The following is a 55945-nucleotide window of genomic DNA, read 5'->3' on the forward strand; positions in this document are numbered from 1 at the left end:
CTTGGTCGCAGGTTCGATTCCTGCCGAGGGCGCGACGTGCGCGAATCTCGTGGGCCTTCTCATCTCTTGGTCGCAGGTTCGATTCCTGCCGAGGGCGCGACGTGCGCGAATCTCGTGGGCCTTCTCATCTCTTGGTCGCAGGCTCGATTCCTGCCGAGGGCGCGATTTCATACGCTTCCGAACGATCCTGGCTAGACTCGGGCGTGCCACCCGGGGTGGCGACCGATCAGGCGTTGCGCACCCCGTTCATCCACACGAAGGAGTGCGGTGTGTCGTCCTCGAAGCGCGCCATGACACTGGCCGAGCTGGTTCCGCAGGTCATCACGGGAATCGAAGACCTGAAAGCGACATACGGAACGTGGGAGGCGCACCCCGCAACGCACGTTGACCCCGTGCAGGTTGAGTCGGTCCTCGGCGAGCTGGTCGACCGGCTCGATGCCGACTTTCCGTACTTCCACCCGCAGTATGCGGGGCAAATGCTGAAGCCACCGCACCCGGTGGCGATGGCCGCGTACATCGCGGCGATGCAGATCAACCCGAACAACCACTCGATCGACGCGAGCCGCGCCACAACCCAGATGGAGCACGAGGTGCTCGACCAGCTGGCCGCGATGTTCGGCCTCGGCGCCGATTACATGGGGCACCTCACGTGGAGCGGCACGACCGCGAACCTCGAAGCGCTATGGGTGTGCCGCGAGATTCGGCCGGGCGCGGCGATCGCACACAGCGCCGACTCGCACTACACCCACTCGCGCATGGGAGAGGTGCTGGGCATCGACACGGTGAGCATCGTGACCGACGCGGACGGCCGCATGTCGCTCGATGCCCTCGAAGAGCAGCTCCGCAGCCGCGAGATCGGTGTCGTGGTCGCCACCATGGGCACCACGGGGCTGGGTGCGGTCGACCCGCTTGCCGACATCATTCCGCTCGCCCGTCAGTACGGTGCGCGGGTACACGTCGATGCCGCGTACGGCGGTTTCTTCACGCTCCTGCAGGAAGAACTCGCCCCCGAGACGGCCCGCCACTACGCGGCGATCGGCCAGGCGGACAGCGTCGTGGTCGACCCGCACAAGCACGGACTCCAGCCGTACGGCTGCGGCGCGGTGCTGTTCCCCGACCAGTCGATTCTGCGCTTCTACCACCACGAATCGCCCTACACGTACTTCGCATCGACCGAGCGTCACTTCGGAGAGATTCAGCTCGAGTGCTCGCGCGCCGGCGCCGCCGCGGCAGCGCTGTGGGCGACCCTGAAGGTGTTCCCGCTCGACATGTCGGGCCTCGGCGCGATCATTGCGCCGGGCTACCGCGCCGCGCAGGCGTGGCATGGCCTCATCAGCGAGAGCGACATCCTGCGGCCGTACCAGCGACCAGAAACCGACATCATCACGTACCTGCCGCGGGTCGAGACGATGCGTCAGCTCGATGAGGTGTCGCACGCCATTTTTGAGATGGCGGCAGCGCCGGCCCGCCCGCAGCAGACCCACCTGGCGACGTACGTCGTGAAACCCGAACAACTCAGGATGCGCGGAATCACTCTCGAGGAGGACGCGCCAACCGCGCGCATCATGCGCAGCGTGCTCATGAAGCCCGAACACGAGCCGCTGATCCCCGAGATGCACCACCACGTGTCGATGTGGTCGCGTCGGGCATACGACCGGGTGCTCGCCGGGAAGTCTGCCCTCGGCAGCGGGGCCGACCTCTAGGAGTGGTCGTCACCCTCCTGGCGCTCCCGAACCGTGGAGGCCGGCTTCGGAGCCGGCGCCTCGTCGCTCGGAGCCGAGGGAACCACCGCGGGCGGAGGAGCGAAGGCAAGCGCCACGGCCTCAGAGTTTGACGCCTCGGCCGGAGGCGAGTCCGGCGTGACCGGCGGCGAGGCGGGAGCCGCGGCGGGCGCGGCCGGCGCCGCCGCCGTCATCGGCGCCGGGGTAACCACGGGCGCGGCGACGGTCTTCTCGTGCTCCGCCTGCGTGTGCCCGCGCTCCCACTCGACCTGCTCGGCAACGAGCTTCTGCTCGTCGGGGTCGGCTTCGTACTTCCAGCGCTCGAGGTCAGCGCCGAACAGCTTCTTGGCTCGTCGCGGCTTCTCGTTCCAGGCAATGAGCCGGTCGCGATACTCGGCGAGCAGCTGCTGCGCCTGGAACGAGAACCCGGCCGAGTTGCGCTTCATATCTTCGAGCTGGTGAGCCGACCAGTTGGCGGCAAGCGCGGCACCCGGAACCGGCAGCAGACGGATGCGCGTCTCGGCCTCCGCAATCAGGTGATCGACCTGCACACGCTCGATCGTGCCGATCGCGTTCCACCCGGCGGCCTTGCGGCCAGCGTGCACAAGGCCCTGAACGGCAGCGGTCAGGGCGTCGCGCTGGTACTGCGCGATCACCCGCTTCGAGGCGGCTCGCCCGATGAGCGCGGCGATCAGACCGGCGACGACGATGGCGACAGCGGGCACGATCGAGCTGAACAGCACGCGCTGTCCATCGTCGGTGGCCAGCCAGGTTAGAAGATCGTTCCCCCATTGCATGGGCGTCAGGCTACTCCCGCCGCGGGCTCATTCCCGGGACGCCTCGCGGGTGTGGATAGTCGTGATCGGTCCGGTGTCGAGCGCAAGGTCGGCATCGACGACGGGGCGCTTGCCCACGCGGGCGGTCTGCGCCAGCACGATGCCGATGAGCACGATCGCGGCGCCGAGCACCTGAACGACGGCGAGCGTTTCGCCGAGCCACACCCACGCAACGGCGAAGGCGAAGATCACCTCACTGGAGGCAACGATGCCCGCCGCGGTGGCTGGCAGGTGCCGAAGCGCGGCAAGGCTGAGCAGGAAGGGCGCGAACGAGCCCAGTACGACGTTCCACATGAGCGGAACGATCATTGGCACCGTGAGGTCGCCGATCACGCCGCCGATCGCCACGGGCGTCGCGAACACGCCGGGGTTCAGCTCCCACCAGCCGCTCACGAATCCCCAGAACACCGCGGCGATCAACATTGTCCAAAACGACACGGCCAGGGGAGAGGTTGTCGCGACCTGCCGCTCACCGACGAGGAAGTACGTCGCGAGGCACACGGCGGCCGCGAGGGCCAGCACCACACCGAGCACGTTCAGGGTGCTCGACCAGATTTGTGCCACGACGGCGAGTCCCACGAGCACGAACCCGATCGCCACCCACAAACGCGCTTTCACGGGTTCGCGGAAGACGAAGAAGGCGACGAGCGCGACGAACAGCACGGCGAGGTACTCCAGCAACAGCGCGATTCCGACGGGCAGCAGTTGCACCGCCGCCGCGTAGGTCGCCTGCAAGAGCGCAACGCCGACCACCCCGAGCACGATGAGCACGGGCCACTGCCGCCGAGGAACGCGGAAGGCGCGCCGCTCGATGGCGAACAACACGGCGCCCGCAATGAGCGCCGTGCCAATGAGCCGGAATTGCGTGACCTGGGCCGGGCTCAGCCCCGCCTCCATGGTCAGCTTGGTGACACTGCCGTTCGCCCCGAACAGCACGGCGGCGATCAGGGCGTAGACGTACCCCACTTAGCGCCGAGACCCGGTGCCGTGAACCGCGTGCGGTTCGATGAGGGCGAGGGTCTCGTCGTCGAGCGGCCCGCACGACAGCGCATCCAGGTTGTCGTCGAGCTGGGCGACGCTGGACGCGCCGATCAGTGCGCTCGTGACCTGCGGGTGCCGCAGCACCCACTGCAAAGCCAGCTGGGCGAGGCTCTGCCCGCGATCGGTCGCGATCTGCTGCAACGCCCGCGCTCGTTCGAGGTAGGTGTCGTCGATGTGGTCCGGCGTGATCCAGCGGCCCTCCGCCGCGCGCGACCCCTCCGGAACGCCGTTCAGGTAACGGTTGGTGAGCAGGCCCTGCGCAAGCGGCGAGAACACGATTGATCCCATGCCGGTGTCGCTGAGGGCATCGAGCAGGCCATCTTCGACCCACCGGTCGAACATGTTGTACCTCGGCTGGTGAATCACGAGCCGCAGCCCGAGCTCCAGAGCTACGTCGTAGGCCTCGCGGGTTTGCTCGGCCGAGTAGTTCGAAATGCCCGCGTAGAGCGCCTTGCCGCTCTGCACGGCCGACGCAAGCGCTCCCATGGTCTCGTCAATCGGCGTCTCGGGGTCGGGGCGGTGCGAGTAAAAAATGTCGACGTAGTCGAGCTGCATACGCGTCAGGCTCTGATCGAGCGACGACAGCATGTACTTGCGCGAGCCCCATTCGCCGTAGGGCCCCTCCCACATGTAGTAGCCCGCCTTCGTCGAAATGACGAGCTCGTCGCGGTGCTGTGCCAGATCTTCGCGCAGGATGCGCCCGAAGTTGATCTCGGCGCTTCCCGCGGGCGGGCCGTAGTTGTTCGCCAGGTCGATGTGCGTCACCCCGCGGTCAAACGCGCGGCGGATGATCGCCCGCTGCGTTTCGATCGATCGGTCGTCGCCGAAGTTGTTCCAGAGCCCGAGCGAAATGCGGGGAAGCTTCAACCCGCTGGAGCCGCATCGGGCGTACTCGATGTGGCCGTAGCGGTCAGGGGAGGCGACGTAGCTCATGGCGTCACTCTAGCTTTGCCTGCGTACGATGAGCGCATGCGTACCTTCCACCTCGCCGGGGGCTGTTTCTGGTGCCTCGATGCCGTCTACCGCGTGCTCGACGGAGTCCACGATGTGATCTCCGGTTACACCGGCGGAAGCCTGCCGAATCCGAGCTACGAGCAGGTGTGCACGGGCACCACGGGGCACGCGGAAGCGGTCAAGGTGGTGTTCGATCCCGAGGTCATCCCGGCCGACGTCATCCTCGACGTCTTCTTCACCCTGCATGATCCGCGGCAGCTGAACCGCCAGGGGGCCGACATCGGCACGCAGTACCGCTCGGCGATGTTCTATGCCGACGACGAGGAGCGCGCGCTGTTCGAATCGGCGATCGCGCGCGCCGATGACACCTGGGGTGGCGGCATCGTCACTGAGCTGTCTCCGCTGGGCTACTGGTACGACGCCGAGGAGTACCACCAGGATTTCTTCGCGAAGAACCCGGGCCAGGGCTACTGCCTCGCGGTCGCACTTCCGAAGGTCAACAAGGTTCGTCAGTCGTACGCTCCCTACCTTCGCTCCCGCTGACACCCCTACCGGCCTTGGTGCCGGAGGAGTACCGTCGATGAGTGCACCGAGTACGTCCCTGCGTGACGAGTAAGGAGCACCGATGACGAACCACACTGTCTACGACCAGAGCTGGGTTGCGACCGGCTCGGCGGGAACGGTCGGGTCGATTCTGCGACACGGCGACGAGTTCTCGATCCGTATTGCCGGCAAGGACGAGCTCCGCGGTCCGTTTGACTCGTTGGATGCGGCGAAGGGCGCGTTGACGGCATCGCTTGGCCCCGGCGCCGAACGTCCCGAGTTCCGCGAGCACTAGGAGCAGTCCGGCGTCTCTCCTCCCCACGCGGCGAGCGCGTCGCGGGTTCGACACATCGCGCCCCGCACCCCCGCCGCTCTGGGCTGCGCGCCGACACTGTGCGCGGACGCCGGGCGTTCCCGGCACGAATCGCCCGGCGTCCACTCACACACCCTTGAGGAGGACACCATGACCGACACCATCACCGTGACGGGGCTTGTGGCTACCGAGCCGCGCCACATTACGACCGCAAACGGGCTCACCATCACCTCGTTTCGCCTCGCGTCGAACCAGCGACGGTTCGACCGCGGCCAGAATGCCTGGGTCGATGGCGACACGAACTGGTACACCGTCACGGCATTCCGCCAGCTCGGCATGCACGTGGCGTCGAGCGTCCGCAAGGGCGAGCGCGTCGTCGTTGCCGGCCGTGTTCGGCAGCGCGACTGGCAAAGCGACACGAACAAGGGAACGACCATCGAGATCGATGCCGACACCGTGGGCCACGATCTGACGTTCGGCCGGTCCACCTTCACCCGCACAGTGAAGGCCGCGCCGACGACCCCGGCAGAACCCGACATCGACCAGACGCTGCCGCAGCGCGAGGAGGGTGTCGCCGAGTCTGCACCCGTGGGCGCGGACGCCGACGTCGCTGCGCCCTTCTAGCTGCTCGCACGTCGCGCTCGTCCCGCGCTGACCCGAACGGCGCGGGGCGAGCCAGCGTGCTCAGCGCACGCGAATCTCGCCGCGCTGCCACATGCGAACGGCGGCAACCCGCGGGTTTGCCGCGTCGCTCGTGTCGATTCCGAGAGCGATGAACAAGCGATGCAGCATCGTCTCGACGGCACGCACCGACGTGCCACGGTGATCGGCGAGAGCCTTGGTCGACGCTCCCTCCGCCAGCATTCGAAGCACATCGGCTTGGGCCGCTGTCACGACGGGGATGCCCTCCTCGTCGACCGTGGCGTCGACCTCACTCGTTGCGCCGCTGATGGCCCGCTCGACGGCTGCTCGCAGGTCATCGATGGCGCCCAGCTTGGATTTCACGAGGTAGACGACCGTGTCAGGAATGAGCTGCGGGTTGGGCACGGCAAGCTCGGGGGAGCGGTGCGAGGTCAGGACCACGAGTCCGACCCACGGAAACTCCTGCGCCACTTTCGACAGGAGGTCGGCACCGTTGCGCGAGGTGCCAAAGTTCAGGTCAGAGATCAGCGCATGAGGCTCCACCGTCGCAACGAGGTGAAACGCCTCTTCGACGGTGGTCGCGGTGCTCGTGGCGTAGCCAGCGGATTCGAGCGCCCCGGAGACGAGCGAGATCGTGAATGCATCATCATCTGCGACGACGACGCGCAAGGCTCGGGCGTCATTCGCGCTCATTGCTCCACCCTACTGCTCGCGCCGCGCTCTCGAAGGGTGTCGTGCACGGTCGTCAGCAACATCGTCGTTGTGTACGGCTTGGGCAGGAAGCGCGACACTCCCATGCCGACCGATCGCGCGGGGCCGCCGTTCGAGTTCAGGCCGCTTGCCGCGATGACGGGCAGCTCCGGGTACTCATCCTCGAGCCGTGCAGACAGAGCGGCACCATCCATGACCGGCATCATCATGTCGGTCAACACGAGGTCAATGGGGTCCGCACTGCTCGCGATGACGTCGAGCGCCTCGCGACCGTTCGTTGCACGAAGCGTGCGGTAGCCGTTGAGCTCGAGAGCCTGACACGTGATCTGCAGGATTGTCGTCTCATCGTCGACGACGAGAATGCGTTCGCCATGGCCGCGGGGCAGCAACTCCTCGAGCCTCGTCGGCACTGCCGCACTGGTCTGCGGTGATTCCGACACCGGAAGCCCGACGGTGAAGCGCGTTCCACGGCCCGGCTCGCTGTACACCTGCATGAATCCACCGTGGCTGCGCACGATCGCCAGCGAGGTGGCGAGCCCGAGCCCCGTGCCCTTCCCCATCTCTTTTGTGGTGAAGAACGGCTCAAAGATCTTCTCGGCGACGTCGGCACTCATGCCGTGTCCCGTGTCCTCGATATCGATGGCGACGTAGCGGCCGGGTAGCGCGAGGTGGCTGACCGACGAATAGCTGTCTTCCAGGAGGAGTTCGGAAACACGAATGCGTAGGGTCCCGCCGCCGGGCATCGCGTCGCGCGCATTCGTGACCAGGTTGACCAAGATTTGCAGCAGCTGAGTGGGATCGCCGCTTGTCGTGGGGAGCCCGTCATCGACGGCGGCATCGAGGAGCACCGAGTCGGGCAGAACGTCACGCGCGTAGCTCACCACATCGCTCACGAGGCGCCGCACGTCGACCTCGACGCGGCGGCCCTCGACGCCGCGAGCGAACGACAACACCTGACGGATCATGTCGGCGCCGCGCTTCACCGCACCTTCCATCGTGGCGAGAATCTGGCGCCGACGCTCATCGACTTCCCCGTGCTCCAAGAGTTGTACCGACATCAAGATCGGGGTCAGAACGTTGTTGAGGTCGTGCGCGATGCCGCCGGCGAGCGTTCCCAGGCTTTCCATGCGTTGCGCTCGCAACCGCGCCTCCTCAGCCTTTTTGTCGGCCGTGATGTCGCTGACAACCGCGAAGATCGACGCGGGCTGCCCAGTGCTGTCGCGCAGCAGCTGCCATCGACAGTCGGCGATGAGTGCGCGTCCCGAACGGGTGCGTTGATCGAGCTCTCCGCTCCAGTAGTCGTCGTGGAGGGTGTGGGCGACGGCGGCGTCAAAAGCGGCGGGATCGTCGTGCAGCAGGTCGCGCTCCTCGCGGCCGATGGCTTCCTCCGCTGACCAGCCGTAGAGGGCAGCGGCCGCCCTGTTCCAGTACGTGATCCGACCCTCGAGGTCGCGCACGATCATCGCGTCCTTCGCCGCCTCGATGAGCGCTGCCTGCTCGGCCAGTCGACGTGATGCGGTCTCTCGCTCGAGGCGAAGCTGTTCCTCCTCGGTGACGTCTTTCAGGTACACCGCGACGCCGTTGTCTGTCGGGTAGATCGTCGCCTCAAAAACGGCATCAAACGGCGCGTAGGTGTCGCGTACGACCGAGCGTTCGTGGCTCGTGAGCGTGCGCTCCAGCGCCGCCACGAAGCTCGTGCCTGCCGCCTCCGGGAACGCCTCCAGCACCGGTACGCCGATGAGAGCCTCGGCCGGGCGTCGCAGGATGCGGGCGCCGTTGTCGTTGACGAACGTGAAGCGGCCCTCGGAGTCGATGAACAGCATCCCGTCGCTGATGCTGTTCAGCGTTGCTTCGAGCTGGGCCTCCAGACTCCGTGCCCGTTCGCGCTGGGAGGCGGTCGCGGTGATATCCCACACGGCGCCGTGCGCGCGAGCGACTGAGCCGTCGGCGGCGAATGCGGGCTCGCCGATGACGCGCACGGTCAGGCGCTCACCGTCGGTGGTGTCGATCGGCAGTTCGAGGTCGAAGGGCGTGCCGCTGCTCGTGCACCGCTCTAGGCTTTCTCTGATGACCGGGCGCCACTCGGGCGGGTGCAACTCCGTGGCCCGTTGCACGTCGAGGTCATCCGTGAGGGGAAGACCGAGCATGGCGCGCACCTCGCCACTCAGCTCCAGTGCACCGGTCGCCGCGTCGACCGACCAGCCCCCGAAGCGCGCCATGCTGCTCGCAATGCGAAGCAGATCGCGGTCCTCCGGGCCGGCGCTCACGGCGTCACCGGTGGGTCATTGAGGAGTCGCGCGACCCGTTCGCGGAGATCGTCGAGTTCGATGGGTTTTCGGGCGAAGTCATCGATGAGTCCCGACTGAGCCTGCGGAACCGCCGCGTCGCCGCTCAGAATGAGGATGCGCGGTGCGGGCGAAGCGGTACGAATGAGGCCGATATTGTGGGCAAGGCCGGGCCCCGGGATCGAAATGTCGAGAACGACCAGGTCAGCGTCGCCCTGACGGAGTGCCTCGTCGAGGGACTCCGTGTCCGCTGCATCGCGAACGATGAGCTGCGGAGACTCGAGAGCCATTCTCAACACCGCGCGTACGAGATCGTCATCATCAGCGACGACGACCACGCGCGGGGGCCGGTCGGGTTCAGCCATGGCGTCAGTGTAAGCGCGCCGGTCCCACCGAGTCATCGCTCATGCGGCGAAATCTGTTCCGGGTAGGTCCCGAGTTTCCGCAGTTCTGCGGTCACGCCCTTCAGATGCTCGATGACGGAGTCGAGCATCACCTCGGCGCGGGGAGGATCAGTCGCAACGATTTCGGCGTGGAAGTTGAGTGCCATGACGCAGGCGGCGAGGCGTCCTTGGATGGGTCCATGGATGAGTTGCGCCATGCGCTCGCGCGCGTGGCGTGAGCGCTCGGCCCTGCGCTCACGGAGGGTGTCCAGCTCTGCCGAGGCGTTGCGGAGCTCTTTCTCATCGGTCGCATTGGCATCCGCGACGACGAAGGCGATCGAGTACATCGTGTGCGCCAGCGCGAGCGCCATCAGCGTCATAGGGAGCACTTGCCACTGCGCTCCGGCCCAGATGCTTGGCGGCAAGACGTCAAGGATGATGACGGCGGCGATGACGGCGAACACCTGCAGGACGATGGTCGCACGTAGGTGGGTCATGCCTTTGCCGCGGGCTGCCCAGCGCGCGAACGCGGCCGGTAGCGCCGCCAAGAGGACACCGGAACTCGTGATGGCGATTGCGCCTTGAGCGGCGGCGACCGGACCAAACACTCGGTAGGTGTCGGGAACGACGGCGGCGAGCGCGGCGAGGGTTACCAGGCCGGCGATGCGCGCGGGCGGAGCGGTGCTTAAGGCGAAAGCCCGACGGAAGGTGACCCGCTGGGCCCGTTCGGGTCGGACGCCGGAATGCAGCGGTGGGCCGTCACGCTCGACGAGTTCTGCTGTCTCATCGTGCACCCGCGAGATGCGTGCGCCCAGTTCCGTTGCCGTGTCGCCGGTGATCGCCCCGCGCGCCGCGTTCAAGCTGTTCTCGAGGTCGGCCAGCACGGGAGTGAGTTGGGCCGTGACGGTGGCAAGCAAACGCGACTGCAGCTGCTGGGCCGTGACGCGTCCCTCGGCCCGTTCCTCGATGAGAGCGTCGGTCGTGATGTCGCGAGCGGCAAGTAGCAGGCGGCGCTGGTCGAGCTGCGCGATCGCGAAGATCGCGACGGGTATCCACGTTGCGATGAGCGCAAGCCCGATGATCGTGTCAGCGATCGGAGACGAGGCCGAGCCGTAGAAGCGTGCCGAGAACGCGAACGCGACCAGAGCGCCCGCAACGCAGGCGCTACCCCACAGTGCAGCGACGGCGGCGATGGGCAGGATGGAGCGCCGCCGCCGCAAAAGGGCGCCTCCGCCCACCACGATGAGGCCCATTGCGAGATGCTGCAGCACGCCGGAAATCACGCTCAACCCGGCGTGCTCGGGCTCGAGTGCCTGTTCGCGGTACACCGCGAACAGCACAGACGCGGGAAGGATGCCCAGCCAGATTGCCCAGTGCGTCGACCACGCACCGCCGAGCGCGGCGCGAAGGTTCGGGATCGCCATGGCTGGGTCCTTCCGCTGCGGGCGGTGCGGCTCACTGTGCGGCTTACGGTACCGCGAGACACAGCTACATATGAGAATCGGCCGTCCCTGGCCTCACCCGAAGAGGCCAGGAACGGCCGATGAATCACAGGAACTTTCGTCCGACCCGAACGGTCGAAAATTCCCGTACCGGCTGCGGCCCCCCGGTGATCCCCCGATCACCCGTCCGCTGTTCCTAAGAACAGTCTGCCGACGCCGGAAGTGCCCTGCAACAACCCGTGCGCGCGCGCATTCGGATAGCGAATACGACCCGTTCTACGCCCGCACGCTCCCGGCACTCCTCATCCGGTGGACCATCCAGCGGCCTGTGGTTTGCGGCCATAGACTCGTCGGGTCCGTTCGAGCAGAAGGATCTCCATGACCCGACGTGCCCCGTCTCCGTCGACACGCGGTGCCGCCGTCGCGCTCATGATCGTCCCGCTGCTGCTGGCTGGGTGCACGCCGGTCACCGACACCGACCCTCCGGGAACCGGTCTGCCGGCTCCCACCGCGACGGTCAACCCGACGGCGCCGGGAACCGTGCCCGACGAGCCCGATCCCGAATTCGTCGACGGGGGTGACGCGAGCGACAACGCCCCGTTCGCGCAATTCGTGGTCGAGCAACTCGCCGAGTCTCACGGCGAGCGGCCGGCCTCGGCGCAGGTGGCCGACGTGCTCGTGGCAAACGGGTTTGACCGCGCGCTGCTCGAGGTCACGCCGGACCGCACACCGCTTGGCCTGCCGACCGACGTCATTTCCTTTGCGGTGCGGTTTGCGGACGAGTGCATCATCGGCGAGGTGCGCGGTGTCGAGGTGACGACCGCGGTCGCCCCCGTGCTCGCCACCGGCCGGTGCCTCGTGGGCTCTGACGCCTCAATAGACTGAAGCCCATGGCCGAATTCATCTACACCATGGTGCGCGCCCGCAAGACGGTGGGCGAGAAGCTGATCCTCGACGACGTCACGATGTCGTTTTACCCCGGAGCGAAGATCGGCATGGTGGGCCCCAACGGGGCCGGTAAGTCGACCATCTTGAAGATCATGGCGGGGCTCGACACCCCGTCGAACGGCGAGGCCCGCCTCTCCGACGGTTATTCGGTCGGCATCCTCATGCAGGAGCCGGAGCTCGATGAGTCGAAGACCGTGCTCGAGAACGTGCAGGACGGCGTTCGCGAGTTGTACGACAAGATCACGCGCTTCAACGAGATCTCGGCCGCGATGGCCGACCCCGACGCCGACTTCGACACGCTGCTCGCCGAGATGGGCGTGCTGCAGGAGGCGATCGACGCCGCCAACGGCTGGGATCTCGACTCGCAGCTTGAGCAGGCGATGGATGCTCTGCGCTGCCCGCCGGGAGACGCCTCGATTACGCACCTGTCGGGCGGTGAGAAGCGCCGCGTCGCGCTGTGCAAGCTGCTGCTCGAAAAGCCCGACCTGCTGCTGCTCGACGAGCCCACGAACCACCTCGACGCCGAGAGCGTGCTCTGGCTTGAGCAGCACCTGCAGAAGTATCCCGGCGCCGTGATCGCAATCACCCACGACCGGTACTTCCTCGACCACGTCGCCCAGTGGATCGCCGAGGTCGACCGCGGCCGCCTCTACCCTTACGAGGGCAACTACTCGACCTACCTCGAGAAGAAGGCCGAACGCCTCGAGGTGCAGGGCAAGAAGGACGCCAAGCTCGCCAAGCGACTCGCCGAGGAGCTTGACTGGGTGCGCTCCAACGCGAAGGGTCGCCAGGCCAAGTCGAAGGCCCGCCTGGCCCGCTACGAAGAGATGGCGGCCGAGGCCGAGAAGACGCGCAAGCTCGACTTCGAAGAGATTCAGATTCCGGCCGGCCCCCGTCTCGGCTCGATCGTGATCGAGGCGAAGAAGCTCCAGAAGTCCTTCGGCGACCGCACTCTGATCGACGGGCTGTCTTTTAGCCTGCCGCCGAACGGCATCGTCGGTGTCATCGGTCCGAACGGCGTCGGCAAGACGACCCTGTTCAAGACGATCGTGGGTCTCGAAGAGCTCGACGGTGGCGAGCTGAAGATCGGTGAGACCGTGAAGATCAGCTACGTCGACCAGTCGCGCGCCAACATCGACCCGAACAAGACGCTGTGGGAGGTCGTCAGCGACGGCCTCGACATCATCACGGTCGGCAAGACCGAGATCCCGTCGCGCGCGTACGTCTCGAAGTTCGGCTTCAAGGGCCCCGACCAGCAGAAGAAGGCCGGCGTCTTGTCGGGCGGTGAGCGCAACCGCCTGAACCTCGCCCTCACCCTCAAGGAGGGCGGCAACCTGTTGCTGCTCGACGAGCCGACCAACGACCTCGACGTCGAGACGCTGCAGTCGCTCGAGAACGCCCTGCTCGAGTTTCCGGGCTGCGCCGTGGTGATCACGCACGACCGGTGGTTCCTCGACCGCATCGCCACGCACATCCTCGCCTACGAGGGCACGGAGGAGAACCCGGCGAACTGGTACTGGTTCGAGGGCAACTTCGAGGCGTACGAGGCGAACAAGATCGAGCGACTCGGCCCCGACGCTGCGCGTCCGCACCGCGTCACCTACCGCAAGCTGACCCGCGACTAGGGAGGGCACCGCATGTCGCGCGTGAGCGTCGACGTGCCCGTGCGCTGGAGCGATCTGGATGCGTACGGGCACGTCAACAACGCCGCCTTCCTGACTCTGCTGGAGGAGGCGCGCATCAGTGCGTTCTGGGCGGGACCGGACGCCGTGCATCCCACGGCCGTCCTCCAGTCCGGGCCCCAGGCTGCGCAGCACACCGTGATCGCGGCGCAGCGCATCGAGTACCGTCGCGAGATCCCGCACCTGCGGGAGCCGCTCGAGGTCTCGCTGTGGATCGCGCGCATGGGAGGGGCGAGCCTCGAGGTGCACTACGAGGTGCTCCCGCCGCGCGTCGTCGGCGACGCCGAGGGCGGTGACCGTGCGCCGTACGCGGTCGCGGCGACCACGCTGGTACTGGTGGATGCGGCAACCGGCGCGCCCACGCGCATCCCGCCCGCGGTGCGCGAGGTCTGGCAGCGCTACACGGACGAGCCGGTCGCCTTCCGCGGCTGAGATCCGCCGAGCACCGAGCCGGGTTAGCCCTGGCGCGCCTTGAAGCGCGGGTTCTGCTTGTTGATGACGAAGACGCGGCCGCGGCGCCGCACAACCTGCGACCCGGGCATCTTCTTCATGCTCTTGATGCTGTTGCGGACCTTCATCGCGCCTCCTCGCTATAGTGATAATCGTTATCACTAAGCTAGCACGAGGAGTTTGATGCCCGTCCCGCCCGTCTTGGTCACGCTCGTCACCGGGCCGAACCGCGCCCTGCGCGCCGAGGCTGCCGCGCTCGTCGCCGACCGTGTCGGCGAGTGCCGCACGGGCGACGGATCCGGCATTGACGTCGACGCCCTCGTCGCCCGTATCGAGGATGCGGTGCCCGACGGGGCGCCGCACTCCGCACCCGTCACCCTCGCCCTCGGCATCGACGATGCGCACGACCCCGCCGACGTCGGCTTCGCGCTGCACGCCGCCCTATCGGCCCGCGAACCGAGTGAGCGCCCCCTCCACGTGCGAGATGTGATCGCCGTCGTGCGCGGCGACGAGCTCGACCGGCTCCTGCACCCCGGGCGCGACACGGGTGACGGAACCTCTGCTCAGGCGATTGCGAATCGCGTTGAGTTCGCGACCGCCGTGATCGTGGTGGGTGACGCGCCGGCGCGTGCGGCCGACCTCGCCTACGCGCTGAATCCCCGCGCGCCCATCCTGCTCGTTGACCGCCCCGCCGCGGTCGGCGCCTACCGCTTTCGGCGCCTCATTCGCCCGCCCGTCGACGACCTCGCCTCCGAGCAGGGCTGGATGCTCGCCCTCAGCGACCGCGCACCGCGCCTTCCCAGCGGGGTCGACTCGGTCGTGTTTCGTGACCCCCGACCCTTTCACCCCGGCCGCCTCGACGAGGTCGTGCGGGTGTGTCTCACCCCCGAGCACGCGGGAACGATCTGGCGCTCGCGCGGCGTCGTGCGCCTCGCCTCCCGGGCCGGAGCGGTCGGCTCCTGGTCGAGCGCCGGAGCGCACCTGAACCTCGACCCGACAGGGCTGAGCGACGACGAGCCCGACATCATCAGCGGTCAGGAGATCGTCTTCGTGGGCGAACGGTTGCGGGGGAGTGAGATCACCCGCGCGCTCGGCGCGGCTCTACTCGCCGACGACGAGCTGATCGCTGGCCCCATGGAGTGGGCAGGCTATGTTGATCCGTTCCCCGCGTGGCACCGCGGCCACGCGCACTGAGACGGGGCGGCTACGCCTGGCGCGGCACCCGCACCATGCCCTCCTGCGCCACGGACGCCACGAGCATCCCGTCGCGGGTGAAGATGCGGCCGGTCGACAGGCCGCGACCGCCGATGGCGTTCGGCGACTCTTGCACGTAGCAGAGCCAGTCGTCGACGCGCGCGAAGCGGTGCCACCACAGGGCATGGTCGAGGCTCGCCATCTTGAGCCCCGGCGTCGCCCACGAGTGGCCATGCGCGCGCAGGATCGGCTCGAGGATCGAGTAGTCGCTCGCATAGACGAGGGCTGCGCGGTGCAGGTCGGGGTCGTCGGGCAGCGGCGCCAGCGAGCGGAACCACACGGCCTGGTGCGGCACCTGGGCCCCCTCGACGCGGAAGTACACGGGCCCCGGCGCGTGCCGCAGATCGAAGGGCCGGGAGCTCGCCCAGAACTGCGCCGTCGGGTGGTCGATCGGCTCGAGCACCTCGGCGGCGCTCGGCAGCTCTTCCGGCTGCGGGAGCCCCTCGGGCATCTGCGCCTGGTGGTCGAGCCCCGGGTCATCGTCTTGGAACGACGCGATCATCGAGAAGATCGGCACGCCGTTCTGGTAGGCCTGGCTGCGCCTCGTCGAGAACGACCGGCCGTCGTGAATGCGGTCGACGCTGAACGTGATCGGCTGGGCGACGTCGCCCGGCCGCAGGAAGTACCCGTGCATCGAGTGCACGCTGCGGTCGGCCTCGACCGTCCGCATGGCGGCGAGCACCGACTGGGCGGCGACCTGGCCGCCGAACACCCGACCGTGCGGCATCCACTGGCTGGGGGCGGTGAAGATGTCTTCGCTCGTGCGCGCACCCGTCTCGCTGAGTGTGAGGGCGGCGAGCATGGAGGCTACGGGGTCGCGCTTGTCGTCGTTCATCGCCCCGTAGTCTAGAAGCGATGCCTGCCTCCGTGACCCTGGGAAGCGCCGCCGCGCTACGCGACCTCGGCACGCTCGCCGCCCGCGCCCTGCGCCTCGACGAGGCCGGCTCAATGCGCATCATCGCCGACTCGGGCGTGCTCGCCGCGTACGTCGCCGTCATCGCCCCGAAGGGCCTGCTCGACCGCAGCCCCACCGTGCTCGGGCTGCGCACGCTCGCCGCACCCGACGGCACGGTCGACGCGGTCGTTCCCTTGCGCTCCCTGCACACGCGAGTGGATGCGCGCCTCGCGGCCGTCACGGACGACGCGGCTCCCATCGACCTCGCCTTGCCGACGCCCGTGCACTCCGTGAGTTGGGCCGCAATTTCGCCGCCTCGGGGCGGCTGGCAGCGCATGGCGCCGGTCGCCGCCTCGACCCTGCGGCGGACGGCGTCGGAGGGGATCGCGGAGGTCGCAGCCGCGGTGCCCGACAACCCCGGTCAGGCGCTCGTTGACCGGGTGCGCTCCGAGGTGTGGGGTCGCTCCATCGGCGGCCACGACCACCTGCCGGCGGGCGCGGCGTTCGCGGCCGAGAGCCTGGGTTTTCTCGACGACGCGTCGGAGGGTTCCGATGACGAGCAGGTGCAGCAGTTTGCCTCGGGGGCCTGGCTGCGGCTCACGTCACGCCGTGGCCACGTGCTCGTGAAGCCCGTCGCCTGGAGCCTCTAGGCGACGCACCCCCATCGCGGCGCCTGCTCCCGCGCGCTCAGATCATCCGCGTGCGATCGCCCGCCCCGCCCGCAGCCCCGTGTGCAGGCAGCCGCCGAGGAAGGTGCCCTCGAGGGAGCGGTAGCCGTGCACGCCGCCGCCGCCGAACCCCGCGGCCTCGCCGACCGCATACAGCCCGCGGATCGGTGACCCGTCGGCGTCGAGCGCTCGGCAATCGAGGTCGGTCTGGATGCCGCCGAGGCTCTTGCGGGTGATGACGTGCAGACGCACGGCGATGAGCGGCCCATGCACCGGGTCGGTCAGTCGGTGGGGGCGAGCGACGCGGATCAGCTTGTCGCCGCGGTAGCGGCGCGCGCCGCGCACGGCGGTCAGCTGGGCGTCCTTTCCGAAGCCGTTGTCGAGCATCCGATCGCGCGAGGCGATTTCGTCGCGCACGCGGTCCGTATCGAGCGGCGCGTTCGGTTCGAGGGCGGCCATGCGTTCGACGAGTTCGTCGACGGAGTCGGCGACGATGAAATCCGCCCCCTGCCGTTTGAACGCCTCCACCGGCTCCGTCGCACCCTTCCCGAGGCGCTGGCGCAGCAGCTCGCGCACGCTCTTGCCCGTCAGGTCGGGGTTCTGCTCGCTGCCGCTCAGCGCGAACTCTTTTTCGATGATCGACTGGGTCGTGACGAACCAGCTGTGGTCGTACCCGGTGTTCCGCAGGTGCGCGAGCGTGCCGAGGGTGTCGAATCCGGGAAACAGGGGAGTCGGCAGTCGTCTGCCCGTCGCGTCGAGCCACAGGCTCGAGGGCCCCGGCAGAATCCGAATGCCGTGCCGCTGCCACACGGGCGCGTAGTTCTCGAGGCCTTCCACGTAGTGCCACATGCGGTCGCCGTTGACGAGTCGTGCGCCGGCCACCTCGGCGATGCCGAGCCCGCGCCCGTCGACGTGCTCCGGCACGCCGCTGAGCATGCGGGTTGGGGGAGTGCCGAGACGCTCGGGCCACGCGGCGCGCACGAGGTCGTGGTTGCCGCCGATGCCGCCTGAGGCAACCACGACCGCATCGGCCTGCAGGGCAAAGTCGCCGACCACGTCGCGATTCGACGGCGCCCCTCGCTCGGCGTCGTCGGGCGCGAGGATGCTACCGGTCACCCCGTGAACGCGCCCGTCGGTCACCGACAGCGCATCGACGCGGTGGCGGAAGAGCAGCGTGACGAGCCCCTCGTCGACGCCACGCCGCACGGTGCGGATGAACGGCTCGAGGATGCCCGGTCCCGTGCCCCACACGATGTGGAAGCGGGGCACCGAGTTGCCGTGGCGCGTCGCCGTGTCGCCGCCGCGCTCGGCCCAGCCGACGACCGGAAAAAGCCCAATGCCCTTGTCGCGCAGCCATGCGCGCTTCTCACCGGCAGCCCACGCGAGGTAGGCCTCCGCCCACGCGCGCGCGTGGTCATCTTCCGGCCGATCGAAGCCCGCCGTGCCCGCCCAGTCGGCGCGGGCCAACTCGAGCGAGTCGCGGATGCCCATCCGGCGCTGTTCGGGGCTGTCGACGAGGAACAGCCCGCCGAACGACCACCAGGCCTGCCCGCCGAAGGTCGCCTCCGGCTCCTGGTCGACAATCGTCACGCGTTTGCCGGCGTCAACCAGTTCGGCTGCCGCCACCAGGCCAGACAGGCCCGCGCCGATGATGATCGCGTCACTCCCGGGCGCCATTGCCATCGGGTCTCCTCACGTGTCGAGTCGTCTGCGACCAGTATGCCGACCGCGCGGGCGCCCGGCGCGCGCGACAGCAGCCGTCCGTTCGTGCCCGTATGAGCATCCACAGCTCGGCGTGCCCGGCTTGTCGCGGGCGCGCTTCGGGGATACCGTCGTAGGTAGCCTCGGGCACCGTCGCCCGGGTCAGTTTCCGCCACAAGTGGGAACTGTGAGCGTCACCGCGCACCGACACACCAGTCGCGAGCGGTGGATCGGAGGAGCCAATGCCGTCGTCCCTGTCCGAATCCCGCGAGTCGCAGCCGCGCGCATCCGCGCCGCACGACCGCCCGGTTCAGCTGCTCGACCCCTCCGGTCGCCGAGTTCCGCACGCTCCCTACGACGACTACGTCGCCGACGTCTCGGGCGACCAGCTCGCGAGCCTCTACGAAGACCTCGTGATCGTGCGTCGCCTCGACGTCGAGGCGACCGCGCTGCAACGCCAGGGCGAGCTGGGTCTCTGGCCGCCGCTGCTCGGCCAGGAGGCCGCCCAGGTCGGCTCGGCCCGGGTGCTGCGCCCCGACGACTTCGTGTTCTCGAGCTACCGCGAGAACGCCGTCGCCTACTGCCGCGGCGTGAAGCTCACCGAAATGCTCAACGTCTGGCGCGGCACCGCCCTCTCGGGCTGGAACCCCTACGAGGTCGGCATGGCGACCCCCGCCATCGTCATCGGCACGCAGGCCCTGCACGCCATGGGGTACGCCGTCGGGGCGAAGCTCGACGGTGAGGACTCGGTCGCGGTCGCCTACTTCGGCGACGGCGCCACCACGCAGGGCGACGTGAACGAGGCGATGGTGTTCGCCGCCTCCTTCCGCGCCCCCGTCATTTTCTTCTGCCAGAACAACCAGTGGGCGATCAGCGAGCCAGTGACCCTGCAGGCACAGCGGCCGATCGCCGACCGGGCACCCGGCTTCGGCATTCCCAGCGTGCGGGTCGACGGCAACGACGTGCTCGCCGTCATGGCCGTCATGCGCCGTGCCGTCGAGCAGGCCCGCGAGGGAGGCGGCCCGACGTTCATCGAGGCGATCACCTACCGCATGGGGCCCCACACCACCTCCGACGACCCGTCACGCTACGTTGACCCGCTCGAGCGCGAAGAGTGGGCGGGGCGCGACCCGCTCGCGCGCGTGGAGGCGCACCTGCGCGAAGCCGGCGTCCTCGATGACGCGCTTGCCGCATCCATCGCCCGTCGCGCCGACGAGGCGGCCGCCGAATTCCGAGCGGGATGCACGGAGCAGACCGATCCGCCACCGCTCGCCATGTTCGACCACGTGTACGCCGAGCCGCACCGCGGCATCGACGAGCAGCGCCGCCAGTTCGGCGAGTATCTCGACAGCTTCGAGGGGGGCGAGAGCTGATGGCCGAGATGACTCTGGCAAAAGCGCTCAACGCGTCGTTGCGGCGATCGCTCGCGCACGACGACCGGGTCCTCATCATGGGCGAAGACATCGGCACCCTCGGCGGCGTGTTTCGCGTCACCGATGGGCTCAAGAAGGAGTTCGGCGGCGACCGAGTCATGGATATGCCGCTCGCGGAATCCGGAATTCTCGGCATGGCCGTCGGGCTCGCGTTCAAGGGGTTCCGACCGGTCGTCGAGATTCAGTTCGACGGCTTCATCTACCCGGCGTTCGACCAGATCGTCACCCAGGTGGCGAAGCTGCACTACCGCACCCGCGGGAACGTGCGCATGCCCATCACGATTCGCGTGCCGTTCGGCGGCGGCATCGGAGCGGTCGAGCACCACTCCGAGAGCCCGGAGGCCTACTTCGCGCACACGGCGGGCCTCAGGGTCGTGACCTGCTCGACGCCGCAGGACGCGCACGCGATGCTGCAGCAGGCGATCCGGTGCGACGACCCCGTGCTGTTCTTCGAACCCAAGCGCCGCTACTGGACGAAGGGCGAGGTCGACGAAGACGCCATCGACCGCGACGACGTGCTGCCGATGGGCTCGGCCCGCGTCGTCGTGCCCGGGACGGACGTGACGCTCGTCACCTACGGTCCGCTCGTCGCCACCGCGATTGATGCCGCGGCGGCCGCGGCAGCGGGGTCGGGCGGCGGAGACGCCGACGCCGTCTCGATCGAGGTGATCGACCTGCGCTCGCTCGCCCCCGTCGACGTCGACACGGTCGTCGCCTCGGTCGCGAAGACCGGTCGGCTCGTCATCGCGCACGAGGCCCAGCGCACCGGCGGAATCGGCGCCGACCTTGCGGCCGAATTCACCGACCGCTGCTTCTACCACCTCGAAGCGGCCCCCCAGCGGGTCACCGGCTTCGACATTCCCTACCCGGCGTCGCGCCACGAAGAGCACTTCCTGCCCGACCTCGACCGCATCCTCGACGCGGTCGATCGCACGATGGGCAGACGGCCGGCCCTCTACGCGGGGGCGGTGCTCTGATGGCGACCCGCGAGTTCCGTTTGCCCGACCTCGGCGAGGGGCTCACCGAGTCCGAACTCGTCGAATGGCACGTCAGCGTCGGCGACACCGTGACCCTCAACCAGACGATCGCCGACGTCGAGACGGCGAAGGCGGTTGTGCAATTGCCGTCTCCGGTCGCCGGCGTCGTCACCGAACTGTGCGCTGAACCCGGCGAGACGGTGCAGGTCGGCACGCCGATCGTGCGCTTCGAGGTGGCCGGTGGCGACGCCGCACCCGCGTCGGTCCCCGACGCGCCCGCGGCGAGTGCGTCGTCCGCAGAACCCGCGGCAGCGGCTCCGGCCGAGCCCGAGCGCCAGTCGGTGCTCGTCGGCTACGGGCCCGCCGCGGCCTCCGGCAGGGCGCCGGCGCGGAAGGCGCGGAAGGGGGCGTTCCAGCCGGCGGCGGCGAGCATCCCCGCCGCCCCCGCGACCGTCGCGACCGCGACCGCGAACCCGTCAGCGACGGCGGCCGGCACCCGCACTCTCGCGACGCCTCCCGTGCGCAAGCTCGCGCACACCCTCGGCGTCGATCTCGCCCAGCTCGCCGGCTCCGGGCCGCACGGGCTCGTCACGCGCGACGATGTGCAGCACGCGGCGTCAGCACCGAGCGCGCCGAGCGCGCCGGGCGCGCCGGGGGCGGGCGATCGCGCGACCTCCGCCCCGGCACCGGGGCGGGCAGGCTTCCCGGCCGAGCGCCGCACGCCGATCAAGGGCGTGCGCAAGGCGACGGCGCAGGCCATGGTCGAGAGCGCCTTCACGGCGCCGCACGCGAGCGTGTTCCTCACGGTCGACGTCACTCGCACCATGAAGCTTGTGAAGCGGCTCACCGAGGTGGGCGACCGTGCCTCGCTGCTCGCCGTCATCTCGAAGGCGGTGTGTCTCGCGGCCGCCGCGCAGCCCGCGCTCAACTCCCACTGGGACGACGACGCCTCTGAGATCGTCGAGTGGGGTCACGTGAACCTCGGCATCGCGGTCGCCGCCCCGCGCGGGCTCATGGTTCCCGTCGTGCACGGCGCCCACGAGAAGACCGTCGCCGAGCTGACCGACGCCATCGCCGAGCTCGCGCGCACCGCCCGGGCCGGCGAACTCAGCCCGCAGCAGTTGAGCGGCGGCACGATCACGATCTCGAACGTCGGCGTGTTCGGCATTGACGCGGGAACCCCCATCCTCGTGCCGGGGCAGGCGGCGATCCTCGCGACCGGCGCCGTGCAACGCAGGCCATGGGAGCATCGCGGCCGCATCCGCCTGCGCGATGTCATGACCCTCAGCCTGTCCTTCGACCACCGGCTCGTGGACGGTGAGCAGGGTGCGCGCTTCCTCACCGACGTCGGGCGCACCCTGAGCGACCCGGCGACCGTGCTGGGGCGGGTGTAGTGCCGTGAACGCGGCAACCGCATCCCGCTCGTCGAGTTCCGCGGCGGGCGCCCCGCGCCGTAACCACTTCGACGCGCCGAGTGTTCCCGAGAACTACCACCGCTACCTCGACCCGGTGCTGTTCGAACCGTGGGCGCACCGGCTGGTGCGCCTCGCGCGTCTCACGCCGGGCGCGACGGTGCTCGACGTCGCCGCCGGAACGGGTGCCGCCTCGCGCGCGGCGGCCGCGTCCGTCGGCGAGTCCGGTCGCGTGATCGCGTGCGATTCGAGCGCCCGGATGCTCGACTACGCCATCGACGACGCCTCACCCGGGCGCGCCCCCATTGAGGCCCTGGTGGGCGACGCGACCGCGATCCAGTTGCCCGACGACAGCGTCGATGCGGTGCTCTGCCAGCAGGGCCTGCCGTTCATGGCCGACCGTCGGGCGGCCCTGGCCGAGTGCCGGAGGGTGCTCAAGCCCGGGGGAGTCCTGGTCGTCGCCGTCTGGGCCGAGGGCGAACGGCTTGACCCGTTCGACGCCTTCGCCGACGCGCTCACCGCCGACGCGGCCGCGGCAGGCACCCCGCGCACGATCTCGAACGCGGCGCTCACCATGTCGGTGGCCGACGTCGTCGACGCCCTCGTGGGCGCCGGGCTCGCCGAGGTGCGCGCGGCGCGCGAGTCACTGCCGGTGCGCTGGCCGAGCCTCGACGCCGAGCTGAACGGGCTGTTCGGCACCCCGTTCGGCCCCGTCGTCGACCGCTTCGACGACGACCGGCGTGCGGCGCTCATGCGCGCGCTGCGGCTCATGCTGACGAGCGGCGACGGCGCGACCGTCGACCATGTGACCACGTCGGTGCTGGGCCGGGCGGTGAAGCCGAGCCGAGCATCCGCCTGATCGGACGACGCCGACGTGCACCGCGTCCGTGCGCGCTACATTTTCGCGCGCACGTACTGCGGCGGCCAGAGGTCGGCACCCTCGGCGAACTCGACGCCGAGTTCGCGGGCGAATCGCAGCGGCGCGTGCGGGTCACGCATGAACTCGCGACCCATCATGATCGCGTCGGCCTTCCCCTCGCGCAGGATCTGCTCCGCCTGCGCGGCGGTCGTGATCATTCCGACGGCGTTCACCGGCACCTCGCCGTGCTCGCGAACGTGCGCCGCAAGGGGCACCTGGTAGCCGGGGCCGACGGTGATCGGCGCGCGCACGAGACCGCCCGAGGAGATGTCGAACAGGTCGGCGCCCGCCTCCAGCGCCCAGCGCGCGACCGTCGCGGTCTGGTCTTCGTCCCAGCCGCCCTCGGTGTAGTCGGTGGCGCTGAAGCGCACCAGCACCGGGGTGGAGGGAACTGCGGCGCGCACCGCCCGCACGATGTCGAGCAGGAAGCGCGCGCGGTTCTCGAGCGAGCCGCCGTACTCGTCGTCGCGCTCGTTCGACAGCGGCGACAGGAACTGGTGAATCAGATAACCGTGGGCGGCGTGAACCTCGACGAGGTCGAAGCCGGCCTCGACGCTGCGCCGTGCCGCGTCGGCAAACGCCTGAACGAGCTGCTGGATGCGCGTGGCCGACACCGCGGCGGGCGTCGCGTACCCCTCGAATGCGATCGCGCTCGGCGCCTCGGGAACCCAGCCGCCGTGCTCGATGGGCGCGGTGCCGCGGCCGCGGTGCCCGCCGCGCAGCTCACCCCACTCGGGGTAGACGCTCGCCTTGCGGCCCGCGTGCGCGAGCTGGATCGCCGCAGCCGAGCCCTGGCTGTGGATGAAGTCGGTGACCCGCTTCCACGCGGTCGCCTGCTCGTCGTTCCAGATGCCGGTGTCGTGCGGGCTGATGCGCCCCTCCGGCACGACGGCGGTCGCCTCAGCCATGACGAGTCCGGCGCCGCCGCGGGCGAACGACCCGAGGTGCACCAGGTGCCAGTCGGTCGGCACTCCGTCCTGCTGGGTCACCGAGTACTGGCAGAGGGGAGAGACCCACAGGCGATTGCGGAGGGTGAGCGAGCGGAGGGTCAGGGGGCTGAAGAGCAACGAGTCCACGCTTGAATCCAAGCCGAGGGTCGCCGTCCGTATTCCCACCGTAGGGTGGGCGCATGACGGGTGAGGCTGCAGCGTTCGGTCCGGGGGATGCCGCGACGTGCATCCGCGTGCCGGAGGCGTCAGACGACAAGTACACGCGCGGGGTGCTCGGGGTTGTCGCCGGATCCGATCGCTACCCGGGGGCGGCCGTGCTCGCCGTCGAGGCGGCGCTGCGCACCGGCCTCGGCATGGTGCGCTACCTCGGCCCGCGCCGCGCTGCCGACCTCGTGCTGGCCCGCCGGCCCGAGACGGTGACGGTGTTCGGTCGCGCGCAGGCGTGGCTCATCGGGTCGGGGCTCGACGACTCGGGTGAGACCGACCCGCTGGCCGACGACCGCGTCACCGCGGCGCTCGACGCGGGGGCCCCGCTGGTTCTTGACGCCGGAGCGTTGCCGCTCGCGCGTGACCCGCGCACCCGAGCCGTGCCTCGGGTGCTCACCCCGCACGCCGGTGAACTGGCACGCCTCACCGGTGTCGACCGGGCCGCGGTGACGGCCGACCCCGAGCGCGCCGTCCGCGACGCCGCCATCGCGCTCGACGCGGTCGTGCTGCTGAAGGGCGCGACGACCCGCATCGCGACTCCCGAGGGCCGGATGCTCGTGGTCGCGGAGGCAACGCCCTGGCTCGCCACCGCCGGTGCCGGCGATGCGCTCGCGGGAATCCTCGGCGCCCTCGTCGCCACCCACGCGCGCGAGCTCGCGCTCAGCGAGATCGCCCGCGGCGCCGACCACGACCGGCTCGCCGAACTCGCCGCCGCCGCGGCGGTTGTGCACGGCCGGGCAGCGCGCCGGGCCTCCGCCGGCGGGCCGCTGACGATCCTGGACGTGTGCGCGGCGGTTCCGAGCGTCATCCGGGGCGTGCTCGACGGGAGCGAGCGCTGAACCGCGAACGCCTCGTGGCGGTGGGCGCGCATCCCATCGCCCTGATCAGCGGCTTTGTGCTCGTGCATGCCTGGCTGGTCGCGGGAAACCTGCTGCTGCCGGGTCTGCCGCTCGGCGACGTGCAGCTCGTGTATCCGTTCTGGGCGGCGCTCGGTATCGCGGGCGAGGGCTGGGTCGGAATCGACACGGCCTGGGTCTACCCGTACCCGGCGCTGCTGCCCATGCTCGCGGTGTTTCCGTTCGGGCAGGGGGTGGCGGGGTCGCTCGCGTGGCTGTTGCTCATGTCGGCGCTCAACGCGATCGCCTTCGTGGCGCTCGCGGGGGTGCAGCGTGACGTGCGCCGCGTGGCTGCGGCCTGGTGGTGGCTCGCGTTTCTCGCCGTGCTCGGCCCGATCGCGCTCGGCCGCATCGACGCGGTGACGGCGGCGCTCGCGGTGACGGCGGTTGCGGTGCTCGCCGAGCATCCGCGTTGGGCGGGGGCGCTGATGGCCGCCGGAGCGTGGGTGAAGGTGTGGCCGGGGGCGCTGTTGCTCGCCGCCGTCGTCGCCGCGCGCCGCTGGGTCGATGTCACCCGCGGCTTCCTCGGCGTCAGCGTCGTCGTCGTTGGAGTGGGCGTGCTGCTCGGCGGAGGCTGGGCGCTCATTAGCCCGCTCACCGAGCAGACCGGCCGCGGGCTGCAGGTCGAGTCGCCGCTCGCCCTGCCGTGGATGTGGCTCGCGGGCCTGTCCGGAGGTGGCGCGGGCGTGCGCGGCGCGGGCACCGATCGGGCCGCCGTCATCGCCTACGACACCGACATTCTCACGTGGCAGGTGTCGGGGCCGGGCAGCGAGCTCGCGGCGGCGCTGGCGACGCCTCTGCTCGCGGTCGTTGTGCTTGGCGTACTCGGTCTCGGCCTCCTCGCGCGTCGACGCGGGGTGCCCGAGCAGTTGCTGCTCCCCGCGCTCACGCTCGCCCTCGTGGCCGCGCTCATCACCGTCAACAAGGTCGGATCTCCGCAGTTCGCCACCTGGCTCGCGGCGCCGATCGTGCTCGGCGTGCTCACACGCGCCGACGGTGGCGTGCGGTTTCGCGTGCCGGCGACGCTCGCGCTGCTCGCCGCGGCGCTCACCCAGGTCATCTACCCGGTCTCGTACGGCGCCGTTCTGAACGCCGACATCTGGATGCTCGTCGTGCTCACCGCCCGCAACCTCGCGTACGCGGCGCTGCTGCTGTGGGCGACCTGGATGCTCGTGGCATTCGCGCGGGGGAGGATGGGGGCGGACGGCGGGGCGCGCTCGGCGCCGGTCGCCGTCGCGGACGCGGAAGGAGCATCCCCATGATCGTCGCATTTTCGGTCGCCCCGTCGGGCGGCAGGGCCGGTTCGGAACCCGACTCGGTGCACGAGGCGGTGGCGGCCGCCGTGCGCATCGTGCGCGAGTCGGGGCTGCCGAACCGCACCTCGTCGATGTTCACCGAGATCGAGGGGGAGTGGGACGAGGTCATGGACGTCGTGCGCCGCGCCACCGAGGCTGTCGGCGAGTACGGCACGCGGGTCTCGCTCGTGCTGAAGGCCGACATTCGGCCGGGGCGCGTGGGTGAGTTGGACGGCAAGGTGGCGCGGCTGGAGGCGGCGCTGGAGGGTGGCGACACGCCGTAAAGGCCCTCCGTGTAAGAAATCCTCGCTACGGATACGCGGTATGCATATACTGCGTATGCACGCGATCGACCGCACGGTGCGGACGCAACCGCCTGCAGAAGGCGGGGGACCATGTCGGTCCGGCACAGCATCCTGGCGCTGCTCGATCAGGCGCCCAACTACGGCTACCAGCTGAAGGCCGAGTTCGAGCGCCGCACCGGCGGCTCATGGCCCGTCAACGTCGGGCAGGTCTACGCGACCCTCGACCGCCTCGAGCGCGACGGTCTCGTCGAGCAGACCGAGACGGATGCCGACGGTCACGTCTTCTACGCCATCACCGATTCGGGGCGGGCCGAGGCGCGCACCTGGTTGACGACGGCCGTGCCGCGCGCGACGACCACCCGTGACGAACTCGCGATCAAGCTGGCGCTCGCGGTGACGCTGCCCGGCATCGACGCCGAGGCGATCATTCACGCGCAGCGCTCGGCGACCCTCGCGACGCTGCAGACGCTGACCCGCAGCAAGATCGCGGGCGGCGACCCCGACACGATCGACGAGTTCTCGTGGCAACTCGTCGTCGACGCGCTGATCTTCCAGGCGGAGGCCGAGGTGCGCTGGCTCGACCACTCGGAGGCGCGCATCGCGCGGCTACGGGAGCGCGGGCTCAACGCGACCCCACCCACGGGCGCTCACGGCGCCCCCACCGACCCGCCGCGCCGGGGGCGACCCCTTTCGACGACCACCGTCGTCTCCGGCGCGGCGAACTCCGTCAACGCGGCCGAGCATCCCGATTCGCCGTCGACGGGGGGTGCGCGATGAACCGCCGCGAGCGACACGGAGCGACCGAGCTGCTGCGGCTCGAGGGCGTGTCGATGCACTACGGCTCGGGCGCGAACGCCGTATCCGCGCTGTCAGGCGTCGACCTGACGGTGAAGCGCGGCGAGCTGGTCGCCATCATGGGCGCCTCGGGATCGGGGAAGTCGACGCTGCTGACGATCGCCGGTGGGCTGGTGACTCCCACGAGCGGTGAGGTTGTCATCGACGGCCAGTACCTGAGCGACGCGTCGTCTGCGCAGCTGGCGGCGATCCGCCGTCGGGTGCTCGGCTTCGTTTTTCAGGACTTCAACCTGGTGCCGGCGCTCACCGCGATCGAGAACGTGCAGTTGCCGCTCGAGCTAGACGGATGGAAGCGGCACAAGGCCCGGCTCGCGGCCCTCGACGCGCTGCGCCTCGTCGACCTGGAGGACCGTGCCGACCACTTCCCCGACGACCTGTCGGGCGGGCAGCAGCAGCGCACGGCGATCGCGCGCGCGGTCGTCGGCGGCCGCTCGCTGATCCTCGCCGACGAGCCGACGGGAGCCCTCGACTCGCACACCGGTGAGCTGGTTCTGCGGATGCTGCGCTCGCGCATCGACGACGGCGCGGGCGGCATCCTGGTCACCCACGATGCCAGGCACGCCGCGTGGGCCGACCGCATCGTCTTCCTGAAGGACGGCCGCATCGTGAACGAGACGCGGCGGGATGACCCGTCGGCGCTGCTGGGGGCACGGGCGTGAGCGAGAAGCCCGCGCGCACCGCGCGTCCGCCCCTGCGGATCGCCCTGCGCCTTGCCGCCCGAAACGCGCGTCGCTCACTCGGGCGCAGCATCCTGATCGTCGCAATGATGGCGATTCCCGTCGCCGGCATGTCAGCGACGGCGGTCGTGGTGGCGAGCTCGAATCCGACGGACCGCGAGCTGGTTCGGCTTCATTTCGCGGATGCGACGGGCATCGCCGAGATCGTCACTTCGCCCGCGCAGGGCTTGACACAAGACCCTCGCGCGCCGATCGCGGGTGGCATTGGTGTGCCGGATCCCGCGAATTTTCCGGCTCCCGGTGGGGAGCGCGTTGACCCGAGGGATGTGATCGACGGGCGCATTATCCCGGTGAGCGCGGTCTACGGCGCCGTCAAGTCGGGCGATCGCATCCGTCAAGCCGAGGGGGTCGCTGGGGACGTATTCGTGCGTGAACTCGCCGGCCGATACGACATCCTCGAGGGCGCCGCGCCACGAGGCGATAGCGAGATCGCCGTCAGCGTCGCCCTAGCCGCGCAGCTGGGAATCGAGGTGGGCTCTAGCGTTTACGTACCGCCCAGTCAGGAACCCCTGATCGTAACGGGCATCGGCCGGGATTCGTTCGCGGACAATGACCGACCGATGTTCTTCGGGTCGGAAACCGCACTCGGGGTTCCCGAGGAGCTCGTTGCGGCACAATCCGGAACGCGCTTCTACATTCTCGACGCGAAGCTGAGTTGGAACGACGTCTTGGCGCTCAACGAGCAGGGCATTATCGCGACATCACCCGAGGTCATTCTCAGCGGCGGCCCCTATCCAGGCGCTCTTCCTCGCGATGTCTACGGCTCAGCGTACGGCTTGAACGGTTCATACCTCGCCCTGGGCGCACTCATCGGCGGTTTCCTGCTCGTTCAGGTGGTGTTGCTCGCCGGTGCCGCCTTCATGGTCGGTGCCCGCCAGCAACAGCGCGCGCTGGCGATCGTCGCCAGCGTTGGCGCCGAGAATCGCCTCTTGCGCTCGGTCGTGACCGCCAACGGTGTCGTGTTGGGGGCGATCGGCGCAACCGTTGGCCTCGGGCTTGGAATCGGTGCGGGCGCGGTCGTGATGCGGCTCACCCGCAACGGAAGCGCCCTGCAGTACCCCGGCTTTCACCTCGACCCGCTGATTCTGACCGCGGTCGTCGTCGCTGCCATTGGGGCTGGCTGGATCGCCGCGGCAATCCCGGCGCGGGTCGCGACGCGAATCGACATCGTTGCTGCGCTGCGGGGGGCGCGGCGACCCGCGCATGTCCGTCGCGGCGCCAGACGGCGGGCGCTCGCCGTTATGACCTTCGGTGGGGTGTCTTTGGTGATGGGGGGAGTGGGTCTCGTGGTGACCCGCACCCTCGACGAGTACCCAGCGGTCTTTGACGCGGTCTCCGTTGGTGCGATCGGACTCGGGGCTGTCGTGCTGCAGGTGGGCGTTCTCCTCGCTCTTCCGAGCCTTCTCCGGCTGCTCGCGAGAGTCACGACGTCGGCGAGAACCTCCGTTCGGCTCGCAACGCGTGACACGTCGCGCAATGCCGGGCGCACGGTTCCCGTCGCCGGCGCGGTGATGTCGACTGTTTTCGTCGCGTCCTTCGTGCTGACCGCGATCGGCGCCGTGCAGCAGGAGAACGAAGAGGGCTGGATCTGGACCACCCCGCCCAACTCGATCTCCGCAGCCGCTCGATCGGTGGATCAGGTGACAGGGGAGACCCGCGTTCGCGACGACTTGGCGGAGCTGTCAGCAGGTATCGCCACAATCGCGGGAGCGCCCGCCACGATCGTCAACGGTGTGGCCGAAATCCAGACGTGGGGTTATGACCCCGTCACGGGGGCTGCGCTGATCCCTCCTCCGGGAACGACCACGATCAGCGTTGCCGTGGATCCGGACCAGGTGTGTCCGCTGAACATGCTAGGGGCCGGGCCCGATGACGGCGAGACATACGAAGCATGGTGGGGCCGCGCTGCGGGGGATCCGCGGTGCGTCGACTACCGCGAGCAGGGAAACGCCCTCAACAGTGGTTACGACGTCGCAGACCCGATCAGGGTGGGCGATGTCGCGACGCTCGAGTCGGCTTTGGGTGCATCGCTGTCTGCGGCGGCGGTCGACGCGCTCGAGGCAGGTCGGGCGGTCGCTTTGCGGTCTGAATATGTTCGAGAGGGCTTTGCGACGATCGAGTGGTACGACGGTCAGGTCGTCGCGGCGCGAGGGCTGTGGGACAGCGGGGATGCGATCGTGCAGTCGAAGAACATTCCGGCGGTGGTGGAGACACTCGACATTGCGATCCCGGGTGCGCTCCTGATGTCGCACCAGGCCGCGGAACAGCTCGGGCTAGAACCGACTCCTGGCATGGTGATCGCGCACCCGACATTCACGGTCGGGCAGGCGCAGCAGGATGCGCTTCTCGAGCTCTCACAGCAGCTGTCGGGTGACCCCTGGGCGGCGCGCGCGTTCGCGCAGACAGGCCCGCAAGACATCGTCGGCCCGACGGCGCTGATCCTGGTGAGCGCCACGGCCGCCATCGCGCTGGCCGCCTCCGCGATTGCACTCGGCCTCGCCCGCATCGACGGGCGTCGCGACGAGGCCATTCTCGGGGCCGTGGGGGCGACGCGTCGCTTGCGCCGAGCATCCGGGTTCTGGCAGGCGCTGTTGCTCGCCGGCCTCGGATCTCTCGTCGGCACCGCCCTCGGCGTACTCGGAGCGGGGGCGCTCGCGCTCCCCGGCGGGCCCCTGCCGTTCGCGCCGCCGCTGGTGCCGCTCGCGATCATCGGTTTCGCCGTGCCGCTCGTGATCGCTGGCGGGGCGTGGCTGTTCGCCGGGCGCGGGGCGCCGCTACCGACCGACCGCAGCGCGATCGCGTAGGGGGGTCGCGCGGGCGCGCTGTGAGGTGCGCGGTGCGCGGCGTCTCGGGCGCACTACGTGCGGCAAGTGGCGCCGGAAAGCGCGTGCGTAATGGTGTTCGCGCCGGGTTATCCCCAGCCCGCTCGCTCGTGCCCGCCATCGTTCACCGAATGTCGGTGGTCGCTGGTTCACTTCACTCATGGACGCCCCCACCGCCACCCCGAATCTCGACCGCCACGCCGTGGTCGACCGGTTCGGGGTCGCGGTGCCCGTCGCCGATCCCGACGGCGAGCGCGAGCAGCAACTGCTCGATGATCTGATCGAGTTGCAGGCACGCGAGGCGCTCATCGAGGCGCGGCGCGCGCGCACGATCGAGCAACTGCGGGCGCTCACCGAGCGCCGCATTGTCGCAACGGCCGCTGCGCGTTCCGCGGCGTCCGGCGACAATTCTGCGGATGCACGCGGCGGCGCCACCTGGACGCCCCGCTTCACCGCCCGCCGCGAACTCGCCACCGAGCTGGCCACGCTGCTGCGCGAGTCGGAGCGCACCGCCGAAACCCGTATCGCGCACGCCGAGTTGCTCGGAGCCCACCTGTCGGAGACGGCCGACGCCCTCGAGCGCGCAGTCATCACGCCGCGTCATGCTCAGTTGATCATCGACCGAGCGTGCGACCTACCCGCCGAGACGCGGGCCGAGTTTGAGCGGCTGGCGCTCTCCGCGGCCGAGCGCATGGGCGTCGGCCCATTCGCGCGACGGCTGCGTCGGCTTCGCGAACTGATGCACCCCGAACCGATCGAGCAGCGGGCCGAGACGGCCAGCGCCGAACGGTGGGTGGCGGTCGAGCCCGCTGCCGACGCGATGGCTTACCTCACCGCCTACCTGCCGGCCATCGACGCGGTGGCGATCCACAACCGGGTGAACGCCATCGCGCGCAACCTCGCAGGGGACGGCGAGACGCGCACCGCGGCCCAGCGCCGTACCGACGTCTTCACGGCACTCCTCGTCGCAGGAGAGGTGCCGGGCGGGGCGTGTGAGACCGCAGGGCGAGGGAGCGACGAAACAGCACACCGCGCCGGTGCCGCTCCAGCACACACGCCGCTCGGTCACGGCATCCGGCCCCGCGTCTCGATCACCGTCCCCGCTCTAACCTTGCTCGCGCGGGCGGGAGCCGACGTAGCCGCCGACGCCCGGGCGGCGCACCTGGAAGGCTACGGTCCTATAGACGACGAGACGGCTGCGCGGTGGGCGGCTCGAGCACCGAGCTTCCGGCGCATCCTCACCGACCCCCACACCGGCGCCGTGCTCAGCGTCGGCCGCGAACGCTACACCGTGCCCGCTGACCTGGCCGCCGCCCTCCGGGTGCGTGACGACACGTGCCGGTTTCCCGGCTGCGTGCGGGCCGCGAACTCCTGCGAACTCGACCACACCGTCGATTGGGCTCACGGGGGCGCGACCTCCGCCGACAACCTCGCCCACCTGTGTCGGTCACACCACCAGCTGAAACACCGCACATCGTGGGGCGTGCGGCACCTCGGGGCGGGGCGCCTGGAATGGACGTCGCCGCGCCGCCGCGTGCACGTTAGCGAGCCGCCCGGATTCGGCGACCCACCGCGCGTGCGAAGTACTGCTGCGGCTGCGGCCGAGGCCAGACCGGTGCGCTCGCGTGAACGCCGCGATGACGGCAGTCCGCCTCCACGACCGCGCCGACGATTTGGTCCGAGAGCGCCGCTCCCCGACGAACCGCCGTTCTGAGGCTCCGCGGAGGAGCACCTCACTCGAATCGATTCGATAGGCTGAACAGGTGACAATGCCTTCCGTGCCGACCGGATCCGTGCCGACCGGATTCGGTCCGGCCGAGTCCGTGCCGACTGTGCCCGCGCCGACGGACGCCGCAATCCACCGAACTCCCACCCTCTCGCGCCGCCGCACGATCGCCGCCCTCCTCGCCCTCGCCCTCGGCGGCTTCGGCATCGGCGCCACCGAGTTCGCCGCCATGGGCCTGTTGCCCGACATCGCCGCAGACCTCGTGCCGGGCCTGCTCGCCACCGACCCCGACGCGGCCATCGGGCTCACGGGCTGGGTCATCACCGCCTACGCGCTCGGCGTCGTCGTCGGAGCCCCGACGATCGCCGCGATCGCCGGCCGCTTCCCGCGCCGCGGCCTGCTTATCGCCCTCGCGGTCGCCTTCACGCTCGCGACCCTCGCCACCGCGGCGCTGCCCACCATCGAAGGGGTCATCGCCGCCCGATTCATCGCGGGGCTCCCGCACGGCGCCTACTTCGGCGTCGCCGCCCTCGTTGCCGCCGAACTCATGGGCCCGGGAAAGCGCGGCCAGGGCGTCGCCCTCGTCCTCGCCGGCCTCACCGTCTCTACCGTCATCGGCGTGCCCATCATCACGGCGGTCGGCCAGGCCGCCGGCTGGCGCGCCGCCTACCTGCTTGTCGCCGCCGTGTTTGCCGCCACGATCCTCGCCGTACGCATCCTCGTGCCAGTCGTCGCGGGCGACCCGAACTCGACGATCCGGCGGGAGCTCGCCGCGTTCGCGCGCCCCCAGGTGTGGATCGCCGTCTCCGTCGGCGCGATCGGCTTCGGCGGCTTCTTCGCCGTCTACAGCTACATCGCTCCGCTCGCGACCGAGGAGGCGGGTTTCTCTTCGGGCGCCGTGCCGTGGCTCCTCGCGAGCACCGGCGTCGGCATGACCCTCGGCAACCTCCTCGGCGGGCGCCTCGCCGACGGCGGCACCACGCGCGCCGTCTTCATCGCCTTCGCCGGCCTCGCCGCCGCGCTCACCCTCACCGGGCTCGCCGGCGGCACACCGGTCGGCGCCGCCATCGGCACCTTCGCCGTCGGCTTCACCGCCGCCGCCCTGTCACCGATCATCCAAACGCGACTCATGGATGTCGCCGGCGACTCCCAAACGCTCGCCGCCGCCCTCAACCACTCGGCGCTGAACCTGGGCAACGCGCTCGGCGCCTTTCTCGGCGGGCTGGTCGTCGCCGCAGGACTCGGCTATCTCGCCCCCGCCTGGGTCGGGCTTGTGCTCGCGGTCATCGGCGTCGGGTTCGCCGTGCTGAGCGTGCTCGTTGCCCGCCGCGAGAGCAGGACCCGTAGCGCCTAGACCGGGCTCGCCCCCGTGGGGGTGTCGACGAGGATCCCATCGTTGATGGCCTGCTTGCGCAGCGCCACCTTCGTGCCGACGTCGATCCCGGCGATGCGGTACTTCTCGCGGATGCGCTTCAGGTAGCTCTTCGCGGTCTCCTCCGAGATGCCGAGCTGGTACGCCACCGACTTCACGGGCTCGCCCGCGCCGTACAGCGCCATGACGCGTCGTTCCTGCGCGCTCAGGCGCGGCGAACCGCCGCCCTCGCTCGCGTGCAGTGCCATGTCGAGCTCTGCCGAGATGAACGACTCGCCCTGGCGAGCGGCGCGGATCGCCTCCACGATCATCCCCGCGTCTTCGCTCTTCACGAGGTAACCGAGTGCTCCCGCGTTGAGCGCCTCGCGCACGACGTTCGGCTCCGAGTAGGTGCTCATGAGCACGACCCGCACGCCGGTCGACTTCAGCGTCTGAATCTTCAGCGAAACGGGGATGTTGTCTTTCAGGTCAAGGTCGAGCAGGACGACGTCGACGGGAAACTCGGGGTGGGCGAGCAGTTCGGGCCAGCTCGCCACGGCCGCAACCATGTCGATGTCGTCGGCGGCCTGGCGGATCCACTCCGTCAGCGCGCCCAGAAGCATGCGGTGGTCGTCGACAATCGCTAGTCGGATCGACGGATTCGCTGATGCCATGCGGTGCCCCTCCACAGGTATTTCGGTGCCGCCGCGCGGTCAGGAGGGCCGGGCGGCGTCAGCCGGGTTTTCGACCACGCAGTCCACCTCAATGTGAAGCGAGCCCTGGGCCGTGGTGTCACTGTAACGCCCCACGCGGTCGAGGGCCTCCCACACACCGGGGTCGACACGATTCCGTTTCATGCCTGATACGCGCACCACGATGGGCACCATGGTCTGGTCGCCGCCGGCCGATACCGCGCCGCCGGAAATCGGGCCGAGTTCGACGTCGATCGTCCGCGCCGGAGCGACCCCCGCCGGGTCGGTCGACAACAGCCACAGGGCGGCCAGTAGGGCGTCGCGCTGAACGTCGTCCAGCAGTCCCGCAAGCGCGCCCGGATCACTCACGGAGACGTAGCGACCGAGGTGATCGGATTCGGTGACGGCGTGGAACAGCCACGTTTCTCGCCGTCCCTGCACGAGGTGTAGGCGCAGTTCTGTCGCCAGCGACGACGCGCGCGACGCGAGCGATGGCGGAAGCGGCAGGGGCGCATCCCCCGTGGCGACCGCGTCGAGCAGTTCCTCCGCGTCGTAGTCGAGCCGAGCGAGTTCCTCGCTGGCGAGCATGCCCACGGCGAGCCGCGGTGCCGTGACCGTCGACTGCACGAGCACGCGGTCGAGCTCGCGCCGCAGGATGCGTTCGAACCCGGCAACGAGCAGCACGCCGATGATCCCGGGGGAGACCGCGAGGGCGACCGCCGTGACCTGGTACGGGATCGTCACGGGGGTGAGCGGCGTCGTCATGACGATGGCCACGACAAAGGCGATGCCGAGCAGGGTCGTGGCGACGAGAACCTCCCAGCGCGAGCGCAACGTCACGATCACCAACAGGACGAAGCCGGCAGAAATGGATGCGCTGGCATTGCGCCCCACGTCATTGAAGGGCGCAATCGCCACGAAATCCAGCCAGACCACGGCGGCGAGGGCAACGAGGAAGAACGCGTACAGCCAGTCGGGTAGCCGCTCGCCCGTCGCCGAGATGGTGACGATGATGCCCAGGAAGGTGACGAGCAGCAGCGTCCAGGCGGATACGGCCGGCAGAAGGCTCGCGTAGGTGTCCGCCCGGGCGAGGAAGATGCCGAGCCCCAGCATTGACTGCAGGGCCGCCACGATCGCGATGCCGATTCCGAGGAAGCCGCTGCCGAGCGCCGACGCGTGCGTCGACGTGGGCGAGCCGCGGCGAGTCGACGACCGCGCTCCCGCCGGCCGGATGCGCGCGCCCAGCGTGCGCTCGTCGGGGACCGACGCCGCGTGCTTGCCGCTCATCGGGGCACCTCGAGAATGACCGTCGTCCCCGCCCCGGGGGTCGAGAACAGGCGAGCGTTGCCGCCCACGTCGCGCAACCGCGCGACGACCGATTCGGCAACGCCGAGGCGGCCAGCCTCGACCTCGTCCGGTGCGAATCCGACGCCCGCGTCGGTCACAACCGCCCGCAGGGTGTCGTCGCTTTCGGTGATGGTGACGTCGGCGTCGGTGACACCGGCGTGCCGGCGCACGTTTTCGAGACACTCGGCGAGGGCGAACAGGAAGGCGTCGAGCACGTCGCTGCGCAACAACACCTGCCCTGTGCCGTGCCAGCGCACTTCGAGCCCCATGCGCAAGAACCGCTGCTTCACGCTTTCGAGCGTCGTGCCGAGCGTGGACTCAGAGACCGGTTCGAGGTTGTATGTGCCCGAGAATCGGGGCATCGGCGTCGACCCGAGCCGCAGTTGGCGCAGCAGTCGAGCGTCTTCGGTTGCCTGCTGGCGCAGGGCTTCGGCGCTGACCCCGACGCCGGAGTGAGCGAGTAGCGTCAGCGTGGCGAGCACGGTGTCGTGCAGCAGTCGAGCGCTCTGGCGGCGCTGCGCTTCCATCTCGCTCGCCTGGCGCTCGACCTGGTGCGCGCGGCCGATTCCGTCGATGCGGCCGATGGAGCGTTGCACTCCCACCGTGACCCAAATGCCGATGATCATGGTGATCGTCCAGCCGGCGAGGGTAGCGATCGCCGCGGTCGAAAACAGCCCCATCGTCGGGCCGGCGAGCGAGACGAGCAGGGCGGAACCGAGGGTGCCGCCCGCCCACAGCAGCCACCGCGGCTGGCTGTCGCTCAACACGATGCCGACGGCACCGATCCCGACCGCTCCGAGCGGAGCGAGCGCGATCGGCAACGAGATCGAGGTGTTCGTGCCGAAGGGCAACTGAGCGACGGCAAGCGCCGCGAGTCCGAGCACGATTGTGAGCGCGGGCCAGCCGATGTGCTCGCTGCGCCCGACCATGATGAGCGCCCCGGCCTGACCGGTCAGCAGGATGAGCACGGAAGGCAGCAGATCGGGGTCGACGATGCCGGGCAGAGACAGGCAAAACGCCGACACGGCGAGCCCAGCGAGACCAATCGCCCGCGCGGCCCGCTGCAGCAGACTGCGACGTTCGCGCTCGATCACAGGCTCAGTCTGTCACCTAGAACGCTCTGCGCACGTGCGCCGACACGCGCACCGCGACCGCGGGCTCGCGCTTGCGCTCACGTCGCCAGCAGAGCGGCCAGGTGCGCGCCGACGAGGTCATCTTCGATCAGGAAGGCGTCGTGGCCGAAGGGGGAGGAGATCACCACCGCCTCCGCGCCGTGGATCGTGGTCGGCAGCCGCGCCGCGATCGCCTGCTGCTGCTCGACCGGGAAGAGCCGGTCGGTGTCGATTCCGAGCACCAGGGCGCGCGCCGTGACCGCCCCGAGAACCTCATCGAGCGACCCGCGTCCGCGCGTGATGTCGTGCGAGTTCATCGCTTCCACGAGCGTGATGTAGCTGTTGGCGTCGAAGCGCCGGGTGAACTTGTTGCCGTGGAAGTCGAGGTAGCTCTCGACGGCGAACCGCCCGCCGTGTCCGAGCGGGTCGAGGGCGCCCTGCCAGGAGCGCTCGAAGCGCTCATTGAGCTCGTCGGGCGAGCGGTAGTTCAGCAGCGCCATGCGGCGAGCGAGGGCGAGCCCGCGGTACGGCCCCTCCTCCTCGTCGTAGTAGGCGCCGTTGCGGAAGGTCGGGTCCATGCGAATCGCCTCGATCTGCACCGAATTCAGCGCGATCTGGTCGGCGTTCGAGATGGCGGGAGCGGCCAGGATGGCGACGCGCTCGAGACGATCGGGCGAACCGACCGCCCACTCGATCGCGTGCATCCCCCCCATGGAGCCGCCGATCACGGCGGCGAAGCGCTCGATGCCGAGCCGGTCGGCCAGCAGGCGCTGCGCCTGAACCTGGTCGCGGATCGTCAGATACGGAAACCGCGACCCCCACTCAGCGCCGTCGGGGGCGAACGAGGCGGGCCCCGTCGATCCCTGGCAACCGCCGAGCATGTTGGGTGCGACGACGAAGTAGCGGTCGGTGTCGATCGCGAGCCCCGGCCCCACGATGCCGCCCCACCACCCGGCGGTCGGATGCCCGGGCCCCGGCCGGCCGACGACGTGGCTGTCTCCGGTCAGCGCGTGCACGATCAGCACGGCGTTGGAGGCGTCAGCGTTCAGCTCGCCCCACGTCTCATAGGCCAAGCGGGTGACCGGGAGCGTCTCTCCGGACTCGAGAGGCAGCGCGCCGAGGGAGGCGAACTGGCGGTTGCCTGGAGGGTCGCCTTCGCGCCACGCGCCCGTGCTGGGGGGAGTTCCGCGCAGGGCGCGGCGGTTCGCCTCGGTGATGAACGCCGAGGGAACGGTGTCTTCGCTGGTCTGCCAGTCCATCAGGGCCATTCTGGTGCACGCACGGCATCGCGCCGTGCGTGCACCAGCGGCACCGCGCTAGGCGCTGGCGGTCTTCGCGGCCGCGAAGCCGCGCTCGAGGTCGGCGATGATGTCGTCGAGGTTCTCGAGGCCGACCGACAGCCGCACGAGGCCGGGCGTGACCCCGGCGGTCAGCTGCTGCTCGGCGGTCAGCTGCGAGTGCGTCGTCGAGGCGGGGTGAATGATGAGGCTGCGCACGTCGCCGATGTTCGCGACGTGACTGAACAGCTGCACGCTATCGACCAGCGCCCGGCCGGCGTCGACGCCGCCCTTCAACTCGAACGACAGCACGGCACCCACGCCCTTCGGGGCGTACTTCTGACCCGCAGCGTGCCACGCGCTCGACTCGAGCCCGGCGTAGTCGACGTGGGCGACATCGGGGTGCGCCTCGAGCCAGCGGGCCACGGCGAGTGCGTTCTGCACGTGCCGCTCGATGCGCAGGCTCAGCGTCTCGATGCCCTGGATGAGTTGCCACGCGTTGTCGGGGGAGATCGCCGACCCAATGTCGCGCAGCAGCTGCACGCGGGCCTTGATGATGTACGCGATGCCGTCGCCGAGCACGCCGGTGTAGCTCGCGCCGTGGTACGAGGGGTCGGGCTCGGTGAGGCCGGGGAACTTGTCAACGTGCTGCGACCACGGGAAGCTGCCGCCATCGACGATCACGCCGCCGAGAACCGTGCCGTGCCCGCCGAGGAACTTGGTCGCCGAGTGCACCACGACGTCGGCGCCGTGCGTGAGCGGCTGGATCAGGTAGGGCGTGGCAATCGTGTTGTCGACGATGAGCGGCAGACCGGCGTCGTGGGCGACCCCCGCGACCTTCTCGATGTCGAGGATGTTGACCTTCGGGTTGCCAACCGTCTCTCCGAACAGCAGTTTCGTGTTCGGGCGAATCGCGGCCCGCCACGCGTCGGCGTCGTCCTGGTCCTCGACGAAGGTGACCTCGATGCCGAGCTTCGCCAGCGTGTACTTGAACAGGTTGTAGGTGCCGCCGTAGATGGTGGAGGAGGCGACGATGTGGTCTCCGGCGTTCGCGATGTTCAGCACCGCGTAGGTGGTTGCCGACTGCCCGGACGACAAGAGCAGGGCGGCGGTGCCACCCTCGAGTGCTGCGACCCGCTGCTCGACGACATCCTGCGTCGGGTTCTGGATGCGCGTGTAAATGTTGCCGAATTCGGCGAGCGCGAAGAGGTTCTTCGCGTGCGCGGAGTCGTTGAAGGTGTACGCCGTCGTGCGGTACACGGGGGTGGCCCGGGCGTTGGTGACCGGGTCGGGCTGCGATCCAGCGTGGATTTGCAGCGTCTCAAAGCGCCAGTCGGCGGTGGGGTTCTCGCTCATGGTGGGTCCTTCCCTGTCGCGGTGAGCCCACGCTAGGGGGCCGCACGGGTGGCGGCAATGGCCGGCGACACACGCCGTAACCCGGGCGCCGCTCAGCGTTTGGCGCTGAGGAGCCACCCCACCCGTGGCTCGATGATGGGGCGCGTCAGCCATCGCACGGGGCGACTGGCCAAGAGCACCGTGAGGGCGACAGACCCGACGACGAGCCCCAGGAACCACACCCACGCGGGGGCGCCGACACCCGTCAGGTCGCTCTGCCGCAGGGCATAGAGGGGGAACGTGTGCAGCAGGTAGACGTACATCGTGTGGGTGCCAATCCACGTGAACGGAGTCACCGTCCGCGGCACGAGAGCCAGCATGCTGAGCGTGAGCAGCACGCCGAGGCCGATGACAAGCAGGCGCACGACACCGGCCCACCACTCAGTAAGCCCGAGGGCCGAGTAGGGGTCGGCGTAGAAGAGGATGCGCCCCGCGCCAATGGAGCCGAAGAAGTCGGTGCCGATGACCGCGATGGTCGCCACCGTGCCGAACACGACGGCAGCGACGGCCCGGGTCACGATGACAACGGGGTCGAACCGGTCGCGCTCGAGCCACCGGGTGCGCCCCACCACGTCGGTGTACGCAAGCCACCAGCCGAGCGTGAAGAACGGCAGCAGCCCAAAGAGCCGCGACAGCGAGAACGTCGTGTCGACGCTGTCGACGTACCCCACCCCCACGGACAGGAGGATCGTGACGACGAGCGGCCAGCGCAGGCGCGCGAGGACGGGAAGCACCATGCGGAAGATCGCCAGGGCGAGCAGGAACCACAGGGTCCACGATGGGGAGGCCGGGTCGAACGTCGTGCCACCGGTGACGAAGAAGCGCACCACCGTCCAGATCGTCTCGACGATGAGGTATGGCACCAGCAGGTCGGTCACGATGCGACCCCACTGCTTCCTGCCCGGCTCCGCGCGGCTGAAGTATCCGGCCAAGAGTGCGAACGCCGGCATGTGAAAGGCGTAGATGACGAGGTAGAGCGCGTAGGACGGCGCGTACTGACTGTTGAGCGGTTGGATCGCGTGACCGATCACGACGAGGGTGATGGCAACAGCGCGGGCCGTGTCCCAGTAGGGGGTGCGGGTCGTCGTAGGCACCGCGTTAGCCTACGAGCATGAGCGACCCCACCGCCCCTCCTCGTCACGCCCTCGTCACCGGAGCCTCCAGCGGCATCGGCGAGGCCACCGTCCGGCGACTCGTCGACGCTGGCTGGCACGTCACGGGGGTCGCCCGGCGGGCCGACCGCCTCGCGGCGCTCGCCGCCGATTCAGGATGCTCGGTGCACGTTCTGGACGTCACCGACGACGCCGCCGTGGCCGGCCTCCCCGACGTGCTGCGAGCATCCGCCGCAGCGGGTGCCCCGCCGGTCGATGCCGTCGTGCTGAACGCGGGCCTGGCGATCGGGGTGGATCCGGTCGTCGAGGCCTCGGCGGCCGACTGGGCGCGCATGTTCGACGTTAACGTGCTCGGAGCCCAGCGCATTATTCGCGCGCTCATGCCGACGCTGCGCGCCGCTGCCCGCGAGCGCGGGAGCGCCGACATCGTCGCGGTCACGTCGACCGCGGGTCAGCGCGCCTACGAGGGCGGGGCCGGCTACTCGGCGTCCAAGGCGGGGCTACGCATCATGATGGACGCCCTGCGCCTCGAGCTCGCGGGGGAGCCCGTGCGCGTGATGCAGGTGGCGCCCGGCATGGTGCGCACCGACGAGTTCACGCTGAACCGGCTCGGGGGCGACGCCGAGCGCGCGGCGGCGCTGTACGACGGCGTCGAGCGTCCGCTCACCGCTGACGATGTTGCCCGGGTGATCGTCGACGCCCTCACCCTGCCCGCGCACATCAACGTCGACGAGTTGACGCTGCGGCCGGTCGCCCAGGCCGCCCAGCACAAGCTCGTGCGGGGTCCGCTCAGCCCTCGCCAGTAGCGCCCGTGCCCGGTGCGTGCGCTGCGGCCTCGGCCGCCTCGTCAACGATCGGATCGCGGAAGGCGAGCTTCGGCACGAACACGAGCAACACCGCGCCGATTAGGGCGGTGCCGCCGCAGATCGCGAACACGGTCAGGTAGCCACCGTAGGTTCCGGCCGTAGCGACGACCGACTGCGTGCCGACGTAGACCACGACGATGGCAAAGATCGCGCTCGCAAACGACCCGCCGATCGTCTTTGTCGTGTTGGTGAGCCCGGCGGCAATGCCTGTCTGCCCGAGCGGGGCGGCGGCGGCCGCAGCGGCGGGCAGCGCCGCCACCAGCGCACCCGAGCCGAGCCCGGCGATCACCATGTTGGTCGCCACCTGAACCGGGGTGTAGTGAAGCGGCAGGAAGAGCAGATAGCCGGTGGCCACGAGGCTCGTCGCGATGATGAGGGCGACCCGGGGAGACAGGCGCCGCGCCGTCGCGGAGAAGAGCGCGGCCCCGGCGATCATGCCGATCAGGTAGACGCCGATGATGGTCGAGATGTCGCTCGCCCCGAGTCCCAGTCCGTAGCCCGCCTCGACGGGTGTTCCGGCGAAGGTTGCGAGCGGCGCCTGGGCGCCCAACACGCTGATGCCGAAGAGCCCGGCAACCAGCTGAACGGGCCACATCTCGGGCCGGCGAAGCATCCGCAGGTCGATCGCCGGGTCGGGGTGGCCGAGCACCCAGCGCCCGAAGGGGTACAGCAGCGCCACCCCGATCGCGATCACCAGGTAGACCCACACCGCCTCCGGCCCGTTGATGCGGAGGAACGCGAGCCCGCTCGTGATGGTCATGAGCGAGAGCGTGAGCAGCACGAAGCCCACCGTGTCGAGCCGGCGCCCGGCGACCGGCGTCGACTCGGGCACGCCGAAGAGGATCACGAAGAACGCGATGGTCACCGCGATCGCGGGCACCGCGAGGGTCAACGGCACGTTGCCGTCGAACGCGTCGAAGATGCGCCCGCCGCCGAGCGCACCCGCGATCGCGCCCGCCTGCAGGGCGACGACGAGCAGGCCTGCCGCACGCCGGGTCTGCGAGGGGCCGCGGCCCGTGGCGCGCCCACGGTCGAAGATCAGGGCAACCTCGAGCGGTAGCCAGACGACGTAGAAGCCCTGCAGGGCCCAGGCGAACAGGAAGCTCCAGAAGTCGGCGGCGACGACGAGCCACCAGCTCGCTCCCGCTGTCAGGACGGTCGAGATCAGCAGCACCTTCTTGTGCCCGATCATGTCGCCGAGCTTCGCGAGAATCGGCACGACGAGCGCGCTCAGCAGCAGCTGAGCGGCCTCGAACCAGTTGAACTCGGGGTCGTTGATGTCGAGATACCGGGCGAGGTCGGGAATCAGGGGGATGTAGTAGCCCTGGATGATGCCGCTGACGAACTCGACGAAGAACAGGTACCCGACGAGCCCCGCGGTGATCGCGCCGGACTTGCCGGCCAGCGTCGTTGCCATGGTCGCGATGCTAGCCCGCGGGATGCCCGGGGCTCGGTAGCGTAGGCCCGTGCGCGTCCCCGACATTCTCGCCCCGCTCGGCGGTCTGGGTGACGGCTGGGCCGAGGCGCTTGACACGGTGGAGCCGCAGTTCGACGACACTCTGGCGGCAATCGCTGCCCGGCTCGATGCCGAGGCCGCGGCGGGCCGCGAATGGTTGCCGGCTCCTCAGCGTGTGCTGCGCGCGCTGACCGTGCCGCTCGCCGATGTGCGGGTGCTCGTCATCGGCCAGGACCCGTATCCGACGCCCGGCCACCCTGTGGGCCTCGCCTTCGCGGCCGATCGCGCCGTGCGGCCGCTGCCGCGCAGTCTCGCGAACATCTACCGCGAGCTCGCCGACGACGTGGGGGTCAACCCGCCGCCGCACCCCGACCTCTCACCGTGGTCCGAGCGCGGCGTGCTGCTGCTCAACCGCGTGCTCACCGTCGAGGCGGGCCTCGCCGGGTCGCACCGCGGCCTCGGTTGGCAGCGCGTTACCGACGCCGTTGTGCGCGCCCTCGTCGCGCGCGGTGGGCCGCTCGTCGCCGTGCTCTGGGGGCGCGATGCGGATGCGGTGCGCCCGCTGCTGGGCGCCGTCCCGGTGATCGCCAGCGCGCATCCGAGCCCCCTGTCGGCCCGCCGCGGGTTCTTCGGCTCGCGCCCGTTCAGCCGGGTCAACGCGGCGCTTGTCGCGCAGGGGGCGCCCCCGATCGACTGGGACATCGCGCCGTAACACGCGGACCGTAGGCTTACCGCCATGCTCGAGGAGGAATACCAGCAGCGCCGCCGGCTGCCGCGCCACCTGCGCCCGGCACCCGAGCCGGAGCCGGAGTTCGGCTTCACGCTACGCGACGCCGTGGCCGCCGACCTGCCGGCGATCCGCGAGATTTACAACCACTACGTGGCGAACTCGACCGTCACGTTCGACGAGCAGCCCTGGACGTTGCCCGGCCTGAAGAAGAAGTTCGCGCACCTGCAGAAGCTTCAGTACCCGTTTCTCGTGGCGGAGTCGCCGCGCGGCCAGCTGCTCGGCTTCGCCTACGTCTACCCCTGGAAAGAGAAAGCGGCCTACCGCTACACGGTCGAAAACTCGATCTACCTCGCGCCCGCCGCTACCGGCCGCGGGCTCGGCAGGGCGCTGCTGGGCGAGCTCCTGGAGCGAGCGGCCGACGCCGGTGTGCGGGAGGTGGTCGCGGTGATCGCCGATCAGGGGGCCGAGAGCTCGATCCGGCTGCACGAGTCGTTCGGCTTCACTCAGACCGGGTCGATGGGCCGCGTCGGCTTCAAGTTCGACCGCTGGCTCGGCATCGTGCTCATGCAGAAGTCGTTGCGCTCGCGCCGTCGGCGCTGAGCGGGGCGAGGGCGGCGCGCACGGCCGCTCGCACGTCGGCGGGGTCGTGTGGCTCGCCCCGCCACAGCATGCGCAGGATGAGCCCGTCGAGCGCGAGGGCGGCGGCGCGGATGCGCGCAGCACGGTCCGCCGCATCGTCCGGCAGGGCCGTGGCCAGGTCGCGCTCGAGCAGGGTATACCAGTGCTCGGCGTCGTCGCGCAGAGCCGGCCGACGGGTGGCGAGCAGCAGAAGCTCGTAGTGAGCGACCGCGGTCGAGCGCTGATCGATTGCGTAGCGGCGTATGGTGCTCGCGGCAGCGGTCACGTCGCGGGCATCGATGGGGCCGATCGTGGCGTCGTAGTCAGCGATGCTGCGCCGCAGTACCGAGACGAGCAGCTCGTCGATATCGGCGAAGTAGTAGGTGGCGGCCGATGTTGCGAGCCCCGCCTCGGCGGCGACGGCCCGGTGCGTGAGCGCCGCCGGCCCGTCGCGCTCGATCACCCGTAGGGCGGCGTCGAGCAGGGCGTCGCGGCGGGCGCGCCCCTTGGCCGTCAGTCGCGGCGCATCGGGAACAGCCGTCGGCGCCGCGTCACGCGCGGGGCTCACGCCTTCGGCAGCGCGGCCGGGGCGCTGAGCCCGCTCGCGGTGGCGGCCCCGTGCTCGCCGGTCAGCTCGACGAGGGCGACTCCGGCAATGATCAGGGCGATGCCGACGAGCTGGCCGATCGTCAGCGTCTCGCCAAACACGAGCCAGCTGACCCCCGCGACCAGCGCGACCCCCATTCCGGCCCAGATGCCATACGCGGTGCCGAGCGGCACGCCGCGGCCGAGCGAGAGCGAGAGCAGCGAGAACGCGGCGATGTACCCGACCACGACGATGGGAAAAGCCCACCAGACGACCCGCTCGCCGCTCGTGAGCTTCAAAAAGCTCGTGGCGATGACCTCGGCGACGATGGCGCCGGCCAGATAGATGTATCCCATGGTTCCCTCTCCGCAATTCTGGAACAAATGTACCAAAATTGCGCGCGAGAGGCGGGCTACTCGATGGCGCCGTAGGCGACGCCGCGTAACTCCTCCGTCAGCAGGATGGCCTCGTCGAAGCCGGTCTGACCCCCGAGTGAATTGAGCATCGAGAACCAGGCGTCGTTGGTGATCAGGTTGTAGATCGCCGGAGGTCCGCCCGCGTCGCCGATCAGTCCGAAGGCGAGGGACGAGTCGTCGCGGTCGTAGCTGATGTAGCCCTGCGCGATGAGATCCTCGATCGTCTGGGCGCGCGTCGCCGCGTTCAGCGGCGCGACGCTGAGCAGGATCGTCGACAGGTCGACGCCCTCCTGGCCCCACACGCAGCTGATGCCGCCGACGAGCTGCTCGGGCGTCTCGTCGAAGAAGAATTCATCGCCGTAGATGCTGCCCGGGCCGCCGAGAAGCTGCAGGTTCTGTGCCTCGAGCGACGCGACGCGGTCGGCCGGGAGAATCTGCGTGCAATCGGTGGGCATGGTGAACACGAGCTCAGGCTCCGGTTCCGGTTCCGGTTCCGGTTCCGTGATCGGTTCGGGTTCCGGCGCCGCCGTCGGTTCGACGGTGGGCTCCGGCTCGGCGGCGGGCTGGTCGGCGCAGGCGGAGAGGCCGACCGCGAGGAGTCCCACAGCGGCAAGGGCGGCGAGGCGGGCGCCGCGGCCATGGCGGAAAGCAGTCACCATGGCGTGAATGTATCAGCGCAAACAGAGCGCGAACGAAGCCGATCGGGCGTCAGGCGAGCCGGGCATCCTGTTCGTTGCCGAATTGATACAGCGCGGCGCCCGTAGGCTGACACGGTGACCGCGCTGCACGAGTTGACCGCCCTGGACCAGTGGACGCTCATCCGCCGCGGCGACGTCGCGCCGCGCGAGCTTGTCGACCACTATCTCGCCCGAATCGAGCGCCTGAACCCGACGGTGGGAGCGCTGACCGTCGTCGCCGCCGACCGTGCGCGCACCGCCGCGGCGCGCCTCGCCGACACGGTGAACACGGCCGCGCCGCTGTACGGCCTGCCCATCGTCGACAAAGAGCTGACCGCCCGCGCCGGGCAGCGCACAACGTACGGCTCACGCCTGTTTGCCGACAACGTGCCCGAGGTGTCCGATGAACTGAGTCGGCACCTGGACGAGGCGGGAGCCATCAGCCTGGGCGCGAGCGCGGCCCCCGAGTTCGGGCTTCCGTCGTACACCGAGTCGCGGCTCGCTCCGCCCGCCCGCACCCCGTACGCACTCGATCGCGGTGCGGGCGGGTCGAGCGGCGGGGCGGCTGCCGCCGTGGCCGCGGGCCTCGTTCCGTTCGCGCCGGGTTCGGACGGTGGAGGCAGCATCCGTATTCCCGCAGCCGCCTGTGGAATCGTCGGCCTGAAGCCCTCGCGTGGCCGGGTGCCGGCCGCGAGTGGACTCGCCTCACTCGCCGGCCTCGTCGTGGCGGGGCCGCTGGCCCGCACGGTCGCCGATGCCGCGCTGCTCTTCGACGCGCTGGTGAGTGCGGCACCGTGGCCATTCGCCACGCGCGCGGCCGGACCTGCCGGGGAGGGGCCGTTCCTCGCGCAGGCCGTGCGAGGCGAGGGCCGCGTGCAGCTCGGCGTTCTGACCGACAGTCCCTGGCAGCTCGACTACGACCTCACCATCGCGCCCGAGGCTCGCCACGCGCTCGGCCGAGCCCTCACCGAGTTCGATGCCATCGGGCACGGGATCGACGAGATCGACCTCGGACCGAGCGACGACTGGGCCGGTTACCCCGAGGCCTTCCGCGCCGTGTGGATGGCCTCCGCCGCCGGAATCCCCGCCCGCAGTGAGGCCGACCTCGCCCTGCTGGAACCACTCACGGCATGGCTCGTGGCGCGTGGCCGCGAGCTCCCGGTCTCTCGCCTCACGGAGGCGTTGGCGTGGCTGAGCGGGTTCGAGCGCCGCCTCATCGCCCGGTTCTCGACCGTCGACGTGGTCATCACCCCCGCGCTCGCTCTCACGCCGCGCCCCATCGGCTGGTACGACGCCGAGGATGCGGAGCGCAACTTCGCCCAGCAGGTGCAGTACACGCCGTGGACCAGCATGGTCAACGTGGCGGGCCTTCCGGCCATCACGGTTCCGATCGGGGTCAGTCGCGAGCGGGACGGTGAGTTGAGCGATCGACCCGGACTGCCCATGGGCGTTCAGCTGATCGGTCGCCCCGGGGGTGAGGGCACCCTGCTGGCCGTGGCGGCGCAGCTCGAACGACGACTGCGGCTGCCGGTCGCTCCCGTGCTCGACTGACCGCGCGGTCGGCGGTGCGGGCCTAGGGCGCGCTCAGTTGCGCGCCGGCGTCGACGGTGAGGGGCTCAGCGTCGCCCCCGAAGGCCTCGGTGGCGATGAGGAGCCCGTCGACGATGAGGTGGGCTTCGCTGTACGGGAAGTCGCCCTCCACCTCGAGCGTGTAGAGCTGCCCGCTCAGGGCCGACGTGACGGTGAACCCCGCCGTGTCGGTCAGGTGCTCGTCGAGGAAGGCGGCCGTCGCCTCATCGATACGGATGATCGTCGTCGTCGATCCGCTCTCGCTGAACGGCAGGATCCAGCTGCAGCTCACCCGCTCCATCGCCCCCTGCAACAGTGCGATGAGCACGGCGTCGCCGCTGCCCCAGCCACCGGCACCCGCCGCGGCCGTGTCACCCAGTGACTCGCGACCCTCGTCGGTGAGCTCAGCGACGAGCTCGTCAGAGTAGATGTCGTCACACGTGGGCAGCGGAACCCGGTCAGTGGCCTCCCCGTCGCCATCAGGCTGCGTGCCGTCGGCGCTCGGTGAGGGCGATGCGGCCGGCGCATCGGGAGACGAGGGGAGCGCGTTCGGATCTGGCCCCGCGCATCCGGCCAGGGCCAGAAGGGTCGCGGCGGCGAGCGCGATCGCTCGAGCGTGAGCGGTCTGACGGGTGCGTGCGGTGGGGCGCGCAGGGTGGCTCATGCGGTGTCTCCGGTGGGGATCTTGCTGCCGAACCGCTCGCTAACCGCCTCGAACAACTCGTCGCCGAGTCGCGTGTCGGTGGCCGAGCGGTGAGTCGCTCCCCAGGGTGTCAGACCGTCGAAGTAGGTGCCGTTCGGCACGCCCAGCTCGGGGGTGTCCACGAGGTGAACGAGCGGTGCGGCACCGGCCTCGACGCTGATCTGTAGCGGAGCAGTCAGCGACTGGATGAATCGCGCGCTCGACGACTCGGCGCCGAAGCCGCTGCGCACGTATCCGGGATGCACGGTGACGTTCTCGAGACCCGTGCGGGTCGCGAGCGCTCGCGCATAGAGGATGACCCCGAGCTTGGCGGCAGCGTATGGCTTCCACCCGCCGCGGTACGGCCGACGATCGAAGTCGAGGTCGTCGATGCGGAGGCCACCGAGGCGGTTCATCACGCTCGAGGTGTGCACGATGCGCGCGCGTGACTCGGTCAGTCGGGGCAAGAGCAGCTCGGTCAGCAGAGCGCCCGCGAGCAGGTTGCGCTGCAGCGTCGCCTCGTGGCCGTCAACCGTCAGCGCCCGCTGCGGCACGAGCCCCCCGGCGTTGTTCACCAGCACGTCGATGCGTCCGAACCGGCCGAGCAAGGACTCGGCGAGGGAGCGCACGTCATCGAGGCGGTCGAAGTCGGCAACGAAGGGCACCGCGCCGATCTCGGCGGCGACGTGGGCGGTGCGCTCGGGGTGGCGGCCGGCAACCGCGACCTGCCATCCGCGCCGGACGAGTTCGCGCGCCGCCTCAGCGCCGATACCGGCGCTCGCCCCCGTGATCACGGCGGTACGGCTCATCTAGACCACGTCCATGCGCCCCATACTGGCAGGAATCCCCGGCCCCCGCATGTCGGCTTTCGACAGGGGTGGTCAGGAGGGTCTGCCGAGCTCCTCCAGCAGGCGCAACCAGATCTCGCTGGCCGTGGGGTAGGCGGGCACCGCGTGCCACAGCCGGGCGATCGGCACCTCGCCCACGATCGCCACGGTCGCCGCGTGCACCAGCTCGGCAACGTCGTCGCCGACGACGGTGAAGCCGACGATCACGTCGCGGGCGGCGTCGACCACCAGGCGCGCCTGACCCTCCGCACCGTCGCGGTGCACCGCCACCCCGGCCACGCGTCCGAGTGGGTAGTCGACGACGCGGGTCGTGATGCCCGCGTCATGCGCCTGACGCGCGGTCAGCCCGACGCTGGCGACCTCGGGGGCGCTGAAGCACACCTGCGGAACGGCGCGATGGTCGGCGGTGGCGACGTGGGTGCCCCAGGGCGCGTCATCGACCGGGCGCCCGGTCGCGCGCGCGGCGATCGCGTCACCGGCAGCCCGCGCCTGATACTTGCCCTGGTGGGTCAGCGGCGCGCGCATGGTGGCGTCGCCGGCTGCGTAGAGCCAGTCGGTGCCGGCGACGAGCATCGTGTCGTCGACGGGCAAAGGCTCGCCCGCACGCAGGCCGTCGAGCCCGAGCGAGTCGAGCCCGATGTCGCCCGTGCGCGGGGTGCGGCCGGTCGCGACAAGGAGCTCATCGGCCTCCACGGTGTCTCCGCTGTCGAGCGTCACGTGCACCCGTCCCGAGGGGTCCCGCACCACGCGCGTCGTCGTCGCCTGCGTCAGGACGCGGACGCCGGATTCCTGCAGGCGGCGGGCGACCGCGTCACCCGCGAAGTCTTCGAGGGAAGCGAGGAGGCGACCGCGTGCGATGACCGTCACCGAGCATCCGAGCGCGCCGTAAGCGGTGGCCATCTCGACGGCCACGATGCCGCCGCCGATGATCGCGAGCGAGCCCGGCACCTCTTTCGCGCTCGTCGCCTCGCGGCTCGTCCACGGCTGCGCTGCGACGAGGCCGTCGATGGGCGGGATGCTCGCCCCGCTGCCCGTGCAGACCGCGACCGCGTGGCGGGCGGTCACCCGCCGCGTCGCGCCCGCCACGTCAGTGATCACGACCGTGCGCGCGCCGTCGAGCCGCGCGTGCCCCCGCGCGAGGTCGATGCCGGCCTTGTCGACCCAGCGCACTTGGCCGCTGTCGTCCCAGTGCGCGGCGAAGGCGTCGCGGCGTGCCAGCACGGCGGCCACGTCGAGACGTGCGCCCGCGACGGCCTGGGCCGCCCCGTCGACCGCGCGGGCCGCCTCGAGCGCGGCGGCCGGCCGCAGCAGCGCCTTGGAGGGCATGCAAGCCCAGTAGGAGCACTCGCCGCCGACCAGCTCGTGCTCGATCAGCACGGTGCGCAGGCCTCCCTGCACCGTCCGGTCGGCGAGGTTCTCGCCCACGGCGCCCGCGCCGATCACGATGACGTCGTACTCGGTTTCGCTGCTCACGGGCGTCTCCCTTCGGGCCGTCGTCTCGGCGCGTGCGCCGGTCAGCGGCCGATGAAGTGGGGCGTTGTGCGGGTCATGAACGCTTCGACGCCGATGCGAGCGTCCTGCGTCTGCATGAGCCGCACGAGTTCGCCGGGAAGGCGTTGGGCTGCTGCACTCTCGCCCTCGGCGACGGCAAGGCGGGCGTTCGCGAGGGTCGCCTGCACCGCGAGGGGGGCCTGAGCGGCGATGGTCTGCGCGATCGCGGTGGCGCGCTCGAGCTGCGCGCCCGGTTCCACCACCTCCTGCACGATGCCGATACGGTGCGCCTCGTGCGCGTCGAAGCGGTCGCCCGTGAGCATCCACCGCATGGCGTTACCCCAGCCGGCCTGCGCGGCGAAGCGGGTCGTCGCGCCGCCGAATGGCAGGATCGCGCGGGCGACTTCCAGCTGCGCGAACACGGTGTCGGAGGCGGCAACGACGATGTCGCTCGCCAGCGCGAGTTCGATGCCGAGGGTCAGACACGTGCCCTGTACGGCGAGCACGACGGGCTTCGAGACCCGGGTGCCATCCATGCCCCACGGGTGAATTCCGCCCTCGGGAACCATGTCGAGCCCGCTCGCGCCGATGCGCGGGGCGATGTCGGCGAGGTCGAGCCCCGACGTGAAGTGGTCGCCGTGGGCGTAGACGACGCCCACGCGCAGCTCGGGGTCGCGGTCGAGCTCGCCGTACGCGAGCGCGAGTTCGCTGAGCAGCCGGTGGTCGGCGGCGTTCATCTTCTCGGGGCGGTTCAGACCGATCACGAGCAGGTGGCCGTCGCGGTCGACGGTGACGCGAGGTTCAGACATGTCAGCAGGCTAGTGATCGGAACCCGCTCGCCGGCGAATCCTGTGGCATCTGCTCAGCCGGTACGCCACTCGGGCGCGGGTTTGTTGTCAGTCGGCGCTGAGCGCCGCGATGATGCGCAGAATCGTCGACGACTCGTCGGCGAGCAGTTCGGCGTCAGCATCGGCCGCCGGCGCGTACTCGGTGAGCCCGGCACCGCCGAGCGGCAGCGCGGCGCGCGCGGCGCGCACGGCGCCGAGGAGCGCGTCCAGGCTGAGCCCGAATGGTTCGGCGAAGCCGACGCTCGCCATGATGGCCGGGTCGAGGACGTCGAGATCGACGTGCACGTAGAGCACGGCGTCGTCGCCCGCCCGCGCGGTGATGGCGTCACCGACCGCGTCGGCCGTCAGCGTCGGAATACCGAAGCGGTCGGCGGCCTCCGCCTCGGCGTCGTCGAGGGCGCGCACCCCGAGCATCACGACGTCGGCGGGCGAGACAAGGCCGGAATCGATCATGTCGCGCAAGACCATGCCGTGGTATGCGCCGCTCGGGCTCGTCTCGGGGGTGTTCAGGTCGGCGTGGGCGTCGGCCCACAGCAGCACGACACGGCCGCGTCGCGCCGCGCGCTCGACGCCCGCGTACTCAACCCCGCAGTCGCCGCCGATGACGACGGCGATCTCGCCGTGTTCCAGGTCGGCGAGCGACTTCTCGGTTCGCTCGCGGGTGAGACGAATCGAACTGAAGCGGTGGATGCCCGTTCCTTCGGCGTCGCCCGCTTCGAGCGGCACCTCGACGATGTCGGTGGCCCGGGCGGGCAGGTCGGCCGCGATCGCCTCGGCCCCCTGCTGCAGGCGCATGGCCCGCGCGGCACCCGAGCCCTGCCACTGCGGTACAACGGTGAAGCGACGCATCATCCGCTCAGTCTGGCACCGTCGCGCGCCGCGCGGGGGAGCCGGCCACGAGCATCCCGATCTGCGCCAGCGCGTACTCGAGCGGGCCGCGGCGCCCGAGGCGCTCGGCGACGAGGGCGAGGACGGCGCTTCCGATCAGCAGGGCCGCGAGCATCCACCATCCGTCGGGGGCGCCGTAGGCGCCGGCCGGGCCGATGTCGGCGACGGCGGCGACGAGGGCAATGACCAGCACGTGAAGGGTGTAGATCGTCAGGGGCATGCGGCCGATCGCCGTCAAGGGTGCGAGCACCACGCGGGCGATGGTTGCCACGCGAGCCTGCCCGTCGCACAGCAGCAGAGCGGCGCCGATGACGGCGATGGCGAGCCCTCCCGAGCCGAGCAACTCAGCGGGGGTCACCGAGTGGGCCTCGGCGGTGACGCCGGGAAGGAAGAGCCCTGCACCGTAGCCCGCCAGTGCGGCGGCGAGCCCCGCGGTCACCATGACGAGCCGGGTCAGGGTCGACGACAGGTCGCTGCGCTGGGCGATGAGGCCGGCGCAGAGCAGCGGCAGCCACAGCAGGGCGGGGTAGTAGCCGGTGAGGAACGCGTCGGCCAGCACCGACGCGGGGTTCTGGGCGAGGTCGAGCGCGCGGTCGACCGGGCTCGTCGCCGAGTAGAGCACGTACGGCGGCAGTGCATCGGTCAGGCTCACGAGCAGCGGGCCGAGCGCCAGCAGCGCTGCGCCCACGATCGCGAGCACCACGCGGTTGGCGAACAGCAGCGGCACCATCAGCAGAAACATCAGCCCGTAGGCGTCGAGGATGATGGCGATGTTGGTCGGTAGGCTCCACAGCCACAGGCCGAGCAGCATGAGCAGCAGCGCGCGAATAGCGAGTGACGCCCGCGCGCGTCCCCGAGACACGCCAGTATTCTCGGGGTGCTCGGCCGCGCGGGTGGGGGCGAGCAGGCCGAGAGACAGGCCGGCCAGCACGGCGAAGAGAATCGACGGCCGACCGTCGACGACGAGTTCCGCGTCGGTGGTTCGCGGAATCACGTGCGCGGCGATCATGCCGACGATCGCGAGCCCGCGGGCCGCGTCGACGCCGGCGAGCCGCCGCGGTCGAGCGCTCGTCGCCCCGCCCGCCGTCACTGACCGTCGGTGAGCTGCGCGGGGCCGCCGCCCGCCTTCAGTGCGGCCAGGCGCGCCTCGATTTCGGTCTGCGTGCTGACATCCTCGAGCGCCTCGAACTGCGCATCCAGAGTGGATGCGGCGAGCTCCTGGCGGCCGAGCACACGGGCCTCCTCGCGGCGGATCTTCTCCTCGAAGCGGCCCAGCTCGCTCGTCGGGTCCATGATGTCGATCGACTGCACGGCGTCCATGACCCGCGACTGCGCCTCGGCGATCTTCGCGCGCGCCACGAGCTCGTCGCGCTTGCCGCGCAGCTGCTCGAGCTTCATCTTCATGCCCTCGAGCCCGCTCTTCAGCTGCTCGACCACGGCCGTCTGCGACTGGATCGTCGGCTGGGCGGCGCGGGCCTGATTCTCGCTCGCGAGCTGCTTGCCGAGCGCGACCTTCGCGAGATTGTCGAACTTGTCGGCGTCGGCCGCGTTGCCCGCCGCGCGGAACTCGTCGGCCTTCGCGCTCGCGGCGACCGCCTTGCGGCCCCAGTCCTGCGCCGTCGCGACGTCTTCGGCGTAGTCCTGCTCGAGCAGTCGCAGGTTGCCGATCGTCTGCGCGATCGCCGCCTCCGCCTCCTGGATGCTTGCGGTGTAGTCCCGCACCATCTGGTCGAGCATCTTCTGCGGGTCCTCGGCCTGATCGATGAGGGCGTTGATGTTCGCCTTCGCGAGCTGGGCGATGCGGCCAAAGATGGACTGCTTCGTCATGGAGGGGCCTTTCGTGAGGGTCCTGGTGCGCCCGCCGCGGCGTCGCGCGGGCGGCGGAACGATTCTTCCACCGCGCGCGCCCGCGCGTCGAGGATTCGCCCGTCTCTAGGGAAGAACCAGGGATGCTCGCGGCGAGATCACGACGACCGAATCGCTCACCGGCTCGCCGCCCGCGGTCTGCCGCACGTCGAGCGCGGCCACGACCTCGTACGCGCCCGGCTCGGCGAGTGGGGATTCACCACGGATGCTCGCCTCCGGGTCGGTGCCCCCGCAGTCGACGAGTTCGAGCCCCCCCGTGTAGTGGACGGACTCGCCGGGGTCGAGCGTCGGCACGAGCGCGGCCGCGTCCATGCCCACGGTCGACCACACGACCACGCCGTCGCGGGCGAGCCCGACGACGAGGTGCGTGGCGGTCAGCAGCTCGAGGCGCTCGTCGGAGACGTTGGTGAGGGTGCCGGTGACGGTCAGTTCGCCGTCCCGGGCTGAACTCCCGTCGAGCGGAGCGAGCTCGAGACGGAGCCGATCGTCACCCGAGTGCCCCACCGGGGGGAGGGGCTCGCCGCAGCGCAGTACGTCCCACTCGGTTTCACCGTCGCCTTGACCCTCGGCCAGCTCTTCTCCCGCGTGGGGGCTGGCGAACGGTTCCGCCGCGCCGCCCGACGTATCGTCGCCACCGCGGTCACTCGCGATCAGCGAGCCGTCCGAGCCGATGAGTCCGGGCATCCCGGCGATCGCGACGCCGCCAAAGCCCGCGACGAGCGCGACCGCGGCCGCACCCACCCCCAGCTGGGCGGGCAGTCGGCGGCGGCGCGCGCCGCGCGCGATCGCCGCCGCATCGAGCGGGATCGCGGGGCCGGAGGCGTCCTGCGCATCGGCGCGCAGCATCCGTTCGATGTTCTCGTGGTCAGACATGGGGCAGCTCCCTTCGAGCGTCGTCGAGAGCAGCAGCAAGCTTCGCGAGGCCGTCGCTGAGGTAGCGCTTCACGGCCCCCGAACTAATGCCGAGGGCGCGGGCGATGTCGTCGACCATGAGGTCGCCGTAGTAGCGGTGCACGATGCACGCACGTTCGCGGGGGCTCAGCCGGTCGAGGTGACCGCGCATATCGAGCCGCTCGTCGGTCGCACCGCCGGCTGCGGGAACCGCGTCATCGGTC

The 55945-nt window shown here is 70.1% G+C and carries 55 protein-coding genes (1 of these 55 cut by a window edge); 25 read left to right on the forward strand and 30 right to left on the reverse strand.

From position 1 onward, the window contains the following. Positions 1-269: 269 nt before the first annotated feature. Complete coding sequence (locus ACK4SC_RS07505) at positions 270-1703, forward strand: pyridoxal phosphate-dependent decarboxylase family protein (protein ID WP_409616735.1); 1434 nt, start codon at positions 270-272, stop codon at positions 1701-1703. Here the strand turns inward: ACK4SC_RS07505 and ACK4SC_RS07510 are convergent. From ACK4SC_RS07510 to ACK4SC_RS07520, 3 genes are read right to left on the reverse strand one after another with little or no spacing between them, the layout of a single operon-like run. Further along, the gene (locus ACK4SC_RS07510; RefSeq protein ID WP_409616737.1) at positions 1700-2518 is read right to left on the reverse strand and encodes a hypothetical protein; all 819 of its coding nucleotides are present in this window, start codon (positions 2516-2518) and stop codon (positions 1700-1702) included. The two genes, ACK4SC_RS07505 and ACK4SC_RS07510, sit on opposite strands and share 4 nt — an antisense overlap. Positions 2519-2545: 27 nt before the next feature. Then, the gene (locus ACK4SC_RS07515) at positions 2546-3523 is read right to left on the reverse strand and encodes a DMT family transporter (protein WP_409616739.1); all 978 of its coding nucleotides are present in this window, start codon (positions 3521-3523) and stop codon (positions 2546-2548) included. Continuing rightward, positions 3524-4531, reverse strand: a complete 1008-nt coding sequence (locus ACK4SC_RS07520; protein WP_409616741.1) for an aldo/keto reductase — start codon at positions 4529-4531, stop codon at positions 3524-3526. A gap of 36 nt (positions 4532-4567) precedes the next feature. Here ACK4SC_RS07520 and msrA point away from each other — a divergent pair, with 36 nt between their 5' ends. The 3 genes from msrA (at position 4568) to ACK4SC_RS07535 (ending at position 6032) form a co-directional block, all read left to right on the forward strand. Next, positions 4568-5095, forward strand: coding sequence for a peptide-methionine (S)-S-oxide reductase MsrA (gene msrA / locus ACK4SC_RS07525; protein ID WP_409616742.1), 528 nt, complete (start codon positions 4568-4570; stop codon positions 5093-5095). An 82-nt stretch (positions 5096-5177) separates the two neighbouring features. Next, positions 5178-5390 carry a methyltransferase gene (locus ACK4SC_RS07530; RefSeq protein WP_409616744.1) on the forward strand — a complete coding sequence of 71 codons (213 nt, stop codon included), beginning with the start codon at positions 5178-5180 and terminating at the stop codon, positions 5388-5390. Between the two features lie 168 nt (positions 5391-5558). Next, complete coding sequence (locus ACK4SC_RS07535) at positions 5559-6032, forward strand: single-stranded DNA-binding protein (RefSeq protein ID WP_409616746.1); 474 nt, start codon at positions 5559-5561, stop codon at positions 6030-6032. A 60-nt stretch (positions 6033-6092) separates the two neighbouring features. Here the strand turns inward: ACK4SC_RS07535 and ACK4SC_RS07540 are convergent, their stop codons facing one another. The 4 genes from ACK4SC_RS07540 to ACK4SC_RS07555 are packed head-to-tail and all read right to left on the reverse strand — an operon-like array spanning position 6093 to position 10853. Next, the gene (locus ACK4SC_RS07540) at positions 6093-6743 is read right to left on the reverse strand and encodes a response regulator (RefSeq protein ID WP_409616748.1); all 651 of its coding nucleotides are present in this window, start codon (positions 6741-6743) and stop codon (positions 6093-6095) included. Beyond that, a complete protein-coding gene (locus ACK4SC_RS07545; protein WP_409616750.1) occupies positions 6740-9028 on the reverse strand; it encodes a PAS domain S-box protein in 2289 nt (762 codons plus the stop codon). The genes ACK4SC_RS07540 and ACK4SC_RS07545 overlap by 4 nt, the downstream gene beginning before the upstream one ends. Continuing rightward, positions 9025-9411, reverse strand: a complete 387-nt coding sequence (locus ACK4SC_RS07550; RefSeq protein WP_409616752.1) for a response regulator — start codon at positions 9409-9411, stop codon at positions 9025-9027. The genes ACK4SC_RS07545 and ACK4SC_RS07550 overlap by 4 nt, the downstream gene beginning before the upstream one ends. Positions 9412-9443: 32 nt before the next feature. Next, the gene (locus tag ACK4SC_RS07555; protein ID WP_409616753.1) at positions 9444-10853 is read right to left on the reverse strand and encodes a hypothetical protein; all 1410 of its coding nucleotides are present in this window, start codon (positions 10851-10853) and stop codon (positions 9444-9446) included. A 396-nt stretch (positions 10854-11249) separates the two neighbouring features. On the opposite strand from ACK4SC_RS07555, the gene ACK4SC_RS07560 reads away from it, so the two are divergent. The 3 genes from ACK4SC_RS07560 to ACK4SC_RS07570 are packed head-to-tail and all read left to right on the forward strand — an operon-like array spanning position 11250 to position 13933. Then, on the forward strand, positions 11250-11756 hold the full coding sequence (locus tag ACK4SC_RS07560) for a DUF6993 domain-containing protein (RefSeq protein WP_409616755.1): 507 nt from the start codon (positions 11250-11252) through the stop codon (positions 11754-11756). A 5-nt stretch (positions 11757-11761) separates the two neighbouring features. Beyond that, a complete protein-coding gene (ettA, locus tag ACK4SC_RS07565; protein ID WP_409616757.1) occupies positions 11762-13444 on the forward strand; it encodes an energy-dependent translational throttle protein EttA in 1683 nt (560 codons plus the stop codon). 12 nt (positions 13445-13456) lie between these two features. Next, the gene (locus ACK4SC_RS07570) at positions 13457-13933 is read left to right on the forward strand and encodes an acyl-CoA thioesterase (RefSeq protein WP_409616759.1); all 477 of its coding nucleotides are present in this window, start codon (positions 13457-13459) and stop codon (positions 13931-13933) included. A 23-nt stretch (positions 13934-13956) separates the two neighbouring features. Here ACK4SC_RS07570 and ykgO read toward each other — a convergent pair whose 3' ends face one another. Next, on the reverse strand, positions 13957-14079 hold the full coding sequence (ykgO, locus tag ACK4SC_RS07575) for a type B 50S ribosomal protein L36 (protein WP_096423556.1): 123 nt from the start codon (positions 14077-14079) through the stop codon (positions 13957-13959). A 55-nt stretch (positions 14080-14134) separates the two neighbouring features. On the opposite strand from ykgO, the gene ACK4SC_RS07580 reads away from it, so the two are divergent. Further along, positions 14135-15145: a GTP-binding protein gene (locus tag ACK4SC_RS07580; protein WP_409616761.1), complete on the forward strand. Its 1011-nt coding sequence runs from the start codon at positions 14135-14137 to the stop codon at positions 15143-15145. A gap of 10 nt (positions 15146-15155) precedes the next feature. Here ACK4SC_RS07580 and ACK4SC_RS07585 read toward each other — a convergent pair whose 3' ends face one another. Further along, a complete protein-coding gene (locus tag ACK4SC_RS07585) occupies positions 15156-16040 on the reverse strand; it encodes an acyl-CoA thioesterase (RefSeq protein ID WP_409616762.1) in 885 nt (294 codons plus the stop codon). Between the two features lie 20 nt (positions 16041-16060). Between ACK4SC_RS07585 and ACK4SC_RS07590 the strand changes: the two genes are divergently transcribed. Then, positions 16061-16750: a hypothetical protein gene (locus tag ACK4SC_RS07590; RefSeq protein ID WP_409616764.1), complete on the forward strand. Its 690-nt coding sequence runs from the start codon at positions 16061-16063 to the stop codon at positions 16748-16750. Positions 16751-16792: 42 nt separating this feature from the next. Here the strand turns inward: ACK4SC_RS07590 and ACK4SC_RS07595 are convergent, their stop codons facing one another. After that, a complete protein-coding gene (locus tag ACK4SC_RS07595; RefSeq protein ID WP_409616765.1) occupies positions 16793-18451 on the reverse strand; it encodes an FAD-binding dehydrogenase in 1659 nt (552 codons plus the stop codon). A 260-nt stretch (positions 18452-18711) separates the two neighbouring features. On the opposite strand from ACK4SC_RS07595, the gene pdhA reads away from it, so the two are divergent. Genes pdhA through ACK4SC_RS07615 form a run of 4 tightly spaced genes read left to right on the forward strand, consistent with a single transcriptional unit; the run spans position 18712 to position 23150 of the window. Beyond that, positions 18712-19842 (forward strand): pyruvate dehydrogenase (acetyl-transferring) E1 component subunit alpha, encoded by a 1131-nt coding sequence (gene pdhA / locus ACK4SC_RS07600; RefSeq protein WP_409616767.1) that lies wholly within the window; start codon positions 18712-18714, stop codon positions 19840-19842. Beyond that, a complete protein-coding gene (locus ACK4SC_RS07605; RefSeq protein WP_409616768.1) occupies positions 19842-20879 on the forward strand; it encodes an alpha-ketoacid dehydrogenase subunit beta in 1038 nt (345 codons plus the stop codon). Before pdhA ends, ACK4SC_RS07605 begins: the two co-directional genes overlap by 1 nt. Next, positions 20879-22273: a dihydrolipoamide acetyltransferase family protein gene (locus tag ACK4SC_RS07610; RefSeq protein WP_409616770.1), complete on the forward strand. Its 1395-nt coding sequence runs from the start codon at positions 20879-20881 to the stop codon at positions 22271-22273. Before ACK4SC_RS07605 ends, ACK4SC_RS07610 begins: the two co-directional genes overlap by 1 nt. Positions 22274-22277: 4 nt before the next feature. Then, positions 22278-23150 (forward strand): class I SAM-dependent methyltransferase, encoded by an 873-nt coding sequence (locus ACK4SC_RS07615; RefSeq protein WP_409616772.1) that lies wholly within the window; start codon positions 22278-22280, stop codon positions 23148-23150. A 35-nt stretch (positions 23151-23185) separates the two neighbouring features. Here ACK4SC_RS07615 and ACK4SC_RS07620 read toward each other — a convergent pair whose 3' ends face one another. Continuing rightward, entirely contained in the window at positions 23186-24286 is a 1101-nt protein-coding gene (locus ACK4SC_RS07620) for an NADH:flavin oxidoreductase/NADH oxidase (RefSeq protein ID WP_409616774.1), read from the reverse strand. A gap of 53 nt (positions 24287-24339) precedes the next feature. On the opposite strand from ACK4SC_RS07620, the gene ACK4SC_RS07625 reads away from it, so the two are divergent. The 8 genes from ACK4SC_RS07625 to ACK4SC_RS07660 all read left to right on the forward strand — a co-directional run bounded on the left by ACK4SC_RS07625 (position 24340) and on the right by ACK4SC_RS07660 (position 34357). Next, positions 24340-25206, forward strand: a complete 867-nt coding sequence (locus ACK4SC_RS07625; protein ID WP_409616776.1) for an NAD(P)H-hydrate dehydratase — start codon at positions 24340-24342, stop codon at positions 25204-25206. Beyond that, positions 25152-26525, forward strand: a complete 1374-nt coding sequence (locus ACK4SC_RS07630; RefSeq protein ID WP_409616778.1) for a glycosyltransferase 87 family protein — start codon at positions 25152-25154, stop codon at positions 26523-26525. The genes ACK4SC_RS07625 and ACK4SC_RS07630 overlap by 55 nt, the downstream gene beginning before the upstream one ends. After that, entirely contained in the window at positions 26522-26842 is a 321-nt protein-coding gene (locus ACK4SC_RS07635; RefSeq protein WP_096422141.1) for an MTH1187 family thiamine-binding protein, read from the forward strand. Before ACK4SC_RS07630 ends, ACK4SC_RS07635 begins: the two co-directional genes overlap by 4 nt. Before the next feature lie 111 nt (positions 26843-26953). Next, entirely contained in the window at positions 26954-27640 is a 687-nt protein-coding gene (locus ACK4SC_RS07640; RefSeq protein ID WP_409616780.1) for a PadR family transcriptional regulator, read from the forward strand. Further along, positions 27637-28377: an ABC transporter ATP-binding protein gene (locus ACK4SC_RS07645; RefSeq protein WP_409616782.1), complete on the forward strand. Its 741-nt coding sequence runs from the start codon at positions 27637-27639 to the stop codon at positions 28375-28377. The genes ACK4SC_RS07640 and ACK4SC_RS07645 overlap by 4 nt, the downstream gene beginning before the upstream one ends. Continuing rightward, positions 28374-31259: an FtsX-like permease family protein gene (locus tag ACK4SC_RS07650; protein WP_409616784.1), complete on the forward strand. Its 2886-nt coding sequence runs from the start codon at positions 28374-28376 to the stop codon at positions 31257-31259. The genes ACK4SC_RS07645 and ACK4SC_RS07650 overlap by 4 nt, the downstream gene beginning before the upstream one ends. 178 nt (positions 31260-31437) lie before the next feature. Beyond that, positions 31438-32991: a DUF222 domain-containing protein gene (locus ACK4SC_RS07655; protein WP_409616786.1), complete on the forward strand. Its 1554-nt coding sequence runs from the start codon at positions 31438-31440 to the stop codon at positions 32989-32991. A 55-nt stretch (positions 32992-33046) separates the two neighbouring features. After that, on the forward strand, positions 33047-34357 hold the full coding sequence (locus ACK4SC_RS07660) for an MFS transporter (RefSeq protein ID WP_409616936.1): 1311 nt from the start codon (positions 33047-33049) through the stop codon (positions 34355-34357). Here the strand turns inward: ACK4SC_RS07660 and ACK4SC_RS07665 are convergent. The 6 genes from ACK4SC_RS07665 to ACK4SC_RS07690 form a co-directional block, all read right to left on the reverse strand. Next, positions 34354-35028 (reverse strand): response regulator, encoded by a 675-nt coding sequence (locus ACK4SC_RS07665; protein ID WP_409616788.1) that lies wholly within the window; start codon positions 35026-35028, stop codon positions 34354-34356. The two genes, ACK4SC_RS07660 and ACK4SC_RS07665, sit on opposite strands and share 4 nt — an antisense overlap. 39 nt (positions 35029-35067) lie before the next feature. Continuing rightward, positions 35068-36333: a hypothetical protein gene (locus tag ACK4SC_RS07670; RefSeq protein WP_409616790.1), complete on the reverse strand. Its 1266-nt coding sequence runs from the start codon at positions 36331-36333 to the stop codon at positions 35068-35070. Then, a complete protein-coding gene (locus tag ACK4SC_RS07675; RefSeq protein WP_409616792.1) occupies positions 36330-37487 on the reverse strand; it encodes a sensor histidine kinase in 1158 nt (385 codons plus the stop codon). Before ACK4SC_RS07675 ends, ACK4SC_RS07670 begins: the two co-directional genes overlap by 4 nt. 77 nt (positions 37488-37564) lie before the next feature. Next, positions 37565-38764 carry a homoserine O-acetyltransferase gene (locus ACK4SC_RS07680; protein WP_409616794.1) on the reverse strand — a complete coding sequence of 400 codons (1200 nt, stop codon included), beginning with the start codon at positions 38762-38764 and terminating at the stop codon, positions 37565-37567. A 57-nt stretch (positions 38765-38821) separates the two neighbouring features. After that, positions 38822-40138, reverse strand: a complete 1317-nt coding sequence (locus ACK4SC_RS07685) for a bifunctional o-acetylhomoserine/o-acetylserine sulfhydrylase (RefSeq protein WP_409616796.1) — start codon at positions 40136-40138, stop codon at positions 38822-38824. A gap of 92 nt (positions 40139-40230) precedes the next feature. Then, the gene (locus tag ACK4SC_RS07690) at positions 40231-41271 is read right to left on the reverse strand and encodes an acyltransferase family protein (protein ID WP_409616798.1); all 1041 of its coding nucleotides are present in this window, start codon (positions 41269-41271) and stop codon (positions 40231-40233) included. Positions 41272-41288: 17 nt separating this feature from the next. Here ACK4SC_RS07690 and ACK4SC_RS07695 point away from each other — a divergent pair, with 17 nt between their 5' ends. Beyond that, positions 41289-42095 (forward strand): SDR family oxidoreductase, encoded by an 807-nt coding sequence (locus tag ACK4SC_RS07695; protein WP_409616800.1) that lies wholly within the window; start codon positions 41289-41291, stop codon positions 42093-42095. Here the strand turns inward: ACK4SC_RS07695 and ACK4SC_RS07700 are convergent. Next, the gene (locus tag ACK4SC_RS07700) at positions 42079-43572 is read right to left on the reverse strand and encodes an MFS transporter (protein ID WP_409616802.1); all 1494 of its coding nucleotides are present in this window, start codon (positions 43570-43572) and stop codon (positions 42079-42081) included. The genes ACK4SC_RS07695 and ACK4SC_RS07700 overlap by 17 nt on opposite strands. Positions 43573-43621: 49 nt before the next feature. Between ACK4SC_RS07700 and ACK4SC_RS07705 the strand changes: the two genes are divergently transcribed. Together ACK4SC_RS07705 and ACK4SC_RS07710 are read left to right on the forward strand one after the other, a co-directional pair. Next, a complete protein-coding gene (locus ACK4SC_RS07705; protein WP_409616804.1) occupies positions 43622-44323 on the forward strand; it encodes a uracil-DNA glycosylase in 702 nt (233 codons plus the stop codon). A 24-nt stretch (positions 44324-44347) separates the two neighbouring features. After that, positions 44348-44941, forward strand: coding sequence for an N-acetyltransferase family protein (locus ACK4SC_RS07710; protein ID WP_409616806.1), 594 nt, complete (start codon positions 44348-44350; stop codon positions 44939-44941). On the opposite strand, the gene ACK4SC_RS07715 is transcribed toward ACK4SC_RS07710, so the two are convergent. From ACK4SC_RS07715 to ACK4SC_RS07725, 3 genes are read right to left on the reverse strand one after another with little or no spacing between them, the layout of a single operon-like run. Next, a complete protein-coding gene (locus tag ACK4SC_RS07715; protein WP_409616808.1) occupies positions 44904-45527 on the reverse strand; it encodes a TetR/AcrR family transcriptional regulator in 624 nt (207 codons plus the stop codon). The two genes, ACK4SC_RS07710 and ACK4SC_RS07715, sit on opposite strands and share 38 nt — an antisense overlap. Next, entirely contained in the window at positions 45524-45901 is a 378-nt protein-coding gene (locus ACK4SC_RS07720) for a DMT family transporter (RefSeq protein WP_409616810.1), read from the reverse strand. The genes ACK4SC_RS07715 and ACK4SC_RS07720 overlap by 4 nt, the downstream gene beginning before the upstream one ends. Before the next feature lie 56 nt (positions 45902-45957). Continuing rightward, positions 45958-46620 (reverse strand): hypothetical protein, encoded by a 663-nt coding sequence (locus tag ACK4SC_RS07725; protein ID WP_409616812.1) that lies wholly within the window; start codon positions 46618-46620, stop codon positions 45958-45960. Positions 46621-46734: 114 nt separating this feature from the next. Here ACK4SC_RS07725 and ACK4SC_RS07730 point away from each other — a divergent pair, with 114 nt between their 5' ends. After that, entirely contained in the window at positions 46735-48189 is a 1455-nt protein-coding gene (locus tag ACK4SC_RS07730; RefSeq protein ID WP_409616814.1) for an amidase, read from the forward strand. Between the two features lie 22 nt (positions 48190-48211). Here ACK4SC_RS07730 and ACK4SC_RS07735 read toward each other — a convergent pair whose 3' ends face one another. The 9 genes from ACK4SC_RS07735 to ACK4SC_RS07775 form a co-directional block, all read right to left on the reverse strand. After that, a complete protein-coding gene (locus ACK4SC_RS07735) occupies positions 48212-48871 on the reverse strand; it encodes a hypothetical protein (protein ID WP_409616816.1) in 660 nt (219 codons plus the stop codon). Beyond that, positions 48868-49698, reverse strand: a complete 831-nt coding sequence (locus tag ACK4SC_RS07740) for an SDR family NAD(P)-dependent oxidoreductase (RefSeq protein WP_409616818.1) — start codon at positions 49696-49698, stop codon at positions 48868-48870. Before ACK4SC_RS07740 ends, ACK4SC_RS07735 begins: the two co-directional genes overlap by 4 nt. A 72-nt stretch (positions 49699-49770) precedes the next feature. Next, positions 49771-51210, reverse strand: a complete 1440-nt coding sequence (locus ACK4SC_RS07745) for a dihydrolipoyl dehydrogenase family protein (RefSeq protein WP_409616820.1) — start codon at positions 51208-51210, stop codon at positions 49771-49773. Positions 51211-51251: 41 nt separating this feature from the next. Further along, complete coding sequence (locus ACK4SC_RS07750) at positions 51252-52037, reverse strand: crotonase/enoyl-CoA hydratase family protein (protein ID WP_409616822.1); 786 nt, start codon at positions 52035-52037, stop codon at positions 51252-51254. A gap of 87 nt (positions 52038-52124) precedes the next feature. Further along, the gene (locus tag ACK4SC_RS07755) at positions 52125-52928 is read right to left on the reverse strand and encodes an arginase family protein (protein WP_409616824.1); all 804 of its coding nucleotides are present in this window, start codon (positions 52926-52928) and stop codon (positions 52125-52127) included. A 4-nt stretch (positions 52929-52932) separates the two neighbouring features. Further along, positions 52933-54054 carry a DUF418 domain-containing protein gene (locus ACK4SC_RS07760; RefSeq protein ID WP_409616826.1) on the reverse strand — a complete coding sequence of 374 codons (1122 nt, stop codon included), beginning with the start codon at positions 54052-54054 and terminating at the stop codon, positions 52933-52935. Beyond that, entirely contained in the window at positions 54051-54791 is a 741-nt protein-coding gene (locus ACK4SC_RS07765) for a PspA/IM30 family protein (RefSeq protein WP_096422102.1), read from the reverse strand. The genes ACK4SC_RS07760 and ACK4SC_RS07765 overlap by 4 nt, the downstream gene beginning before the upstream one ends. Positions 54792-54896: 105 nt before the next feature. Continuing rightward, positions 54897-55703: a hypothetical protein gene (locus ACK4SC_RS07770; RefSeq protein WP_409616828.1), complete on the reverse strand. Its 807-nt coding sequence runs from the start codon at positions 55701-55703 to the stop codon at positions 54897-54899. Then, positions 55696-55945, reverse strand: the final stretch of a protein-coding gene (locus ACK4SC_RS07775; RefSeq protein WP_409616830.1) for a sigma-70 family RNA polymerase sigma factor. Its footprint extends 269 nt past the window's final position; the window shows 250 of its 519 coding nt (coding positions 270-519); its start codon lies off the right edge, out of view — the gene reads right to left on this strand; its stop codon occupies positions 55696-55698. Before ACK4SC_RS07775 ends, ACK4SC_RS07770 begins: the two co-directional genes overlap by 8 nt.

The sequence above is a fragment of the Microcella sp. genome (assembly GCF_046293215.1).
In the GTDB taxonomy this organism is placed as follows: Bacteria; Actinomycetota; Actinomycetes; order Actinomycetales; family Microbacteriaceae; genus Microcella.

Coding starts and splice junctions, on each gene's coding strand:
- ACK4SC_RS07655 (WP_409616786.1), top strand. CDS start 31,438: ATGGACGCCCCCACCGCCACCCCGAATCTCGACCGCCACGCCGTGGTC.
- ACK4SC_RS07660 (WP_409616936.1), top strand. CDS start 33,047: ATGCCTTCCGTGCCGACCGGATCCGTGCCGACCGGATTCGGTCCGGCC.
- ACK4SC_RS07645 (WP_409616782.1), top strand. CDS start 27,637: ATGAACCGCCGCGAGCGACACGGAGCGACCGAGCTGCTGCGGCTCGAG.
- ACK4SC_RS07580 (WP_409616761.1), top strand. CDS start 14,135: ATGCCCGTCCCGCCCGTCTTGGTCACGCTCGTCACCGGGCCGAACCGC.
- ACK4SC_RS07595 (WP_409616765.1), bottom strand. CDS start 18,451: ATGGCAATGGCGCCCGGGAGTGACGCGATCATCATCGGCGCGGGCCTG.
- ACK4SC_RS07555 (WP_409616753.1), bottom strand. CDS start 10,853: ATGGCGATCCCGAACCTTCGCGCCGCGCTCGGCGGTGCGTGGTCGACG.
- ACK4SC_RS07665 (WP_409616788.1), bottom strand. CDS start 35,028: ATGGCATCAGCGAATCCGTCGATCCGACTAGCGATTGTCGACGACCAC.
- ACK4SC_RS07605 (WP_409616768.1), top strand. CDS start 19,842: ATGGCCGAGATGACTCTGGCAAAAGCGCTCAACGCGTCGTTGCGGCGA.
- ACK4SC_RS07770 (WP_409616828.1), bottom strand. CDS start 55,703: ATGTCTGACCACGAGAACATCGAACGGATGCTGCGCGCCGATGCGCAG.
- ACK4SC_RS07720 (WP_409616810.1), bottom strand. CDS start 45,901: ATGGGATACATCTATCTGGCCGGCGCCATCGTCGCCGAGGTCATCGCC.
- ACK4SC_RS07530 (WP_409616744.1), top strand. CDS start 5,178: ATGACGAACCACACTGTCTACGACCAGAGCTGGGTTGCGACCGGCTCG.
- ACK4SC_RS07740 (WP_409616818.1), bottom strand. CDS start 49,698: ATGAGCCGTACCGCCGTGATCACGGGGGCGAGCGCCGGTATCGGCGCT.
- ettA (WP_409616757.1), top strand. CDS start 11,762: ATGGCCGAATTCATCTACACCATGGTGCGCGCCCGCAAGACGGTGGGC.
- msrA (WP_409616742.1), top strand. CDS start 4,568: ATGCGTACCTTCCACCTCGCCGGGGGCTGTTTCTGGTGCCTCGATGCC.
- ACK4SC_RS07735 (WP_409616816.1), bottom strand. CDS start 48,871: ATGAGCCACCCTGCGCGCCCCACCGCACGCACCCGTCAGACCGCTCAC.
- pdhA (WP_409616767.1), top strand. CDS start 18,712: ATGCCGTCGTCCCTGTCCGAATCCCGCGAGTCGCAGCCGCGCGCATCC.
- ACK4SC_RS07755 (WP_409616824.1), bottom strand. CDS start 52,928: ATGATGCGTCGCTTCACCGTTGTACCGCAGTGGCAGGGCTCGGGTGCC.
- ACK4SC_RS07750 (WP_409616822.1), bottom strand. CDS start 52,037: ATGTCTGAACCTCGCGTCACCGTCGACCGCGACGGCCACCTGCTCGTG.
- ACK4SC_RS07700 (WP_409616802.1), bottom strand. CDS start 43,572: ATGGCAACGACGCTGGCCGGCAAGTCCGGCGCGATCACCGCGGGGCTC.
- ACK4SC_RS07560 (WP_409616755.1), top strand. CDS start 11,250: ATGACCCGACGTGCCCCGTCTCCGTCGACACGCGGTGCCGCCGTCGCG.
- ACK4SC_RS07635 (WP_096422141.1), top strand. CDS start 26,522: ATGATCGTCGCATTTTCGGTCGCCCCGTCGGGCGGCAGGGCCGGTTCG.
- ACK4SC_RS07535 (WP_409616746.1), top strand. CDS start 5,559: ATGACCGACACCATCACCGTGACGGGGCTTGTGGCTACCGAGCCGCGC.
- ACK4SC_RS07625 (WP_409616776.1), top strand. CDS start 24,340: ATGACGGGTGAGGCTGCAGCGTTCGGTCCGGGGGATGCCGCGACGTGC.
- ACK4SC_RS07550 (WP_409616752.1), bottom strand. CDS start 9,411: ATGGCTGAACCCGACCGGCCCCCGCGCGTGGTCGTCGTCGCTGATGAT.
- ACK4SC_RS07680 (WP_409616794.1), bottom strand. CDS start 38,764: ATGGACTGGCAGACCAGCGAAGACACCGTTCCCTCGGCGTTCATCACC.
- ACK4SC_RS07710 (WP_409616806.1), top strand. CDS start 44,348: ATGCTCGAGGAGGAATACCAGCAGCGCCGCCGGCTGCCGCGCCACCTG.
- ykgO (WP_096423556.1), bottom strand. CDS start 14,079: ATGAAGGTCCGCAACAGCATCAAGAGCATGAAGAAGATGCCCGGGTCG.
- ACK4SC_RS07610 (WP_409616770.1), top strand. CDS start 20,879: ATGGCGACCCGCGAGTTCCGTTTGCCCGACCTCGGCGAGGGGCTCACC.
- ACK4SC_RS07640 (WP_409616780.1), top strand. CDS start 26,954: ATGTCGGTCCGGCACAGCATCCTGGCGCTGCTCGATCAGGCGCCCAAC.
- ACK4SC_RS07695 (WP_409616800.1), top strand. CDS start 41,289: ATGAGCGACCCCACCGCCCCTCCTCGTCACGCCCTCGTCACCGGAGCC.
- ACK4SC_RS07765 (WP_096422102.1), bottom strand. CDS start 54,791: ATGACGAAGCAGTCCATCTTTGGCCGCATCGCCCAGCTCGCGAAGGCG.
- ACK4SC_RS07570 (WP_409616759.1), top strand. CDS start 13,457: ATGTCGCGCGTGAGCGTCGACGTGCCCGTGCGCTGGAGCGATCTGGAT.
- ACK4SC_RS07585 (WP_409616762.1), bottom strand. CDS start 16,040: ATGAACGACGACAAGCGCGACCCCGTAGCCTCCATGCTCGCCGCCCTC.
- ACK4SC_RS07725 (WP_409616812.1), bottom strand. CDS start 46,620: ATGGTGACTGCTTTCCGCCATGGCCGCGGCGCCCGCCTCGCCGCCCTT.
- ACK4SC_RS07590 (WP_409616764.1), top strand. CDS start 16,061: ATGCCTGCCTCCGTGACCCTGGGAAGCGCCGCCGCGCTACGCGACCTC.
- ACK4SC_RS07540 (WP_409616748.1), bottom strand. CDS start 6,743: ATGAGCGCGAATGACGCCCGAGCCTTGCGCGTCGTCGTCGCAGATGAT.
- ACK4SC_RS07670 (WP_409616790.1), bottom strand. CDS start 36,333: ATGAGCGGCAAGCACGCGGCGTCGGTCCCCGACGAGCGCACGCTGGGC.
- ACK4SC_RS07520 (WP_409616741.1), bottom strand. CDS start 4,531: ATGAGCTACGTCGCCTCCCCTGACCGCTACGGCCACATCGAGTACGCC.
- ACK4SC_RS07510 (WP_409616737.1), bottom strand. CDS start 2,518: ATGCAATGGGGGAACGATCTTCTAACCTGGCTGGCCACCGACGATGGA.
- ACK4SC_RS07685 (WP_409616796.1), bottom strand. CDS start 40,138: ATGAGCGAGAACCCCACCGCCGACTGGCGCTTTGAGACGCTGCAAATC.